The sequence below is a fragment of the Bacillus sp. H1a genome (assembly GCF_000633475.1).
In the GTDB taxonomy this organism is placed as follows: Bacteria; Bacillota; Bacilli; order Bacillales; family Bacillaceae_G; genus Bacillus_A; species Bacillus_A paramycoides.
Map to the genome: position 1 here is coordinate 1 of NZ_AYMH01000055.1, position 51,414 is coordinate 51,414.

46 protein-coding genes, 4 riboswitches and 1 other annotated feature are annotated in these 51,414 nt (G+C 34.8%); of the genes, 12 read left to right on the forward strand and 34 right to left on the reverse strand.

Annotated features, from left to right (window positions below):
• The 3 genes from U860_RS0124030 to U860_RS0124045 all read right to left on the reverse strand — a co-directional run.
• A partial coding sequence (locus U860_RS0124030) for an SH3 domain-containing protein (RefSeq protein WP_029953071.1) occupies window positions 1–618 on the reverse strand: 618 nt, incomplete at its 3' end.
• A 387-nt stretch (window positions 619–1,005) separates the two neighbouring features.
• Window positions 1,006–2,436, reverse strand: a complete 1,431-nt coding sequence (proS, locus tag U860_RS0124035; protein WP_025150512.1) for a proline--tRNA ligase — start codon at window positions 2,434–2,436, stop codon at window positions 1,006–1,008.
• Between the two features lie 45 nt (window positions 2,437–2,481).
• Window positions 2,482–2,689 (reverse strand) — a binding site (T-box leader).
• 93 nt (window positions 2,690–2,782) lie between these two features.
• The gene (locus U860_RS0124045; protein ID WP_025150513.1) at window positions 2,783–3,076 is read right to left on the reverse strand and encodes a YesK-like family protein; all 294 of its coding nucleotides are present in this window, start codon (window positions 3,074–3,076) and stop codon (window positions 2,783–2,785) included.
• A gap of 153 nt (window positions 3,077–3,229) precedes the next feature.
• On the opposite strand from U860_RS0124045, the gene U860_RS0124050 reads away from it, so the two are divergent.
• Complete coding sequence (locus U860_RS0124050) at window positions 3,230–4,543, forward strand: ectonucleotide pyrophosphatase/phosphodiesterase (protein WP_025150514.1); 1,314 nt, start codon at window positions 3,230–3,232, stop codon at window positions 4,541–4,543.
• Between the two features lie 108 nt (window positions 4,544–4,651).
• Window positions 4,652–5,935, forward strand: a complete 1,284-nt coding sequence (locus tag U860_RS0124055; RefSeq protein ID WP_025150515.1) for an MFS transporter — start codon at window positions 4,652–4,654, stop codon at window positions 5,933–5,935.
• Window positions 5,936–5,980: 45 nt separating this feature from the next.
• Here the strand turns inward: U860_RS0124055 and U860_RS0124060 are convergent, their stop codons facing one another.
• The 8 genes from U860_RS0124060 to U860_RS0124095 all read right to left on the reverse strand — a co-directional run bounded on the left by U860_RS0124060 (window position 5,981) and on the right by U860_RS0124095 (window position 9,903).
• Window positions 5,981–6,373 carry a hypothetical protein gene (locus U860_RS0124060; RefSeq protein ID WP_025150516.1) on the reverse strand — a complete coding sequence of 131 codons (393 nt, stop codon included), beginning with the start codon at window positions 6,371–6,373 and terminating at the stop codon, window positions 5,981–5,983.
• A 12-nt stretch (window positions 6,374–6,385) separates the two neighbouring features.
• Complete coding sequence (locus U860_RS0124065) at window positions 6,386–6,637, reverse strand: helix-turn-helix transcriptional regulator (RefSeq protein WP_081806890.1); 252 nt, start codon at window positions 6,635–6,637, stop codon at window positions 6,386–6,388.
• Window positions 6,638–6,693: 56 nt separating this feature from the next.
• On the reverse strand, window positions 6,694–7,926 hold the full coding sequence (locus tag U860_RS0124070) for an MFS transporter (RefSeq protein WP_025150518.1): 1,233 nt from the start codon (window positions 7,924–7,926) through the stop codon (window positions 6,694–6,696).
• A 67-nt stretch (window positions 7,927–7,993) separates the two neighbouring features.
• Window positions 7,994–8,575, reverse strand: a complete 582-nt coding sequence (locus U860_RS0124075) for a TetR/AcrR family transcriptional regulator (protein ID WP_025150519.1) — start codon at window positions 8,573–8,575, stop codon at window positions 7,994–7,996.
• 80 nt (window positions 8,576–8,655) lie between these two features.
• Window positions 8,656–8,799, reverse strand: coding sequence for a hypothetical protein (locus U860_RS0124080; protein ID WP_025150520.1), 144 nt, complete (start codon window positions 8,797–8,799; stop codon window positions 8,656–8,658).
• Between the two features lie 136 nt (window positions 8,800–8,935).
• On the reverse strand, window positions 8,936–9,193 hold the full coding sequence (locus U860_RS0124085) for a hypothetical protein (protein ID WP_002174688.1): 258 nt from the start codon (window positions 9,191–9,193) through the stop codon (window positions 8,936–8,938).
• 13 nt (window positions 9,194–9,206) lie between these two features.
• Entirely contained in the window at window positions 9,207–9,521 is a 315-nt protein-coding gene (locus U860_RS0124090; RefSeq protein WP_002174687.1) for a thioredoxin family protein, read from the reverse strand.
• Window positions 9,522–9,531: 10 nt separating this feature from the next.
• Window positions 9,532–9,903, reverse strand: a complete 372-nt coding sequence (locus U860_RS0124095) for a DUF1992 domain-containing protein (protein WP_025150521.1) — start codon at window positions 9,901–9,903, stop codon at window positions 9,532–9,534.
• Between the two features lie 89 nt (window positions 9,904–9,992).
• On the opposite strand from U860_RS0124095, the gene U860_RS35690 reads away from it, so the two are divergent.
• Complete coding sequence (locus U860_RS35690) at window positions 9,993–10,148, forward strand: hypothetical protein (protein ID WP_162791015.1); 156 nt, start codon at window positions 9,993–9,995, stop codon at window positions 10,146–10,148.
• A gap of 465 nt (window positions 10,149–10,613) precedes the next feature.
• On the opposite strand, the gene U860_RS0124105 is transcribed toward U860_RS35690, so the two are convergent.
• From U860_RS0124105 to U860_RS0124130, 6 genes are all read right to left on the reverse strand, one after another.
• Window positions 10,614–12,146: an ABC-F family ATP-binding cassette domain-containing protein gene (locus U860_RS0124105; RefSeq protein WP_025150522.1), complete on the reverse strand. Its 1,533-nt coding sequence runs from the start codon at window positions 12,144–12,146 to the stop codon at window positions 10,614–10,616.
• 399 nt (window positions 12,147–12,545) lie between these two features.
• Window positions 12,546–13,295, reverse strand: a complete 750-nt coding sequence (locus U860_RS0124110; RefSeq protein ID WP_025150523.1) for an ABC transporter ATP-binding protein — start codon at window positions 13,293–13,295, stop codon at window positions 12,546–12,548.
• Window positions 13,292–14,290, reverse strand: coding sequence for an ABC transporter substrate-binding protein (locus U860_RS0124115; protein ID WP_002174683.1), 999 nt, complete (start codon window positions 14,288–14,290; stop codon window positions 13,292–13,294). Before U860_RS0124115 ends, U860_RS0124110 begins: the two co-directional genes overlap by 4 nt.
• Complete coding sequence (locus U860_RS0124120; RefSeq protein WP_025150524.1) at window positions 14,287–15,060, reverse strand: ABC transporter permease; 774 nt, start codon at window positions 15,058–15,060, stop codon at window positions 14,287–14,289. Before U860_RS0124120 ends, U860_RS0124115 begins: the two co-directional genes overlap by 4 nt.
• Window positions 15,032–15,352, reverse strand: coding sequence for an MTH1187 family thiamine-binding protein (locus tag U860_RS0124125; RefSeq protein ID WP_000082898.1), 321 nt, complete (start codon window positions 15,350–15,352; stop codon window positions 15,032–15,034). Before U860_RS0124125 ends, U860_RS0124120 begins: the two co-directional genes overlap by 29 nt.
• 102 nt (window positions 15,353–15,454) lie before the next feature.
• Window positions 15,455–15,556: riboswitch (TPP riboswitch) on the reverse strand.
• 61 nt (window positions 15,557–15,617) lie between these two features.
• A complete protein-coding gene (locus U860_RS0124130; protein ID WP_025150525.1) occupies window positions 15,618–17,357 on the reverse strand; it encodes a methyl-accepting chemotaxis protein in 1,740 nt (579 codons plus the stop codon).
• Between the two features lie 133 nt (window positions 17,358–17,490).
• Window positions 17,491–17,575: riboswitch (cyclic di-GMP riboswitch) on the reverse strand.
• Between the two features lie 282 nt (window positions 17,576–17,857).
• Between U860_RS0124130 and U860_RS0124135 the strand changes: the two genes are divergently transcribed.
• A complete protein-coding gene (locus tag U860_RS0124135; protein ID WP_025150526.1) occupies window positions 17,858–19,171 on the forward strand; it encodes an anaerobic C4-dicarboxylate transporter in 1,314 nt (437 codons plus the stop codon).
• 68 nt (window positions 19,172–19,239) lie between these two features.
• Here the strand turns inward: U860_RS0124135 and ilvA are convergent, their stop codons facing one another.
• The 7 genes from ilvA to U860_RS0124170 all read right to left on the reverse strand — a co-directional run bounded on the left by ilvA (window position 19,240) and on the right by U860_RS0124170 (window position 26,008).
• Complete coding sequence (gene ilvA, locus U860_RS0124140; RefSeq protein WP_025150527.1) at window positions 19,240–20,448, reverse strand: threonine ammonia-lyase; 1,209 nt, start codon at window positions 20,446–20,448, stop codon at window positions 19,240–19,242.
• Window positions 20,449–20,554: 106 nt separating this feature from the next.
• A complete protein-coding gene (thiE, locus tag U860_RS0124145) occupies window positions 20,555–21,214 on the reverse strand; it encodes a thiamine phosphate synthase (protein ID WP_025150528.1) in 660 nt (219 codons plus the stop codon).
• A gap of 13 nt (window positions 21,215–21,227) precedes the next feature.
• Window positions 21,228–22,037 (reverse strand): hydroxyethylthiazole kinase, encoded by an 810-nt coding sequence (gene thiM / locus U860_RS0124150; protein WP_025150529.1) that lies wholly within the window; start codon window positions 22,035–22,037, stop codon window positions 21,228–21,230.
• A 70-nt stretch (window positions 22,038–22,107) separates the two neighbouring features.
• Window positions 22,108–22,217, reverse strand: a riboswitch (TPP riboswitch).
• Between the two features lie 102 nt (window positions 22,218–22,319).
• A complete protein-coding gene (locus U860_RS0124155) occupies window positions 22,320–23,267 on the reverse strand; it encodes a siderophore ABC transporter substrate-binding protein (protein ID WP_025150530.1) in 948 nt (315 codons plus the stop codon).
• A gap of 74 nt (window positions 23,268–23,341) precedes the next feature.
• Window positions 23,342–24,100 (reverse strand): ABC transporter ATP-binding protein, encoded by a 759-nt coding sequence (locus tag U860_RS0124160; protein ID WP_002174674.1) that lies wholly within the window; start codon window positions 24,098–24,100, stop codon window positions 23,342–23,344.
• Window positions 24,094–25,065 carry an iron chelate uptake ABC transporter family permease subunit gene (locus U860_RS0124165; protein WP_025150531.1) on the reverse strand — a complete coding sequence of 324 codons (972 nt, stop codon included), beginning with the start codon at window positions 25,063–25,065 and terminating at the stop codon, window positions 24,094–24,096. The genes U860_RS0124160 and U860_RS0124165 overlap by 7 nt, the downstream gene beginning before the upstream one ends.
• A complete protein-coding gene (locus tag U860_RS0124170; protein WP_025150532.1) occupies window positions 25,055–26,008 on the reverse strand; it encodes an ABC transporter permease in 954 nt (317 codons plus the stop codon). The genes U860_RS0124165 and U860_RS0124170 overlap by 11 nt, the downstream gene beginning before the upstream one ends.
• A gap of 432 nt (window positions 26,009–26,440) precedes the next feature.
• Here U860_RS0124170 and topB point away from each other — a divergent pair, with 432 nt between their 5' ends.
• The gene (gene topB, locus U860_RS0124175) at window positions 26,441–28,630 is read left to right on the forward strand and encodes a DNA topoisomerase III (protein ID WP_025150533.1); all 2,190 of its coding nucleotides are present in this window, start codon (window positions 26,441–26,443) and stop codon (window positions 28,628–28,630) included.
• 54 nt (window positions 28,631–28,684) lie between these two features.
• On the opposite strand, the gene U860_RS0124180 is transcribed toward topB, so the two are convergent.
• From U860_RS0124180 to U860_RS0124195, 4 genes are all read right to left on the reverse strand, one after another.
• A complete protein-coding gene (locus tag U860_RS0124180; RefSeq protein ID WP_025150534.1) occupies window positions 28,685–31,600 on the reverse strand; it encodes a YhgE/Pip domain-containing protein in 2,916 nt (971 codons plus the stop codon).
• Between the two features lie 307 nt (window positions 31,601–31,907).
• Window positions 31,908–32,699, reverse strand: a complete 792-nt coding sequence (locus tag U860_RS0124185) for an endonuclease/exonuclease/phosphatase family protein (RefSeq protein WP_025150535.1) — start codon at window positions 32,697–32,699, stop codon at window positions 31,908–31,910.
• A 4-nt stretch (window positions 32,700–32,703) separates the two neighbouring features.
• Window positions 32,704–34,341 carry a PTS transporter subunit IIBC gene (locus tag U860_RS0124190; protein ID WP_025150536.1) on the reverse strand — a complete coding sequence of 546 codons (1,638 nt, stop codon included), beginning with the start codon at window positions 34,339–34,341 and terminating at the stop codon, window positions 32,704–32,706.
• A 202-nt stretch (window positions 34,342–34,543) separates the two neighbouring features.
• On the reverse strand, window positions 34,544–36,208 hold the full coding sequence (locus U860_RS0124195; protein WP_025150537.1) for an alpha-glucosidase: 1,665 nt from the start codon (window positions 36,206–36,208) through the stop codon (window positions 34,544–34,546).
• Between the two features lie 224 nt (window positions 36,209–36,432).
• On the opposite strand from U860_RS0124195, the gene U860_RS0124200 reads away from it, so the two are divergent.
• Window positions 36,433–37,767, forward strand: coding sequence for an FAD-binding oxidoreductase (locus U860_RS0124200; protein WP_025150538.1), 1,335 nt, complete (start codon window positions 36,433–36,435; stop codon window positions 37,765–37,767).
• Window positions 37,768–37,797: 30 nt separating this feature from the next.
• Here U860_RS0124200 and U860_RS0124205 read toward each other — a convergent pair whose 3' ends face one another.
• Window positions 37,798–39,090 carry a methyl-accepting chemotaxis protein gene (locus U860_RS0124205; protein ID WP_025150539.1) on the reverse strand — a complete coding sequence of 431 codons (1,293 nt, stop codon included), beginning with the start codon at window positions 39,088–39,090 and terminating at the stop codon, window positions 37,798–37,800.
• A 210-nt stretch (window positions 39,091–39,300) separates the two neighbouring features.
• Here U860_RS0124205 and U860_RS0124210 point away from each other — a divergent pair, with 210 nt between their 5' ends.
• The 3 genes from U860_RS0124210 (at window position 39,301) to U860_RS0124220 (ending at window position 41,725) form a co-directional block, all read left to right on the forward strand.
• Window positions 39,301–40,023: an amino acid ABC transporter ATP-binding protein gene (locus tag U860_RS0124210; protein ID WP_000616905.1), complete on the forward strand. Its 723-nt coding sequence runs from the start codon at window positions 39,301–39,303 to the stop codon at window positions 40,021–40,023.
• A 121-nt stretch (window positions 40,024–40,144) separates the two neighbouring features.
• Entirely contained in the window at window positions 40,145–40,939 is a 795-nt protein-coding gene (locus U860_RS0124215; RefSeq protein WP_025150540.1) for an ABC transporter substrate-binding protein, read from the forward strand.
• A gap of 93 nt (window positions 40,940–41,032) precedes the next feature.
• Window positions 41,033–41,725, forward strand: coding sequence for an amino acid ABC transporter permease (locus tag U860_RS0124220; protein WP_025150541.1), 693 nt, complete (start codon window positions 41,033–41,035; stop codon window positions 41,723–41,725).
• A 53-nt stretch (window positions 41,726–41,778) separates the two neighbouring features.
• Here the strand turns inward: U860_RS0124220 and U860_RS0124225 are convergent, their stop codons facing one another.
• A complete protein-coding gene (locus tag U860_RS0124225; protein ID WP_025150542.1) occupies window positions 41,779–42,864 on the reverse strand; it encodes an acyl-CoA desaturase in 1,086 nt (361 codons plus the stop codon).
• Window positions 42,865–43,443: 579 nt separating this feature from the next.
• Here U860_RS0124225 and U860_RS0124230 point away from each other — a divergent pair.
• Entirely contained in the window at window positions 43,444–44,970 is a 1,527-nt protein-coding gene (locus U860_RS0124230; RefSeq protein WP_025150543.1) for an FAD-dependent oxidoreductase, read from the forward strand.
• Window positions 44,971–45,109: 139 nt separating this feature from the next.
• Window positions 45,110–46,423, forward strand: a complete 1,314-nt coding sequence (locus U860_RS0124235) for an aromatic acid/H+ symport family MFS transporter (protein ID WP_025150544.1) — start codon at window positions 45,110–45,112, stop codon at window positions 46,421–46,423.
• Between the two features lie 2 nt (window positions 46,424–46,425).
• On the opposite strand, the gene U860_RS0124240 is transcribed toward U860_RS0124235, so the two are convergent.
• Together U860_RS0124240 and U860_RS0124245 are read right to left on the reverse strand one after the other, a co-directional pair.
• The gene (locus U860_RS0124240; RefSeq protein ID WP_025150545.1) at window positions 46,426–47,208 is read right to left on the reverse strand and encodes a nucleotidyltransferase domain-containing protein; all 783 of its coding nucleotides are present in this window, start codon (window positions 47,206–47,208) and stop codon (window positions 46,426–46,428) included.
• 113 nt (window positions 47,209–47,321) lie between these two features.
• A complete protein-coding gene (locus U860_RS0124245; RefSeq protein WP_025150546.1) occupies window positions 47,322–48,431 on the reverse strand; it encodes a PRK06851 family protein in 1,110 nt (369 codons plus the stop codon).
• Between the two features lie 149 nt (window positions 48,432–48,580).
• Window positions 48,581–48,693, forward strand: a riboswitch (SAM riboswitch).
• An 87-nt stretch (window positions 48,694–48,780) separates the two neighbouring features.
• On the opposite strand from U860_RS0124245, the gene U860_RS0124250 reads away from it, so the two are divergent.
• Window positions 48,781–49,413 (forward strand): cyclase family protein, encoded by a 633-nt coding sequence (locus U860_RS0124250; protein WP_025150547.1) that lies wholly within the window; start codon window positions 48,781–48,783, stop codon window positions 49,411–49,413.
• 37 nt (window positions 49,414–49,450) lie between these two features.
• Here the strand turns inward: U860_RS0124250 and U860_RS0124255 are convergent, their stop codons facing one another.
• The gene (locus U860_RS0124255) at window positions 49,451–49,834 is read right to left on the reverse strand and encodes a hypothetical protein (RefSeq protein ID WP_025150548.1); all 384 of its coding nucleotides are present in this window, start codon (window positions 49,832–49,834) and stop codon (window positions 49,451–49,453) included.
• 229 nt (window positions 49,835–50,063) lie between these two features.
• Window positions 50,064–51,290: an ATP-binding protein gene (locus U860_RS0124260; RefSeq protein ID WP_025150549.1), complete on the reverse strand. Its 1,227-nt coding sequence runs from the start codon at window positions 51,288–51,290 to the stop codon at window positions 50,064–50,066.
• Window positions 51,291–51,414 lie beyond the last annotated feature (124 nt).

Sequence of the window (51,414 nt, forward strand, 5' to 3'; positions counted from 1 at the left end):
TCTTACTCGTAAACTTGTCGCGTTTATTGTTCCTGTTTCTTCTGCACCATTTTTAATTGTTGGTTGCTGCTGTTTTTGACTAGAAGCGTCAGGTGTTTGAATTGCATATCCAAATTTTAAAAACTCTAAAGATACATACCCCTCTTTTCCTTTATATTCAATCTTTGCCCAACCATTTGCTTTTCCTAATACCGTTACTTTTTCATTTTTTTGAACATAACCAATCATTGAACTACCTAAAACTGGACTATTACGTACATTCAAACGAGTCGCCGTAACGATTCCCTCTTCTTTTTGTCCATTATTAATTGTTGATTGTTGTTGTTCAGCACCTGGGGTTTTACCCGACAATTTCAAAAATTGTAATGAAACATACCCCTCTTTTCCATCATGAGAGATTTTAGCCCATTCTTTTTCCTGACTTAAAACTTGTACAGTTGTTCCTTGTTTTACTGTTCCCACAACTTTACCTTGAGTTGTAGGTTGTTCACGTATATTTAAGTTTGTTGCATTTACTGTCGCTAGATTATCACTTTCTGCAAAGGCATGAGTCGAAACAAAAGATGCTGCTGTTGCTAGAAATGTACCTGTTATGATTTGTTTTGTTATTTGCTTCATAAATTTTATAAGAATATAAGCAATCCTATATTCTTCAGCCCCCCTTTTTTTTATCCGTCTTACTATTAATCTTAACATATCATTCCGAAATATTTATTCTGAATATTTGAATATAGATATGAAAATTGTGAACTTCTTTTTCTATATATTGTTTTTTGTATAAAATCCTTTTCCCTATGAAATATTACAAAAGGATGTATTAATGGGGATTTCAACATTCCTAATTGGTATGGTACTACTTATTCGTCGCAAAAATACAAAATAAAAAAACAACATCCTTCCATCTAAAAAATACACGATACAAATTATAAAACTAAAATAAAAGGACTTTGGATTGAAATTTATTATTCAATCCAAAGTCCTTTTTATCATCTATATGCAAGAATATTAATACGCTTTTCCCCAATACACCATGTGCTTAGCTTCTTTACCACAGCAAATACATTCGTCCGCTAAACTTTCTTGTTCGAACGGAATACAACGTGAAGATACTCCAACTTCTTCTTTTAATTTTTCTTCACAAGCTAGTTCTCCGCACCACATCGCTTTAATAAAACCTTGCTTTTCATCAGCTGCTTTTTTCATCTCTTCGAAATTCGTCACACTATAAGTATTCTCATCTCGAAATACTTTTGCTTTATTAAATAAAGAATGATGAATCTCCTCTAGTAATGATGGAATACGTTCTTCTAATTGATCCATTGATATAAACTCTTTTTCTTTCGTATCTCGCCTTACAAGTACTACTTGATTCTTTTCAATATCCTTTGGACCAACCTCTAATCTAATTGGAGTACCCTTCATTTCATACTCATTAAATTTCCAGCCAGGTGTTTTATTGCTAGCATCCATTTTTACACGTGCAACCTTCTGAATACGACCTTGTAACTCTGTTGCTTTGTCTAACACACCTTCTTTATGCTGAGCAATAGGAACGATAACAACTTGTAATGGTGCCACTTTCGGTGGCATTACAAGTCCATTATTATCACTATGAACCATAATAAGTCCACCTATCATTCTTGTTGATACACCCCAAGATGTTTGATGTACGTATTGCCACTTACCGTTACGGTCTAAAAACTTAATATCAAATGCTTCAGAGAAGTTCGTTCCAAAATTATGAGATGTTCCTGTCTGAAGCGCTTTTCCATCATGCATTAAACTTTCAATCGTATAGGTTGCCTTCGCTCCTGCAAACTTTTCTTTTTCTGTTTTTTGCCCTTTAATAACTGGAATTGCTAAATACTCTTCACAAAAAGCAGCATATAAATTTAAAATATTTAATGTTTCAGTTTGAGATTCTTCTGCTGTTTCATGAATGGTATGACCTTCTTGCCATAAAAATTCAGTTGTACGAAGGAATGGTCTCGTCGTCTTCTCCCAACGAACTACTGAACACCACTGGTTATATAACTTTGGTAAATCATTATATGATTGAACAATTTTTGAAAAATGCTCACAAAATAGAGTTTCAGATGTAGGACGTACACAAAGTCTTTCCGCTAATTTCTCATCCCCACCATGAGTAACCCATGCCACTTCAGGAGCAAATCCTTCAACATGATCTTTCTCCTTTTGTAATAAACTCTCTGGAATAAACATTGGCATATACACATTTTCATGACCAGATACTTTTAATTTTTCATCCATCACTTTCTGCATATTTTCCCATAATGCATAACCGTATGGACGTAAAATCATACAACCTTTCACACTTGAATAATCAACAAGCTCTGCTTTTTTCACAATATCGGTATACCACTGAGCAAAGTCATCTTCCATCTTCGTAATGGCCTGTACTTGTTCTTTCGCCATAGTCACTCTTCCTCCTTTAGAAAATAAAAAAAGCCCGCGTCCCCAAATAGGGACCGAGCTTTGTCGGCGTTACCACCCTGATTCATACACAAAAAATTGAGTATGCTCTCTTTTTGATAACGGGAATTCCCCGCTGCATATGCAGAACTCAAAGGTAGGTTCCATATCGCCTTTTTAAGAATCTTCCAGCCAAAGGGATTCTCTCTCTACAAAAAAGGTAAGACATGTACTAGTCCTTTTTCATCGTTATAACGAAATAAATTTGTTGAATATCATAATATAAATTTTATTGCAAAACAAGAGTAAATTTTCTTATTTTTATACATTCTTTTCAGTTATTGTTATTTTATACATAACTTTTCCGAACGATTTTTACAAGTTGATGAGCAACCATGCCAATAAGTGTGCCAATTAAAACGAAGAAACAAATAAATCCGTATCCCATTCCTTCCCATCCACCGATAACGATCATTGTAACAGGAAAGAAAGCTAAACAAAGAAGTATTAAAATAAGTGAAAATATAATATCAAACTGTTTGTCTGGAAAACGTTTCTTTAGTAAATAAGAAATTGCAAATACAAGGAAAATTGTGATTCCACCAATGATGTAAAAGATACCAAAGCCATCCAGCCAATCCATAGTATTCCCTCCTTACATTCATTCCCTTATAATCATTATATGTTTAAGTTTTCTGAAAATAAACAATAAATTTTATTCGAAAACATATTTTTATCACCAGGTATTAATAGTAATATATAAGAATAGGTTTTATATAATCAGGAGGTCTACTTTATGGATAAAGCATTAACAAATCACGTCATCATATTATCTTTTGACTGTTTATCAGCTTTAGATCTTCCGATATTACAAAAACTCCCTAATTTCCAATCTTTAATGAAAAAGGGCGCTGTTGCGGAAAAAGTAGAGCCGATTTATCCTTCTGTAACATATCCGAGTCATACAACAATTATAACCGGTAATTATCCTAATAAACATGGCGTTGTCAGTAATACATTACTTCAACCAGGACGTGAGTCACCAGATTGGCATTGGTATCGAAAGTCCATTAAAGGAACAACTTTATACGATGAAGCACGTAAAGCAAATTTAACGACAGCTGCCCTACTATGGCCTGTTACTGGAAGAGCAAATATTGATTACAATTTACCAGAAATCTTTCCAAATAGACCGTGGCAAAATCAAATTTTAGTTTCATTATTTAGCGGTAGTCCTCTATATCAATTAGATTTAAATCGTCGTTTTGGCCATATACGAAATGGATTGTCACAGCCTGAGCTTGATGATTTCGTCCTTGCTTCGGCTGTCCATACAATTCAGACGAAAAAACCTAATGTTATGTTTGTACATTTTACTGATTTAGACACGCAAAGACATTATCATGGTTTTGAGTCTAAAGAAACACTAGCTGCAGTCCATAGGCACGACGAACGTCTAGGAAAAATTATTCATGCATTAAAAGAAAGTAGTATATACGAAGAAAGTACAATTATTGCACTTGGCGATCATAGCGCTTTAAGTGAAAATAAAGCAATCCAATTAAATGTCCTATTCCGTCAAAAAGGGCTTATATCCGTAAACAAAAATGGGAAAGTACAAGATTGGAAAGCTTATTGCCAAAGCTGTGACGGATCTGCCTATGTACATGTAAAAGATAAAAATGATACTGAAACGATTAAAGAGATTCAACTTCTTCTCGAAGAGCTTCTTCAGAATAAACAAAACGGAATTGAATTTATTCTACACGATGAAGATGCAAAAGAACGCGGTGCTGATGGTAATTGCTTATTTATGCTAGAAGCCATGGAAGGGTATTACTTCATTGAGAATCATATAGGTGATTTCATAAAAGAGATTACTAGAAAAGATGTTACTTCTAGTAAAAAATATACATTTGGGACACACGGATATTCCCCAACAAAACCTAACTATGAAACAATTTTTATAGCTGCCGGAAAAGGCATTCAAAGTGGCGTTACAATCCCTTATATGAGACTTATTGATGAAGGTCCCACTATCGCTAGATTACTCGGTTTGTACTTAGGTGAAACAGACGGAGCAATTGTAGAGGATTTACTTCAATTGTAAAGAACTGTGTATATATGTAAAAGTTATGTAAAAATCATCCTTATTTCTCTTTTTACAATTTTTATTTTTGTACACTGTTAGTAGAACAAATTTAAGGGGGAACATTATATGAAAAGAATGTCCAGACAAGAAAAAAGCTGGATATTATATGATTGGGCAAACTCGGTATATTCGCTCATCATTACAACTGCAGTATTTCCAATTTACTTTAAAGCAGCTGCAAAAGAAGCGGGACTATCTGGTGCAACTTCAACAGCTTATTGGGGATATGCAAACTCGTTTGCTACACTTTTAATTTCTATACTTGCTCCTATTCTCGGCACAGTTGCTGATTATAAAGGATTTAAAAAGCGATTTTTCACATTCTTCTTTGGACTCGGTATCGTATTTACAAGTATGCTAGCAGTTGTTCCAACATCTCAGTGGTACTTATTACTAGGTTGCTATATGCTCGCATTAGTCGGCTTTGCTGGGGCAAATATTTTTTATGATGCATTTTTAGTAGATGTTACCTCTAAAGATAGAATGGACCGAATTTCTACGAGAGGTTTTGCATTAGGTTATATTGGGAGTACAATTCCTTTTATCGGTTGTATTGCTCTTATTATTCTTGCTCAAAAAGGAACTATCCCCTTATCGGTCGGCATTGCTAGTCAAATTTCCTTTGCAATAACAGCTCTTTGGTGGGGATTATTTACAATTCCAATGCTAAAAAATGTAGAGCAAACACACTATATTGAACGTCAGCCAAGACCAATTGCAATGAGCTTCAAGCGCCTTGCTAATACTTTTAAAAACATTAAAGAATATAAAACTGTATTTATGTTCCTAATAGCTTACTTTTTCTACATTGACGGGGTAGATACAATTATTACTATGTCTACTGCTTACGGAACAGATCTCGGTATTAGTGCAACTAATCTATTAATCATCTTATTTGTAACACAAATTGTCGCTTGTCCATTCGCTTTATTATACGGAAAATTATCGGAAACATTTACCGGTAAAAAAATGCTATATGTCGGTATTATTATTTATATCATTATCTGCACATATGCTTATTTCTTAAAAACGACACTTGATTTCTGGATTTTAGCAATGCTAGTTGCTACTTCTCAAGGCGGAATTCAAGCACTTAGCCGTTCATACTTCGCAAAACTAGTACCGAAAGAATCTGCAAATGAATTCTTCGGATTCTATAATATCTTCGGTAAATTCGCAGCAATTATGGGTCCGGTATTAGTTGGTGTCACAACACAATTAACAGGAAAAACTAACGCTGGTGTCCTTAGTGTTATTGTCCTATTTATTATCGGGGGATTCCTATTAACTAGAGTGCCTGAAAATGATACGTCCGTTACGCCACCTAATCCTAAAACTAAAACAATATAAGAAAAAGATCCTCTTCACACAAGAAGAGGATCTTTTTCTTTATTTTTAACGATAACGCCTTACAATTAAAAACTCTATAGCTGGCTTTACAACTATAGCAGCGCATAACGCAAACAGAAGCGGTATGTTATGAAAATCAATCCATTTATTAAAACCTACCGATGCGAAAAACAAACCAAAAATTAATACAACTAGTACATAATATGTAACATTTGCACTTGTTTTCAATACATGTTTTTCTAAATCTTCGTTCTCCTCAGTTGCCCCTTCAACATTATACGATACCAAACTTTTAAACATATAATGTAATGTGATGCTACAAATAAATAGTGCATACCAGTTTACTTGAAGTTCAGTTAACCAATAGTAAAGTGCAAACGCTAGCGTACTTATAGCTACTAATGCCGTAACTAAAAGACTTATTTTCTCTTTCTCCAACAACTACTCCCCCTACTGCTTGTACAAAAATAGTTTATCAACAGTTGTTCCTAATACTTCGGCTAAACGGAATGCTAATGCTAAACTTGGGTCATATTTATTATTCTCAATTGCATTTATCGTCTGTCTTGAAACTTTACACATATCAGCTAATGCACCTTGTGAAATATTATTTTCAGTGCGTAATTCATAGATTTGATTTTTCACATTATTTCTCCTAACCTGTAAAATTATTTTTACAACATCAGTATATAGTTGGTACATTTCATTGTCAAAAGATTCCCATAGAAAAAGGGAGCAGCTCTGCTCCCTTACAATGGCTATTTCGAAACCACTGCATTCGTTAGTTCCTCTTGATTAGTAATCTCTTCTTTATTCATCCTCATACGTAAGATTGGCAAAATTGCCAATAAAATAAGTGACATTGCTATACAGAATACAATAACTAGTGAAGTCATTTCCTTCAATCCTCCAGCTAGTGAAGTTCCAATTAACATAGCACCCATAAACAGTGGTAAAATTGTCCCATTTACTCTTCCAATCATATTTTCTGGTACAAGTTGAATCATAAGCGTCCCGACCACAATATTTACACAGGCTAAACAAATTCCTGTGCCAAATCGCATCAAACTAGTAATCCAAAACGATGTAGACAGTCCTTCTACTAAAAATGATATCGCTAATATACTCATGCCGAATACAAACATTTTTTTCGGATTTACTTTTGAAGTAAAAACTGCTGCAACAATACCACCGATTAACATACCTATTCCGTCAGCTGCAGCTAAATATTGAACTGCTTCCTTTTCCATGCCTAAACGTTCGATCACAAGGAATACTTCTAATGGATTCGTTAATCCAACTGCTAAACCAATAATTGTGAAAGTGATCGTAATCATACGTAAATTTTTCGTATGAAGAACGTATTTCCATCCTTCTTTTATATCATTTTTTAATGAACCTCTCACCGCTTGCTCTTGTTCAACCCATTTTGGTAATAGCGAAAGAACAATAGCCGATAACAAAAATAAAATGATCAAGCTATATAGTGACGTAAATAAGCCAAGTTGTGTATACACAATTGAACCTACAACTGGTCCAAAAATCATAAATAATGACTGTAATGTTTGGTTAAATGCAATAGCACTTGCTACCTGTTCTTCCTTTACATAGCGCTTAAATATACGTGAAGATGACGGCTGAGAGAACTGACCTACAATTGCGGAAACGAGTGTTGCAAAAAATATTGCCTGCCAGTAATCAATCTTTAACAACAAAACAATTCCTATAATAGACAGTACACTTAACACATCTCCAGCGACCATTGTTCTTTTCGGGTTCCAGCGATCTGCTAGCGCACCACCAATAAACGAGAAAATAAAAATAGGTGCATATTCCATAACTGATAATAGCGACACTGACATTGGATCATTATTCGTTCGCTCCATTATGAAATACAAAAGAGCCATATTTCTGATCCAAATTGCAAATTGCTGTAAAATATCAGATGCCATAACGAGCATAAATGCTCGATTTTTAAATAACGCTTTCATTTTCACTCCTCCTTTTATAAACCGACCGTTCGGTCTAATTTGTTTTATAAGAAAAGCTGCTGATTTATTATTCAGCTGCCATCCCTTTTAACAATACATCTATTGCCCTTTTATAAATTCGTTTTAATTCGTTATTATCAAGCTCGTAGTAGAGCACTCCCAGCCCCGATAATAAGCCGTTTACAATATACATAAGATCACGAGTGTTATCTTCACGGAACTCTCCAGACTGTATACCTGTTTCAATTAATTTCTCAAAAATACCATATGATTCTCTAGTTAAAGCTAGCATTTCATCTAAAATCTCTTTGCTTACAACTTGACTCATAGAAAATTCCTCTATTGCATTAGAAATAGGTTGCTGTATATCCTCTACATGATATTCTGCGAAGCCATATAATTTCTCAGTACTAGTAATATACAACTTCTCTTTTTCATTCCATTTCTCAAGCCAATCATACGTATGCTGTTTCACTACAAATAAAAATAATTCTTCTTTACTTTTAAAGTGATAATAAATACTTCCCTTACTTCGCCCTGTAATCTCACAAATATCTTCCATAGATGTAGCTGCATAGCCTTTTTGTGAAAACAGACTCTCTGCTTTATATGCAATTTCTTTCTTTATCTCTTCTGCGCTTTTTCTCATTCTCACACCTCTTTAAACCGACCGTTCAGTCTAATAATAACAAATGAAAAACCTCTATCGCAAGAGGCTATATTCCTTATTTACGAAAACGTATTTTCAAACCAAACTCGAATCATGTGTATTGTTCCAAATTTAAACCCCAGTTTAACAAGAAATACGCCTCCAGCAACTAATAAAAATAATGCTACTTTCCCTTTGTTTTTCACTTTCGGTTCCCTTTTCATTTCCATTCCCCTTATAACATGTTTATAAAGTGAAACTTTAATCAAACGTTTGTTTAACTGTTTTTTATGTGTATGTAATTCCACTAATCAAACGTTTGTTTAAAAAGAAATACGCCCGTATAAGGCGTATTTCTCATCAATCACCACCGCCGCCTCCATCGCAGCTACCTCCACTATCTCCGCCAAAAGATCCTCCGCAATCATGTGAATGACCGCCATCATGTGAACTATTACTATCAGATCCAGCAAAGAAAAATGATGGTGATGAGGTGTTAGAAATATTATGTGCATTACTTTTTTTAGTAAGGTTTACTCTTCGATTATTTGATTTAACTGATGCTGCAATCATCCAAACTAAAACACAAAATAGCAACGCTGCAATAACAAACCCCATATAAAAACCTCCCTTATTTTTCTAACAATTGAAGTACTCTCTCTATATTTTCAAGTGAAATAAAGCGCGATTCACGAAGAATCTCCTTCCCCTCATGAAATAATAGAACTGTCGGCCCTGTAAATACTAAATATCGACCCGCAATCTCTTGCATGTCTTGTAGTAAAACCTCTACTTTCTTTACATAATCATAACCCTCTAATACATAATTTACTTTCCTTAACATAACATCACAAACACCACAATTTTCCGTTTTTATAAACAGAAGTACTAACTGCTGTTCTTCAATATATGTCGCTAATTCTTCTACCGTTTGAAAATGATTCATCTTATCCCTCTTAACGTAATTTGCGAAATACTTTATCTTGATACATACGAAATGCTGAATTGTCTTTAATTTTTCTCTTTTCCATTAACTGCTGAAAACGCAAAGTTTTTACTGTTAGTTCTTCTTGTAATTTTATTCTCTCAACCTCATCATAACAGCAAGCGATTAAATCCTCTATTTTTAATATATCTTTTTGCAATTCCATTTCTGGTGGAATCATACCCGCATTTTTCAATATTTTATAACTCATTCTTAATTCTGGAGGTACCATTGAAAGGTCTTCTAATTGTAGTGGTTTTCCTTTTCCCGGAATATTATTGAGATCTCGATTCCGTATTGCTTGACGAATTTTTTCTTCAGCAATATTCAAAAACACATCCACACTATTCCCTCCTTTACATATTTTTACTATTATTTTACATGAAATTTCAGTTTTCTGCTACATTACGCAATAGCAAAGACACACAAGTTTTGGATTCTAAAATTAGTAGTAAAACAAATAATCGTTATGTAATTACTAATGTAGGGTGGAGTGGCGAAATTCCTCCGGGTGGATTCGTTACAATCAGAGGCGCAGGAACAGGAAATCCTGCTGAACTTTTAAATGCAGTCATTAGTGAAAACTAAACGTAACCTTATTTAATTATTTCAATAAGGTTTGGATTTAGGTTTTAACGTTAATTCCTAAATTCAAACTTTTAATTTTATAAAAAGTAAAAAATAAACATTCTAATAATCTATTATATTTATATTTAGTTTCTAATATGAAGTTTGTATGAAGCTCAGCTGAATTTTACATGAATTTCCTTTAATTACTATTGTCTTCCCATACTAATCACATTATCCTTTACATATAGGAATAATTTTTATTCCACTTCAAACTATCTATATATATACAAAGAAAGATAGTGGCCTATTAGGGAAAGGCATCTAGTATTATTATAAATATAATCGCAGAAAAAGCACGCTTATAAGCGCACCATAAGAGTGCTTCTTCATACAATTCTCATGTAAGAATTCTCGAAAATCATGTTAATTACAAAGAAAAGGCATTAGCTCATAAAAGCTAATGCCTTTTCTTTGTGATTATTTTTAAACGTTCCATTCTTCAATATTCCATACTTTTGTTATCCACGCTTTATAGAAAGAGGGCTCATGTGAAACAATTAAAACCGTACCTTTATATTGTTTTAACGCTTCCTGCAAAGCCATCTTAGTCTCTGTATCCAAATGGTTAGTTGGTTCATCTAAAATTAAAACATTGCTTTGAGTTACGATAAGTTCGCATAATCGTACTTTCGTTTGTTCCCCTCCACTTAATAAATGGATAGGTTTTAAAACATGATCTTCTTTCAATCCGCACTTTGCTAATGCTTGTCGGATTTCTTTTCTTGTCATATCTGGTCTCCCTGCCCATACTCTTTCTAGTGCAGTTATTTCTGAAGCGAATTCCTCTTGTGCAAAATAAGCTGGTTTTACCCGTTCACCAATAAAAACTGAACCGCTTAACGGCTTTATTTGTCCTAGTAATGTTTTTAACACTGTTGTTTTTCCAACCCCATTATGACCAACAATTGCAATCTTTTCCCCTTTTTTTACTTGAAAATCCAATTCTGGAAATAACGGTTCACCATAACCAATTTTCAGTTTCTCTACCTGTAATATACGACTCACTGGCTCAGTATAAACATTAAAATCAAAACGCGCACGAGGTACATCGTTAACCTTTTCCACCTTTTGCATTTTCTCTAATACCTTCTCACGACTTTTTGCTTGTTTCGCTTTTCGAATTTTATTTTTTTGAATAAAGGTTTCTAAATGTGCAATTTCTTTTTGTTGTTTCGCATACGCCGCTTGTAATTGTTTCCTTTGTAATTGATAACTTTGCAAAAAGGCTTCATAATCTCCTACATAGCGCTTAACCTTTCGTTCTTCTAGATGATAAATGACATTCGTAATATTGTTCAAAAATGCCTCGTCGTGCGAAATGATAATATAAGCTTTTTCATACATTTTTAAATACGATTGCAACCATTCTATATGCGCTGTATCTAAATAGTTAGTTGGCTCATCTAATAATAAAACATCCGCTTTTTCTAAAAGGAGTTTTCCAAGTAATAACTTTGTCCGCTGACCACCACTTAACTTTGAAACATCCTTTTCCATCCCTATTTCAAACAAGCCTAAACCGGTTGCTACTTCTTCAATTTCTGTACGAATTTGATAGAAATTAGAACCTTCAAGTATCGTTTGTAGCTCGCCATACTTTACTAATAGTTTCCCTATCTCTTCCGTTATAGCCATCTCTTCTGTAATTTTTAACATTTCACATTCAATCGCATACAAACTAGAAAATGCACTTTGCAAGTATTCTTCAATTGTTATACCTTCTTGTAAATCCATATGTTGCTGTAAAAAGCCAACCTTCACATGTGGAAACCATTCAATTTTCCCATCATCATGTATAAGTTCTCCTGTTAACAGGCGTAACAATGTTGATTTTCCAATTCCATTTTTCCCTACTAACCCAACATGTTCGCCCTTTAATAATCGAAAACATGCATTATATAAAATAGTTTTCTCACCATATGAATGGCTTACATTTTCTACTGTTAATATACTCATTTTATCTCTCTCCTCTACTTATAGTTCATAAGCTAAATAGAGAGAACAACAGCATAAAGACTTATTTAGTTGTACATATAAAAATGGGTAAGGTGAATACACCTTACCCATTACAATTTATTATCGTAAAAAAGGATTAAGGTTCTTTACCTGCTGTCTTCAATTTAGCTTAATCTTTAAAAATGGGCAGACTTCTCCCATATCAAGCTAAAACCATTTGAAGAACAGTCAATAAAGTCATTTTATCCTTTCACTCCTTTTACATTTGTTATATTACGAGTATAAACTACTCTGTTATATTCTATTCGCTATTTTTCCTTTTGTTCCTTCTTATTCATTTCATGTTCTGCAAAAAAGCCTCTTAACAGTAATTATACTAAAACTGTTAAGAGGCTTTTTCTATTTTTTCATATAAGGAGCCAATACTCTTAAAATTTCTTCCTTATCTTTCTTTAACTCCAGAGATGTTAACATATCCATTGTTCGCGGTCGAGGTAATTTCACTTGTACCTCTCCAACAATTGATGCCGGTCTTTGAGATAAAATAAATACGCGATCAGAAAGCAAAATTGCCTCATCTAAGTCATGTGTAACCATAACAATTGTCTGCTTTTCTTGATGCCAAGAATTTAAAAGCCAACTGTGTACTTCCATTTTTGTAAATGCATCTAATTTTCCAAAAGGCTCATCGAGTAGCATAATTGGCTTTTCACATAAATATGTGCGAAGGAAACTAATTCTTTGACGCATTCCACCTGATAGCTCATCTGGGTAATGATTTGCATATTCATCTAGCTCAAACTGCTTTAATGCTTCCATTCCTTCTGTCAGCCTTTGTTTTTTAGGCTTCCCTTCGATTTCTAATGGAAGAACTATATTTTGCAAAGCAGATCGCCACGGTAGTAATAAATCTTGTTGTGGCATATAACTAACAACATCTTGTTTTTTTACATAGTTCTCGTTATAAAACACTTCTCCGCTCGTTGGTTGTTCAACACTCGCAATCATATTTAATAATGTGCTTTTTCCACAACCACTTGGGCCCACAAAGGAGACAAACTCTCCCTCTTGTATGGAAGCACTAATATTTGCTAATACATTCTTTCCATCGAAAGCTTTTACAATATCTTTTATTTGTAATCCACTCATTTTTCACTTGGAAGGAATTCATTTGTAAAAGCATCTTTTACATCAATTTTCTTTTTAATAACTTTGTTGTCATATAAGAAATTCATGTAATTCGTCCAAATCTCTTCCTTCTGTACTCCCCACGCTTTTGCATCATCTTGATACTTTGTACTTAACCACTTTTGACTTTCTTGTACTAATTCTTTATTCACATCTGGAACAGCCTTAATTAAAATATCAGCAGCTTCTTTCGGTTCTTTAATTGCAAAATTATAACCTTCCGTCGTTGCAGTCATAAACTTTTTCACAAAATCTTTATCTTGCTTCGTATGTTTTTCACTTGTAATAATGACAGGACTATAGAAATCGAGTGCTGGATCTAAGTCTTTTACCATAATTGTATTTAACTCTTTTCCTTGACGCTTCGCTTCAATTCCATCCCATCCATAATAAATCCATTCAAAGTCTGCATCACGACCGATTGATTTAAAGAAATCTGTTTGTCCAAGAATAATTTTTTCAACTTTATTAAAATCAGCTTGATGTTTATCCATAATTGTCTTTAACGTCGCTTCTTCTGCTGGTCCTCCCCAGCCACCATAACGTTTACCTTCAAAATCTTTCGCTGAAGCAATATTATCTTTCTTTAACGATGCAAAAGCAGATGTATTATGTTGAATAATTGCACCGACCGACACAACAGGAATACCTTCAACGCGAGCCAATGTTACATTTTCTTGTGCACTTATCGCAAAATCAGCTTTTCCTGAAGCTATCATTTGTTCGGCCGTAACATTATCACCTGGTTGAATGATTTCTACATCTAACCCTTGTTTTTTATAATAATCTTTAGTCTTCGCCACATATAAACCAGTATGGTTTGTATTTGGGAACCAATCTAAAACGACTTTCACTTTCTTTTCTTTGCTTGTGCTCTCTTCTTTCTTCGCCGCATTACATCCGGCAACACCAACTGCTAATAATGCAGCTAACATAATTTTTAAACCTTTTTTCATTTTCTGCCGCCCTTTCTGTATATCCATGGTGCTGTTATTCTTGCCATAAATTCAACAATAAAGTACAGGAATAATGTCACCATGACGATAATCGCTGCAACACCAAATACTCGAGCAGTTAAAAAGGATTTTGTAGCTCTCGTAAGCATAACCCCCAACCCTTCACTTGCACCGAGCCATTCTCCGATAATTGCCCCCATTACGCTATATGTAACTGCAATTTTTAAACCTGAGAAAAAGTATGGGAGCACTGCTGGCAACTTTACTTTCTGGTAAACTTGCCATTTCGTCGCCTTCATTGTTTGTAACAGTTTCAGCATATTTTTATCTACCGTTTGGAAACCTTCTAAAATGCTAAGGGCAATTGGGAAGAAACAAACAAGAATAACAACCATTACTTTTGGCAACATTCCGTACCCAAACCAAATAATAAATAATGGAGCGAGCACAACGATTGGAATTGTTTGCGAAATAACTAGCAACGGATTCATTAAAATCCGAAATAACGGGATAACATCCATAATGATAGCAATACTCGTCCCAAGTATAATTGCAAAAAACAACCCAATTATTACTTCCTGTAACGTTTGCACTGTATTCGGTAATAGTAAATCTTTCATTCCAATTAACTCTTGCACAATTGCTGATGGCTTCGGTAAAATCCACGGCTCAATTTTAAATAATGAAACAGATCCTTCCCACATAGCAATGAGAAGGATAAGCCAAATTGTTGTAATTATTTTAGATCGCTTCTGGTTTTGCATATTCATCACGGTACTTCCAAACCTTTTCGTCAATCGTTACGCCCGTACTTGGACGATAGTGAATTTTAATAGAAGTGATAACTTCTTCTGCTCCAGCATCGACGCAAGCTTGTTGCGCACGTTTAATGACGTCAAGAAGTACATCTAATTCTCCTTCCAACGTTGTTTCCATTGCCCCTACTTCATAACGAACTCCCGACTGTTGTACAACTTCAATTGCTTTATCAACAACGGAATACACATCTTTGTTCTTCGCTTGTGGTACTACTGAAAATGAAATTGTAACTTGTTGTGACATAATAAAATCCCCCTTACAAAATATGTTTCCAAAAAAAAGAAAAGGCTTTCCTACCATGTAGGAAAGCCTTGTATACAAGTTATTCTATAATAACTTATGCTACATCACTTTAAAGTAACTCCCTACGCTGGCATTATCCAGATCAGGTTGAGGGTCGATGTATACTTACATCCTCTCAGCCAATTGGCTCCCCGGTTCTTAATTCGTTTTCATTGTAGCATGATTTATTTTATTGAACAAACAAAAGCATGTATAATCATTTCATTTAACTTTTGAATTCCCCAATTAACTCTTGTAACTCCTGTGAAAGCCAGCTTAAAGAACTAGCTAATTCAGCAATATCTTGTACAGACATTTCCTGTTCTTTCATACTTTCTTCAATATTACTACTACTATTCGCATACGTATTTGCGATAAGTGATAGTTCATTTACAACACGAACAATATTTTGGCTATTTTGCAATATATCACTTGAATTGCTAGAAACAACTCTAACTTGATTTGTAACAGATTGTGCTGACCTTGAAATTTGTTCAAAGAAAGCACCACTACTTTGAACAAGTTTAATTCCTGATTCTACTTCTTTTGAAGCTTTTTGCATTGAAACAACAGCTTCTTCCGTTTCAGCTTGTGTTTCCCCTATTAATTTCGCTATATCTTTTGCTGATGCTTCCGTCTGCTCTGCTAATTTACGCACTTCATCAGCAACAACGGCAAATCCCCTTCCGGTTTCCTCAGCACGTGAATCCTCAATAGAAGCATTTAAAGCTAGCGAATTAGTTTGATTTGAAATACCTGTAATTACAGTTACAATATCACTAATTTCTTTTGATCTTGTTTCCAAAGAATAAATGATAGAAGATAAATCTTGTACTGCATTTTGTATTATGTTCATTTGATTAATCGTCTGTTCAATAACACCATTTCCTTTTACTGAATGGTGCTCCATACCTTCAGACTCTTTCGCCATTTGTTTTACAGCATTCGTTATCTCTTCCATCTTATCTTCCATTTCATATACAATACCTAAATACTGTGGTACTGCAGTTTCTTGTGACTGAGCGCCAGCTCTTAACTCAACCATAGAACTTACGATCTCTTGAACTGCCATGCTATTCTCTTTCGTACTCACTGACAATTCTTGTGAAGATGAGGAAACCTGTTCTGCTGTCTGCTTCACTTTATCTATAATTCCTTTAAACTTCTCGATGGTATTATTAAAATACGCATTAATAATACCAATATCATCTGGTCTCTCCTCTAATTTAATACTTAAATCACCTTCACCGACTTTGCGCAATCCTTCACGTAAATCTCGCAATGGAGCAAGTGCGTTACGTACAATTAAGAATTGAATAACAGTTGCAATTAAAACAGAAATACAAATAAACATTAAACCTTGTATAATGAATTTTTCCTTTGTACTAGGAACAATAGAGGCATCTACATCGGCTGCAACAATTGCCACAATATTATCTTCTCCATCTTTAATTGGCTCTAATATCGTTACCCATGATCCTAATTCGTCTTCATATACTTCTGTCATGTTTGCTTTTTTCGTGCTCATTACTTTATCATATGCTTTCATCCAACGATCTGGTTGTTTATAATAGTCTCCCGGCTTTACTTCAACAACATTTGCTAAACCTGTAGACAAACCGACGATTTGTAACTCACCTTTTTCATTTTTTTTCGCTCCAACAACATACGTTTGTCCAACACTGTTCAATTCTTTCGTTGATTCATCTAATTTCTCTGTTAATTTCTCTCTTTTTTCTCTTTCTGCCGTTGGGTCTTTTGCAACATCTCTCAATATTTCTGCGTCTAATTTATGTAATACCGTATCTCCAGTTTCAAAAGAATGCCTTTCAAATATAGACATCATACTATTTTGAAACATATTAAAACTTAACGCCCCCATACTACCAACAAGCGTTAGAATAACGAGTACAGTTAACAATACATTCTTTTGAAGAAACGATAGCTTATGCCAATATTTTTTCATTCACATTACCTTCCTTAATTCAGTTAATACAAAATAATAATTTCAAAACACACCTTTAATTGATAACGATTCTCAAATAAAAACCAAAAAAAAAGACCAATGAAAAAGCATTGGCCAAGACCAACCCTATCCGTCCGGTAACTGGCTAGCTTAGCCCTTCGACCTTAGCCCCTGTAGTTTTGCGTCCTCATGTTTCCATAAGTTTGCCTTTCTCGCTGAACGAGTTGAACGATATGGGAGTTCTATGAGAATTAAAATATCCTCTTCCAAATATTACAACATAAAAATTAAAGTGTCCACCCATTTAAAGATGTAAATATAAAGTTTTAATGTATTATTTTTTCGAAATAATTTAACAAAGTTCGTGAATGTTACATTTCTTGTGTTATATAATAAAAAACGTATATAACACAAGGATTATTTCGGATATTTATTTAATTTTCGCTCAAATTAAACTATTCGAATATATCTTAACTTACGAATTTCGGAGGTAGTTCATCATGTTTTGGCTACAATTTCTTACGTTACTACTCTGCATTTTTATTGGCGCACGTTTAGGCGGAGTTGGTCTAGGAGTAATGGGTGGCGTTGGTATGGCAATACTTGTTTTCGTCTTCCACTTACAACCTACAGCTCCTCCTATTGATGTAATGCTTATGATTTTAGCAGTAATTACAGCTGCCGGTGCTTTGCAAGCTGCTGGAGGAATGGATTATCTTGTCCATCTCGCTGAGAAAGCATTACGAAAAAACCCAAAGCGCATTACATTCTTTGCTCCTATTGTTACTTATTTATTCACACTATGCGCAGGAACTGGTCATGTCGCTTATTCTGTACTTCCTGTTATCGCCGAAGTATCTCGCGAATCAGGAATTAGACCTGAACGACCTATGTCAATTGCCGTTATCGCTTCCCAGCAGGCAATTACAGCTAGTCCAATATCGGCTGCAACAGTTGCACTTTTAGCAATGTTAGCCGACTATAAAATCACTTTATTAGATATTTTAAAAGTCAGTATTCCTTCTACTTTCATCGCTTGTATGGTAGCTGCATTCGTTGCTAGTAAGATGGGAAAAGAATTAAATGAAGACCCTGAATACTTGAAGAGATTGAAAGAGGGAATGATTCCTAAGCTTGAAGAGAAAAAAGAGTTTGTAGGTACAAAAGGCGCAAAATTATCCGTTGTCCTTTTCCTAATCTCAACTTTCCTTGTTGTACTTCTCGGTTCATTTGAAACACTTCGTCCAGGATGGATGGTAGATGGAAAGTTAGTTCATCTTTCAATGCCAAACACAATTGAAATAGTTATGTTCACCGTGGCTGCTCTTATTATTATTATCTGTAAACCAAATGTGGAAAGCATTGTATCTGGTAACGTCTTTAAAGCAGGTACAACAGCAGTTGTTGCTATTTTTGGTATCGCTTGGATGGGAGATACTTTCTTCAACGGTAACTTAAATATGATTCAAGGATCAATTCAACACTTAGTAACAAGTGCACCGTGGCTATTTGCTATCGCATTATTCATTCTATCTATCTTACTGTATAGTCAAGCAGCAACAGTTCGTGCATTAATACCACTCGGATTATCTCTTGGCATTCCACCAGCATTACTTATTGCGATGTTCCCTGCAGTAAATGGATACTTCTTTATTCCAAACTACGGAACAATCGTTGCTGCAATCAACTTTGATCGCACTGGTACAACTGGTATAGGTAAATATGTTTTAAATCATAGCTTTATGATTCCTGGCTTGATCGCAACCTTTACTTCTATCGGAATTGGAATGCTCTTAATTTCAATTATGTTTTAAAGAAAAAGCACAAACCTATGATTTTAAGGGGTTTGTGCTTTTTTAATCAAACGTTTGTTTAAATCTTTTCAATCGATAACTTCTACAGCATACCCTTTCTTTTTTAAACCACTCAATACCTCTTCAATATGATTTCTATCTTTAGTTTCTAATGATAAGTGCAATTGCGCATATCCTGGAAATACCTTTGTACCAATTCGTTCTAAATATATATTTAATACATTCGCTTCAAAACTTGTTACAACCTCGAGTAAGTGTTGCAAATACCCTGGCTTATCTTTAATCGTTGTCGCAATATGAACGAAACGCCCTGCTTCAACCATTCCATGCTCAATAATACGTGAAATAAAGTTTACATCGACATTTCCACCGCTTAGTACGGATACGACCTTTTTTTCTCTTATTGGGATTTTTTGATAAAGCAAAGCAGCCAATGAACTCGCACCGGACCCTTCGACCAACAATTTATTCCGCTCAAGAAGCATTAACATCGTCCGAGCGATTTCCATTTCATCTACACAAAACACATCATCCACATAACGTTGTACAAGTTCAAAAGTTAAATATCCTGGCCTTTTAACTGCAATTCCATCTGCCATGGTTGGCGCCGAATCTACCGTTATTACTTTCTTTTCCTCAAGTGATTGTTTCATTCCTGGACAAGCAAGTGTCTGCACACCATATATTTTTACTGATGGTTTTTGTTCTTTAATTGCCATCGCAACTCCTGCAATTAATCCCCCGCCTCCAATAGGACAAATAACAGCTTCTACGTCTTCAAGCTGTTTTAATATTTCCAATCCGACTGTCCCTTGACCCGCAATTACTGCTTCATCATCAAATGGATGTACAAATTTTGCTCCTGTCTTCTCTTTTAAATCTAGTGCGTAAGCTAATGCATCGTCAAATACATCACCTTGTAATTCCACATGAGCACCATACCTTTTCGTCGCAAGCACCTTACTTAACGGTGCACCTTTTGGCATTACAATCGTACAAGGAATACTGAGCATATTACTAGAATACGCAACCCCTTGTGCATGATTTCCAGCAGATGCCGCAACAACACCATTTTCTAAATCACCTTTTTCAAGAGAAACCATTTTATTATAAGAGCCACGTACTTTAAAGGAACCTGTCTTTTGTAAATTCTCAAGCTTTAAATAAACATCATTCTGTGATAATTCACTAAATGTGCTCGAATAATCTAGCGGTGTCATATGTACAATACCCTTCATTTTCTCATAAGCAGTTATAATATCCTGGAATACAATCATACCTTCGCCTCCGAAACAATATATGTTTATACATACTAGTTTAAGCGGCATATTTTGTTTTATACGACAAAAGATCACGTAGCATTTTATGCTACATGATCTTCTCTTACAAACTCTTATTTACTTCATCAGCTAATTTCTTCGTACTTTCATACGCAGAATCAGCTAAGCTAATCGCAGAAATAACCGAAATACCATCCGCACCGGCATCTATAACAGAAGCTGTATTTTCAATTGTAATTCCGCCAATACCAACAATCGGTATTGTAATCTCGTGTTCTCTAAAATACTTTAGCCCTTTCGTTCCTTGAACTGCTTTCGTATCTTTTTTCGTACTCGTTGGGAAAATAGGACCAACTCCTAAATAATCAGCTCCGTTTTCAATCGCCCAGCGTGCTTCTTCAATTGTATGTGTAGATACTCCAACAATTTTATCTCCCATTTTTTCACGAACAGATGTTATTCCTTCATCATCTTGTCCAACATGTACACCGTCTGCATCTAATTCAAGAGCTAATTCAACGTCATCATTCACAATAAACGGCACATTATACTCTTTGCAAAGTGTTTGTAGTTCTTTCGCAAAACGAATACGTTTCTCACCAGTTAAAGCCCCTTCTCCCTTTTCACGAAATTGAAAAAGTGTTATACCGCCTTCTAGTGCCTCTCTCAATACTTGCAGTGGCTCCTTCGTACAATTGTTACTACCCATAATAAAATATACTGGTAGTAATTTAGACATTTCATCCATTGTAATACGCGACATCTATTTCCCCTCCTTACTGTACAAACTCAATCTTTCCATACTTCTCAATATCCTCTGAAGTTGTATTCGCTAATTGATTTAAGAACTCAATTTGGAAGCTACCAGGTCCTTTTTCTACCGTTTTGGCTGCTGCCAGTTCCGCAGCTACTCCATAAAATGTTACTGCTGCGACAGCTGCCTTCACATAATCTTTTTCAACTGCTGCAAATGCTCCTATTACAGAAGTTAATAAACAGCCTGTTCCAGTAACTTTTGTTAAAATGCTATGGCCATTGCGAATAAGAACTACCCGCTCTCCATCTGTAATGATATCCTCTTTTCCAGTGATCACAGCAACTGTATTTAATTCATCCGCTGCCTGTTTTGCAATACTTACGACATTACCATTTCCAGTACCAGCGTCTACACCTTTGATTTCCCATTTTTCATTAATAACATTAGCTATTTCTGCTGCATTTCCGCGAATTATCGCTAAATTTATTTCAGCTGGAATATGCCTTGCAACTTCTGTTCGATAAGAAGTTGCTCCTGCACCAACTGGATCAAATAGTACTGGTACATGATTCATATTTGCTGATTTACCAGCAAGTAACATCGCTTCTACCTCTTCGGGGCGAAGTGTACCCATATTTAAAACGAGTGCGCCAGCAATACTAGCCATTTCTGCTACTTCTTCTTTTGCATATGCCATTACAGGCGATGCTCCTAATGCTAACAAACCGTTTGCTGTAAAGTTTGTTACAACGACATTTGTAATATTATGCACGAGTGGATTAGACTCTCTTACCAGTTCCACTATTTTACTAATTTCTTGTACATTCATTCTATTCATCTCCTAACTTTAATGATGGGAGATACACAAAAAGACACTTTGCGTATGCAAAGTGTCTGAACATGTGCTTTTACACTCTCCCTACGCTGGCATTATCCAACAGGTTCAAATGGTCAATGACGGGTTAGTCATACTCTCAGTTTGCATCCGCAAACTCCCATGTGCTTTTTATTCAACTACTTCAAAGTCTACTCTCATTCTAGTGAAATAACAAGTTCTTTACTTTCTTATACAGAAAGAGTGATAGGGAATCCTATCACTCTTTTCATACTATTATTTTATAGCTTTTGATACTTCTTTCACCATTGCTGATACAGACTCAAGTCCGCCACCAGATAAGTACCAGTAGTTTGCATCAAGGTAAACTACGTTTTTGTTTTTCACAGCGTTTGTTTTACTTACCAGTTCATTTTCAACAACTTGCTTAGCAGAAGATTTCCCGCCAGTTACTACGCCTCTATCAATTACAAATAAGTAATCAGGGTTCTTCTCAAGGATGTACTCAAATGAAACTTTATTACCATGTGTATCTGCTTTAATTTCTGGGTCAACAGGAGTTACGCCAAACACATCATGAATAATACCGAAGCGAGATTGAGGGCCGTATGCACTTACTTGACCATCGTTCGCTAAAATAACTAAAGCTTTTTTATCGCTTTTCTTCGCTTTTTCATTTAATTCTGCCACGTCTTTTTCAACTGCTGCAATTTCTTTTTTCGCTTTATCTTCTTTATCGAAGATTTTCGCTAATGTTTCTGTGTTTTCTTTAAATGATTTCATGTATTCTTTTGTATCTTGTTCTACGTAAATTGTTGGAGCAATTTTTTCGAATTCTTTATATGAATCAGCTTGACGTCCAGAAATGATAATTAATTCCGGATTCATTTCATTGATTTTTTCGAAGTCTGGTTCTTTTAAACCACCAACGTTTTTATACTTTTTATCTTTATATTTAGAAAGGTATTCTGGTACACTTTTTTGCGGCACACCAGCCACGTCAACACCTAGTTTATCTAATGTATCTAATGAACCGAAGTCGAATACTACAACGTTTTTCGGATTCGTTTTAACTTTCGTTTCGCCTAATTTGTGCTTAATCGTAATTTCTTTTGATTTACTTTCACTTGCCTCGGTCTTCTTGTCAGTAGAAGCACCATTACTACATGCCACAGCGACAATAGCAAGCATGAAAGTTAATAATAGCATCGCTAATTTCTTCACTTCAATCACCTCAATAAAATTTTTAAAATTATTTAAATCGATAGCACATTTACACCATCAAAAATAACTTCCTCTTATGAAAAATAAATACAAATGTTGTTTCCAGATATCTCTTCTATATGGATGTCCATATCATAAATATCTTTTAAAACAGCTTTATCAATAATTTCGCTCGTTGGACCTTCTTTCATTACTTTTCCATCTTTCAAAGCAACGATATGATCGGAATAACAAGAAGCAAAATTAATATCATGAATTACGATAACAACCGTTTTTCCAAGCTCTTCAACAAGTCGTCTCAGTACTTTCATAATTTGTACAGAATGTTTCATATCTAGATTATTCAGTGGCTCGTCCAATAAAATGTATTCTGTATTTTGAGCAATAACCATTGCGATATACGCCCTTTGCCTCTGCCCACCACTGAGTTGGTCTAAATACTTATGCTGGATGTCCTCAAGTTCCATATAGCGAATAGCTTCCTCAATATGGCTCCAGTCTTCCTTTGTCAGATTACCTTGTGAATATGGAAATCTACCGAAACTAACTAATTCTCGAATGCTAAGCCTTAAATTAATATGATTCGTTTGCTTTAAAATTGAGATTTTCTTAGCAAGCTCATCGCTCTTCCATTCCCCAATTTCTTTATCTTCAATGTAGATTTCACCAGCATCTTTTTTTAATAACCTACTAATCATAGAAAGAACCGTACTTTTCCCTGCTCCATTTGGACCAATAAAAGATGTGATTTTTCCTTTTGCTATTTTAATAGAGACATCTTCAACAACATTTTTATTACCATATTGCTTTGATATGTTTCTTACTTCTACCATGACTTGCTCTCCTTTAATAGAAGATAAATGAAGTACACGCCACCAACAAAGTTAACAATGACACTTAAAGTCGTGTTAAATTCAAACACTCTTTCAACAATCAATTGTCCTCCTACTAAGGCGATAATACTAATAAGGATAGAACCTATTATTAAATATTTGTGTTTGTATGTATGCAAACATTCACGTGCAACGTTTACTACAAGCAGTCCTAAAAATGTAATGGGTCCTACTAACGCTGTGGAAATAGATACTAAAATTGCAATTACAATTAAAAGCTTCTTCACGACTTTGTCATAATCTACTCCTAAATTAATTGCCTCATCTCTTCCGAGTGATAGTACATCTAATAATTTCAGCTCTTTATACACATAAGCAATAACCAATACAATTCCAATGATAGACGTTACTAGTAGCTCTGTTTTTACATTATTTACACTTGCAAACATTTTCCCTTGTACAATTTGGAACTCATTTGGATCAATGAGCACTTGCATAAAGGACGATAAACTTTGGAAGAATGTACCGAATATTAATCCGATTAAAAGTAGGAAGTAAATATTATTCCCTTCTCTTTTAAACAGAAACTTATAAAGAAATAGTGAGAAAATCACCATTAAACTTACTGATATAAGGAAGTTTACGTTTGTGTTCATCATCGTGAAATGTTGTGATCCAAATACAAATACAACAAACGTTTGAATAAACATATAAAGTGAATCTAAACCGATAACACTCGGTGTTAAAATACGGTTATTACTAATCGTTTGGAAGATCATTGACGAAAATGCAATCGCTCCGCCTGTTATGATCATCGCTAACAATTTCTTACCTCTTCTCGGCAAGGCATAATCTAATGTGTTCATATTTAAGTTAATAAATAAAAATATCCCAATGACTATAACTGATACAATGGCTAGTAATGCCAAAATCATCTTATAATTTCTTTGTTTTCTAAGCTGCATATGCGTTTCTCCTCATCAATAAATAAAGGAAAATTCCGCTTCCGATTACTCCTACTGTAAGACCAATAGAAATCTCGTACGGATAAATTACGACCCGGCCAAGTATATCGCAAGCTAGTACGAAAACTGCTCCTAGCAAGGCAGTGTTCGGTAAGCTATTCTTCAAGTTATCTCCGCGATAAATAGAAACAATATTCGGAATAATAAGCCCTAAAAATGGAATCATTCCTACAGTTAAAACAACTAACGCGGAAATTAAAGAAACGATAACAAGTCCAATATTTAGTACTCGATTATAATTCATCCCTAAATTCGCAGCAAAGTCTTCTCCCATTCCAGCAACAGTAAAACGATTTGCATATAAAAAGGCGATGATTACAAGCGGGATACTTAAATATAAAATCTCATATCTTCCTTTCATAATCATTGAAAAGTCACCTTGTAGCCAGGAATTGATATTTTGAATTAAGTCATATTTATAAGCAAAGAATGTTGTAACGGAACTAATAATGTTCCCAAACATAATCCCTACAAGTGGAATAAATATCGCATCCTTAAACTTAATTCTCTTTAAAATTTGCATAAATAAAAATGTACCAGCTAATGCAAAGACAAATGCAACAAGCATTTTCTCAAGAGGACTCGCTGTCGTAAATAACATTAACGACACTAACACCCCAAGCTTCGCACTATCCATCGTACCCGCAGTTGTCGGAGATACAAATTTATTTCTGCTCAATTGCTGCATAATTAAGCCACTTATACTTAAGCTCACACCAGCAACGATAATACTGATTAAACGTGGCAACCTACTAATGAATACCACCTGCATTTTATCTTGATCCCAATGCACAATATCCATGAGGCTTATATCTTTTACACCAATGAAAATAGAAGCAATCGATAAAACAATAAGCATAATAAACAAATATCTTTTTTTCATAGTTATTCATGGTGCAGATTATGTTCTGTCGCCATCATCTGATTTTAAACAGATTATAATCCTATCATTTTATCCCCCTCATCTATTTATAGAATGATAGAAATCATAACTCTTTTGGTAAAACCTTTTCTTGCCTTCTTATGGTTAAAATGAATTTCATTATCAATTAAGAACATAATTTATATGTATTAATCAACTTTCCCATATATTATTTTGGCAATATTTTGGTAACCCCCTTTAATGATAATGAAATTCATTTACAATGTCAACGTATACACTCAAAAATCTGACATTTATATCAAACTTTTATTTATATACGTAAATCCTCCCTCATTCATTTAATCGGAAATATTTCAAACCTGTAGCATAACTGAATCCAGCAAAGATGTATGCTATATTTAACGTATGGAAATTTGAAAGGATGTTTTTAAAATGGCAAAAAGTATTGTAATTGCTGAAAAGCCTTCTGTTGCACGTGATATCGCACGTGTACTGAAATGTGATAAAAAAGGAAACGGCTACCTTGAAGGTAGTAAATATATTGTTACTTGGGCTTTAGGCCATCTCGTTACATTAGCAGATCCAGAAAGCTATGATGTAAAATATAAAAAGTGGAATTTAGAAGATTTACCAATGCTACCTGAGCGTTTAAAACTAACGGTAATTAAACAAACAGGAAAACAATTTAACGCTGTGAAAAGCCAGCTACTTAGAAAAGATGTAAGTGAAATCATTATAGCTACAGACGCTGGCCGTGAAGGTGAATTAGTAGCGCGCTGGATTATCGATAAAGTTAAAATGAACAAACCGATTAAGCGTTTATGGATTTCATCGGTTACTGATAAAGCAATTAAAGATGGCTTCGCAAATTTAAAGCCTGGCAAAGCATATGACAATTTATACGCTTCAGCTGTCGCACGTTCAGAAGCTGACTGGTATATCGGTCTTAATGCGACTCGAGCATTAACTACCCGCTTTAATGCCCAACTAAATTGTGGTCGTGTCCAAACACCTACTGTAGCCATTATTGCAGGCCGTGAAGACGAAATAAAGAATTTTAAAGCTCAAACTTACTACGGTATCGAAGCTCAAACAGCTGAGAGATTAAAGCTAACTTGGCAGGATATAAAAGGAAATAGTCGCAGCTTTAATAAAGAAAAAATTGATGCACTTGTGAATAAAATCAGTAAGCAAAATGCTACTGTTGTAGATATTGATAAGAAACAAAAGAAGTCGTTCGCTCCTGGTCTTTACGATTTAACTGAACTACAACGTGATGCGAATAAAATCTTTGGTTACTCTGCAAAAGAAACATTAAACATTATGCAAAAACTATATGAGCAACATAAAGTTTTAACGTATCCTCGTACAGATTCACGCTACATTTCATCTGATATCGTCGGAACGCTTCCAGAGCGTCTGAAGGCATGTGGCGTCGGAGAATACCGTCCTTTAGCGCATAAAGTATTGCAAAAACCTGTAAAATCTAATAAATCATTTGTTGATGATAGTAAAGTAAGCGATCATCACGCAATTATCCCAACAGAGAGCTATGTAAATTTCTCAGCTTTCACAGATAAAGAACGTAAAATTTATGATTTAGTTGTGAAACGTTTCTTAGCAGTTTTATTCCCAGCCTTTGAATATGAACAACTAACATTACGCACAAAAATTGGTGATGAAACGTTCATCGCACGCGGAAAAACAATTTTGCATGCTGGTTGGAAAGAAGTATATGAAAATCGATTTGAAGATGATGATGCAGTAGACGATTTAAAAGAACAAATCTTACCTCGCATTGAAAAAGGCGATACATTAAACATAAAACTAATTGTCCAAACATCAGGTCAAACGAAAGCACCTGCACGTTTTAATGAAGCAACGTTACTTTCAGCGATGGAAAACCCAACAAAATACATGGATACGCAAAACAAACAACTTGCTGATACATTAAAATCAACTGGTGGATTAGGTACTGTAGCTACACGTGCGGATATCATCGATAAGCTCTTCAATTCATTCTTAATTGAAAAACGTGGTAAAGACATTCACATTACATCAAAAGGGCGTCAGTTACTTGATTTAGTGCCAGAAGAACTAAAATCTCCTACACTAACTGGTGAATGGGAGCAAAAACTTGAAGCGATCGCAAAAGGTAAATTAAAAAAAGAAGTATTTATTTCAGAAATGAAAAACTATACGAAAGAAATTGTTGCTGAAATTAAATCGAGCGATAAAAAATATAAACACGACAATATCTCAACGAAGTCTTGTCCAGACTGCGGTAAACCAATGTTAGAAGTAAACGGTAAAAAAGGTAAAATGCTTGTATGCCAAGATCGCGAGTGTGGTCATCGTAAAAATGTATCCCGCACTACAAACGCACGCTGCCCTCAGTGTAAAAAGAAACTAGAACTACGTGGTGAAGGATCTGGCCAAATTTTCGCATGTAAATGTGGCTATCGCGAAAAACTTTCTACGTTCCAAGAAAGACGTAAGAAAGAATCAGGCAACAAAGCTGATAAACGTGACGTCCAAAAATATATGAAACAACAACAGAAAGAAGAAGAACCGTTAAACAATCCGTTCGCAGAAGCATTAAAGAAATTAAAATTTGATTAAACCTATTTTTAAATACAAAAAGGTTCCTACCAATTTCGGTAGGAACCTTTTATTTTAATGAATAATTTTACTTCCTTTTGCGTTCTCAACAAACTTTTCACTTGATTTGTTAATTGGTGTTTTTAGTAATATCGCAGCAACAACGATGACTACTACGAAAGCACTTAACACGAGTAAATCTCTAATGACTATATCCCAAAGCATTCCACCTACTGTTTCACGAATTGCACTAATTGCATATGTGAATGGTAAGAACGGATAAATTGCTTGGAAGAACGGTGGTGTCATTTGAATTGGGAATGTTCCGCCCGATCCTGCTACTTGCAGTACAAGTAAGATGATCGCCATCGATTTCCCAACGTTTCCGAAAATAGAAACGAGTGAGTATACGATACAAACAAAGACTCCCCCAATAAATAAACTAAATAACACAAACCAGAATTTATCGACTACGTACGTACCGAGTAAGAATATATCCCCCATCGATACGATAAACGCTTGCGAAAGACCTATCGTTAAGAATGTTAATAAACGTCCGAAGTATATTTCATGGCTCTTATAATTCGCGCCCTCTTCATGTACTTCTACTGTTAATAACGAAACCATTAATAGTGCACCAACCCATAGTGCAAGCACTGTATAGAATGGTGACATCGCTGAACCGTAGTTCGGCATCGCAAATAATTTATTCTCTTTTAAATTTACTGGATTCGCGAAGTAATCACTTTGCTTTTCAACATCATTTTTCAATAAACGTATGATGTCTTTTATATCCTCTTCTGATTCAAAATCACGAATTTTATTTGCTAAGTCTTTAATCTTTTTCTCAGTCTCCGGCATTTCAGCTTTAATATCTGCTAATTTCTTTCTACCGTCCACTAAGCCTTTTGATGAATCTTCTAGTAATTTTTTAACATCTGGAAGCTTTTTGTTTGCTTCTTTTAAAATTTGAGACGTGTTTTTAGACATCTCTTTTGTACGAGCAATTGCTTCATTAAAGTTTGGAACGATTTCTGAATCGTATTTAGCTAAGATGTCACCTATTTGGCCCGAAACATTTTTAGATACTTCATTAATGCTCTCAATAACATCTGCCGCTGGTTTTTGACCTTTATTAATAGCGTCAATTCCTTTATCAGTTAAATCGATTCCTTTTTGAAAACCATCTTTTACTTTATTCAGTTTAGAAATCATGTTCTTCATGTTCTTATCACTATTTACATCTGCTAAAACTTTATTCGCATTTTCCATAACGGGAATCATATCGTTAACTAAATTTAGCCCCGCTTTAAACTGGCCATTTAAATCATTTAAAGCTACTTTTGTAGAATCTAGTCCGTTGACACCTTTATTACTTAAGTCTTCTCTGGCTTTTTCAAGCTCTGTTTTTAATCTGCCGTAATTATTTACAGCCTGATCATAGCCTTCTCTACCATTGTCTAATATCTCGTTAACTTTTTTTATTTCTTGATTTAAATTCTGTTGCGCATTTCCAGCTTTATCTTTTAATTGTTCAGCCGTACTTACTGCTTTTTCAAAATCTGCTACAAACGTTGCATTATAATCTGCCTCCGCTTGATTTACTAAACTATTTATTGCATCTAACTTTTTATTAGTAGCATCTCTTACATCTTGTTTCACTTCTTGCCCTGTACCTATAATATTAGCGATATCTTTAACGCCGCCATTTGCATTTTCTATAGCTGATTTAAGATTCGTTAATTTATCTATTCGTTTTTGGAAGAAGTCTTTTCCAGAATCAGTTGGTGCAGATTCTTTAAATTTAGTAAAGACATCAATTAAATATGAAACACTATCCGCACGACCTTGAAGATTCTCAGAAACCTTATTAAGATCTTGTTTCGCTTTTTCTGGGTCGAAATTACCATTTTGTAACCCGTTTATAACTCCTTGTGCATAAGTTGTTCCAACACGTATTGAGCCGAATACATTATTTACAGTTTGATCAATATTTTTAGCAATATCTTTATACAATTGACCATTCACCTGCGGTAGTTCTGGTATCTGTGGAATAGTTATATTAGGTAACACTGGGAATTTAGATGGATCTGGAAGTGCTAGATTGAAATCAACAGATGGATTTTTTAAGAAATCCGTAATTGCCGCCGCACCATTCAAACCTGTTTGCATTACAATTAAATTATTCTTAATAGTTCCAGGAGCACGTTTCAACGTTTCGTCATTTCTCGCAAAGAATGTATCTAAACTCTTGAGTGCGTCCTGCCCATCATTAATAACACTTTCTACAACTGGTAACTCTTTCTGCGCTACTTTCACAACATCTTCCGCGCGAGTTGCATCATCTAACGCCTTATCCATGAGTGTATTCATTTCTGGGAACTGTGCTTCTAACTTAAATACAAGATCCTTGACCTTCTCAATACTCGGTAAGTTAGTTTCTAAATCGATTCCAAGGTCATTGAAGATTTCAAAAATCTCACCGTTTGCTGTTTTAACAAAGTTTTTACTAATTTCTTCAGTAAGGCCTGATGCACCTTTAGCTGTAATCTTCGGTGCAATGGCATTCACCTTTTCATTTACGTAATACTCAATTTCCGGTTTCTCTGGATTTTCATTCAAGACTGTTGCAATCTTTTCAGAAAAATCTTTTGGAATAGTAATACTTGCGGAATAATCTCCACGCTCTACTCCATAAATTGCTTGCTTTTCATCGACAAACTTCCAACCAAAATTTTTGTCCTTCTTAAGTGAATCTACAATTTCTTTCCCTATGTTAATATCTTTCCCTCTTAAATTTGACCCAACATCTTGGTTAGAAACTGCAATCTGGATTCCTTTCGTATTTCCGTAAGGATCCCAAGAGGCTTTAATGTTAAACCATGCATATAACGATGGTAGAACCATCAAACCTAATACAATAACAATTGCAGCCCAATGTTTGGCTACATTCCGTAAATCTGTCTTATAAATACGCCAAATCTGTTTCATATAAGCTATCACCTAATTATATATTTTTCCTTCTTTAGAAAATGATACATACATTTTGCAATTATATCACTTTCTACATCGTGGATTAAACGAAAATGCACTATTTTTTCCCATAAAATATTTCACCTACTTCATTATATAACGAAGTAAAAAAAGTATGCATACAAAATGACCAAATTAGTTTTACATTCAATAATAACAAATATATAGGAAATGTCATAAAAAGTACAAGTATTTTCTCTTGGAAATACTTGTATTCATCAAAAAAATCCTCACAGCTTTTTATTATCTGTGAGGATTTCTTCTATTATATATCTAATTGTACCTCTACACCGAAATGATCTGAAATTACATTTCGATTTGTATCATTAAAAATAACTTTTGAAGAACTAACCGTTTTACTTTGGTTACATAATATTAGATCGATTCGTAAGTTTTGTTTATTTTCATCCCAACCAGCAATCTCACCTTGGACAGTTGTTCCTTCATCCTTCTCCATTGCTAGTTCATATGTGTCATATAAACCTTTTTTCATAATATACTCATAACCCTCTCCTTGCAGGCGAGCATTGTTATTAAAATCACCCATTAAGAAGGAGAGTTCATTGCTATCTACACGCTCTATTAAACGATCGACCTGGCCTTTGAATGATTCTTCTTCATCATTCCACCAACCGAGATGACAAGAGTAAAACGTTATCTTCTTACCATTATAAGCAATTGTTGCACTTACAATTTTGCGTGTTTTCCAATACGCTGTATCCTTATTTTCTGAAATAAAGAACGTATCTTCTTTTACAACGTTATGCTTTGTTATAATTGCTAATCCTTCCTCGTACACATCATATCCAATATGAGAGAAGTCCCAAATAATATTGTACTCTTTTACATGTAAGGCTCTTAACTCTTCTAGTAGTAATAGTCCAAAATTATCTTTTTTCTTGTTACCGCATACATTTTCAGCTTGTATAGATTGACTTACTTCTTGCAATGCGATCACATCATAATCTTCTTCTTGAATTACCTTGGCAAGATACTTTATTTTTTCAATTTGATTCTCTTCTTGCCAAGAGTGACAATTTAAAGTTAGCAATTTCATATTATTACGCACCTAACATATCTTGAATGTCTGACTTTAATACGTCAGCTTTCGGGCCATATACTGCTTGTACACCTTTATCTTTTACGATAAGTCCTAAAGCACCATTTTGTTTCCACTGTGCTTCTGGTGCAACAACGTCTAAATTTTTTACCGTTACACGTAAACGTGTCATACAAGCATCTACGTCAGCAATATTATCTTTTCCGCCCAATAAATCAATAACCTTTGTTGCTAATGAACCATCTTGTACATTTCCTGTTCCTTCTGATGACTCATCTTCATTATCAATATAGTTACCTGCACGCCCTGGTGTTGGTAAATTGAATTTTTTAATTAAGAAGTTGAATAATGTAAAGTTAAGACCGAAGAACACTAATGAAACAATGACAAAGTTGATTAAATCTCTCGTTAAACCTGCATTGACCATCATTGGTGTACGTGTAATTAACTCAATAAATCCAAATGCATGAACACGTAAATTAATTAAATCTGCTAATGCGAATGCAAGTCCTGTTGTAATTGCATACACAACATATAATACTGGCGCAATAAACATGAACATGAATTCAATTGGTTCTGTAACACCTGTTAAGAATACTGCTAATGCTGCTGATAAGAACATCGGTTTATACTTTGCACGCTTATCTTTATCAACGTTACGGAACATTGCAAACGCAATACCCATTAATGCTGCTGTTGAACCGATAACTTGCCCAGCTTTGAAACGAGCTGGTACAACATTATTTAATAAATCATTATACGCTTTCGTGTCTCCATTTGCTAACAAGTTATTTAAATCTGTAATCCATGCAAGCCATAATGGATCCTGTCCTGCTACAACTTGTCCAACCTTTGAACCAGTTAACATCGTATATGTTCCGCCTAGCTCTGTGTAGTTCATCGGAATTGTTAACATATGATGTAATCCAAACGGTAATAATAAACGTTCTAATGTTCCATATACAAATGGTGCAACAACTGGTGCACTATCTTTAGATGCTGCAATCCAGCGACCAAATTCATTTAATCCACTTTGGATAAATGGCCATAAAAGTGATAATACAATCGCAGTAACTGTAGACCAAACAATTACAACGAATGGTACGAAGCGTTTTCCATTAAAGAATGCTAATGCCTGTGGTAGTTTATTATAGTTATAGTATTTGTTGTATAAAGTAGCTCCTAAGAAACCAGTAATAATCCCTACGAAAACTCCCATGTTTAATGCTGGTGCACCAAGTACAGAAGTGAAATAATCTTTTACAAGTAAATCTCCTGCTAATACCGAAGAAACTGTCGCTTTTGAATCCGTTAACATTTGAGGGTTTACACCAAATATAGCTCCTGTAATTCGGTTTGTTAAGACGAATGCTAATAGCGCTGCAAACGCACCACCTGCGCGATCCTTCGCCCAAGATCCCCCAATTGCTACTGCGAATAAAATGTGTAGATTTGTAATAATTGCCCAACCGATGTCTTCCATTACTCGAGCAATTGTATGAACTGCGTTAATATCCCCAGCAGACATCCCAATTAACTTACCGATGGAAATCATTAAACCAGCTGCTGGCATTACAGCTACAACAACTAATAACGCTTTCCCGAACTTTTGCCAAAAATCAAAAGACGTAATTTTCATCTGTTCTTCCTCCCCTTTATTTATAACAACATAATGATTTGAATTATAATTTCTATTTCTCTTATGAAAACGATTCCTTACATCCCTTCTTTTTTGTTACGCAACCGTTTTCATAAATCTATTTTAATAAAAGCGTTTTCACATTGCAATAGAAATTTATTTTTTTTAATAAAAAAAGATGCTCAAAGAGCATCCTTTTTTATTATGAAATGCGATAAACCCTTGTTTCATAAGGTTTTAACGTAATTGTAGTTAATTGATCATGTTCGGCAACTTCATAGTTATTTAAGAGCAAACGTTTGCGTTCTAGTGCGAATGTACTCTCATTATATACAGCTTCCTGGTTTGAAATGTTACTAATTACAATTACTTTTTCACCCTGCAATGTACGAGTATATGCGTAAATTTGCGAATCATCTTCTAAAATTAAATCATACGTACCATAATTCAATACATCGTGCTCTTTTTTCAAGGCAATCATTTTTTTATAGAAATTGAAAATAGAGTCCTCTTCATTTTTCTGCTTTTCAACATTAATTTCCTTGTAGTTTGGATTCATCCCAAACCAAGGTGTTCCTGTTGTGAAGCCAGCATTATTTTCAGCATTCCACTGCATAGGTGTACGTGAATTATCACGGCAAGAAGCCCATATAATTTCCATCATATCTTGATGAGATACTCCTTCTGCAATTTTCTCGCGATATAAATTTTTAATTGCTACATCATCATAATCTTCAATATTTTGGAACTGAACATTCGTCATACCAATTTCTTGTCCTTGATAAATAAACGGTGTACCGTGCATAAAGAAATACATCGCTCCTAAAGCTGTTGCACTTTCACGCCAGTACTCTTTATCATTTCCCCAAGTAGACACAATACGTGGCTTATCATGATTCTCAATGTATAAAGCATTCCAGCCCTTATTTTCTAAACCTTTTTGCCACTTTGTTAATACTTTTTTCAACTCAACAACATCAAGATCTTTCTTCTTTTCTGCATCCCATAAGCTTAAATGCTCAAATTGGAATACCATATTGAATTTACCGTTCTCTTCTCCAACCCAAAGATCAGCATCTTCAACTTTCACACCATTTGCTTCCCCAACAGTCATAATATCGTATTTAGCAAATGTGTTTTCTTTTAATTCTTCTAGTAAAGGCTGAATACCATTGACATTCATATGCTTATCAAAAGATGGTACATATTTTAATTCTTTTGGATTTGGCATATCCTTCAAGCCATCTTCCTTCTTAATATGGCTGATCGCATCAACACGGAAACCATCAATACCTTTATCAAGCCACCAATTAACAGTATCATATAAAACTTCACGAACTTCTTTATTCTCCCAGTTCAAATCTGGTTGTTTACGCGAGAATAAATGTAAATAATATTGCTCTGTCACCTCATCATATTCCCATGCAGAACCATTAAAGATACTTTCCCAATTGTTTGGTTCCACGCCATCTTTACCATCACGCCAAATATACCAATCACGCTTCGGATTGTCTTTAGAAGAACGTGATTCAATAAACCACGGATGTTCATCACTTGTATGATTAATAACTAAATCAATAATAAGCTTCATATCGCGCTTATGAACTTCATCTAGTAACGCATCAAAATCTTCCATCGCACCAAATTCATCCATAATATCTTGGTAATCACTAATATCATAACCATTATCATCATTAGGCGATTTATACATTGGACAAATCCAAATTACATCTATACCTAAATCTTTTAAATAATCCAGTTTTGCAATAATACCTTGTAAATCTCCAATACCATCGCCATTTGAATCCATAAAGCTACGTGGATAAATTTGATAAGCAACCGCTTCTTTCCACCATGTCTTATTCATAATCATTCTCTCCTTTTGCATCCCATTAAAATTTATGCAAACGTTTTCGTAACACTATCATAACAAAATATGAACAGTTTGCAACTGTTTTCATGAAACTCTATGTAGATTCCTTATTCTTACGCTTTATTTATTTCATCCTTCCCCCTCTCTTGTCCACGCACGTTAAACACGCTCTTCATATACTAATACAAGCTCATTTTATTTTAGAAAGGAGATATAAATTGAAACAAACAAAATTAACTGGTCGTATCGTTGTTCCCTCAGATCCTGAATATGACATAGCGCGAATAAATTTAAATTTAAGCATTCCAAAACTCCCTTGTATTATTGTTTTTTGTCAAAATAAAAATGATGTGTGTAACGCCTTAAAATGGGCACGTGAACGTCATATACCGTTTCGCTTAAGAAGCGGACGTCATAGCTATGAAAATTTTTCTCTTTTAAATAGAGGACTTATTATCGATGTGAGTGAAATGCATCGCATTACTGTTAATACATATAAATTAACAGTAACAATTGAAGCTGGTGCAAATCTTGGCACTGTTTATAAAGAGCTTTGGAATTATGGTGTTACAATACCAGCTGGCACAAGTGCAAGCGTTGGAATTGTTGGATTAACACTTGGCGGTGGCATCGGTATGCTTTCACGCTTATTTGGATTAACATGTGATCAATTAGTAGAAGTTGAAATGGTACAAGCGTGCGGTAAATCTGGCGCAAAACTCATTCGTGCAAACGAGCAAGAAAACTCTAACTTATTTTGGGCATGCTGTGGTGGTGGCGGTGGAAATTTCGGAATTGTTACTTCCTTAACTTTTCGAGTCCACCCTATAAAAAACGTATCAATATTCTCTCTTACATGGGAATGGAAAGACTTTATTGCTGCATTTCAAGCTTGGCAAGACTGGGCACCTTATATAGATGAACGTCTCACTTCATCAATCGAATTATTCTCAAAGCAACGAAATAAAATCGAAGTACAAGGTGAGTTTGTTGGTTCTCCCTCTGAACTCCATTCCTTATTATCTCCTCTTCTTGAAACTGGTAGCCCCTCTCTCTTTATAGATGAAGTTCCTTATATAAAGGCTGTTGAATTTTTTAACAGCGGTAACATCCCTGAAAAATTCAAACGCTCAGGTTCCTACGTATATAAACCTATCCCTCTTAAAGGCATTCAAATTATGCAATATTTTCTTTCCCATGCACCAAATAAAGATGCGAGTATTTGGCATCAATCACTCGTAGGTGCTGTAGAAAATATTTCTCCTAATGAAACCGCTTATTTCCATCGCAAGGCAATCATTGCTCAAGAATATATTACTTCTTGGAAATGCGACGATGAAGAAAATCGAAATATACGCTGGGTTAAAGACTTACGAGAAAGTTTAGATCCTTATACACTAGGCGACTATGTCAATTGGCCCGATATCGACATTAAAAATTGGCAAACTAGTTATTATGGCTCTAACTTTCAAAGATTGCGTAAAGTGAAAACCTTATATGATCCTTGCAATGTTTTTCGTTTTCAACAAAGCATTCCCCCTTTTCATATATAAAAAGGAAGAACAGAATGCTGTTCTTCCTTTTTACATTGAAAACCGTTCAATTGTTCGTTTCAAATCAGCTGCTTGCTTCTCTAAATCTTTTAATAATTGATCAATTACTACCATATTTTTAGACTGTTGTAGCGTCACACGTGCCACTTCTTGTGACCCAGCTGACGTTTCCTCAGCAATTGCTGCTACAGCCTTTGTTTGTGCTCCCGTTTGATGAATATGACTCACTTGTTCATTCATATAACTACTAATTTGCTTGGTTGCATCGGCGACTTCCATAATACTTGATGACATTTCTTTTAAAATTAATTCTGTAGCTTCTCCGCGTTTCGCCTCTTCCTTAGCTGTTTTCACTTGCTCGGTCATTTTCATGGCGACTTGTTGCACTTCATCCTGCATATTCCGTAATAACTGCGATATGTTTCTTGCAGAATGATTACTTTCATCAGCAAGTTTACGTACTTCTTCTGCTACAACCGCAAAGCCTCTTCCATGCTCTCCTGCACGGGCTGCCTCAATAGAAGCGTTGAGTGCTAATAAATTCGTTTGGCTAGCAATCTCACTCACAACAGAAACAATATGTTCAACTTGTTTCATTCGTTCTTCTAACTTCTGTACATTTTGCATCGAATCTTCATTTTCTTTCGCCAATGTTTGAATACCTTGAATTAAAGAGGTAAAGACACGAGTACTTTGCCCTAAAGCTTGAACCATTTCTGAGGACAATTGATCAGAGTGTTTCGCCTTTTCTTCTACTTCACTCGCAATAGAAGTCGTTGTATCAACAGCAGAAACAATCGCCTGAATTGATGCTGCTGATTGCTCAGCACCAGAAGAAATCTCTGCAAGGGTTTCAGACACACCTTGTGCTTGCTTAGTCGCTTCGCCTGTTTGTTTTCTAATTTGCTGAACTTGATTATTTGTATACGAAAATGTAGTATCAATATTTTTTACCATGCCCCTTAAGTTTCCTAGCATCATATTAAATGCAACACTTAAAGATTTAATCTCATCATCTGTATTTGGCAATGGGACATCTTCACGAATATCACCATCAGCCGCTTTCCTTGCAGCTTCCTCTAACTTCCGAAGTGGTTTAATTAAAAATATTGCTGCCCCATATGCTAAAATTCCAGACCATACTACACCTAATAACATAACGATAATATTATAAACAGTTTGACTTACATAACTTTGAAAATAATCATATATAACGTAAATAAAAAATAAACTTGTTGAATATGTAATTAAAGCTAAAACTGTAGTAAATAGCATAAGCTGTATACGCAAGCCAAAGGAAAATGTTTTCCTTTCTTTTTCCATCTCTTCTTTCCCCCTTCTTATAAGCAATATAAGTACTACCTATATATCATTATCCATATTTTCGTTATAGAAAGATATAAGGATTTTAAAAATCATTATTTCCTTGAATATCAAATCCGCCGAAAAAAATAAAGGATTCTGACAATTTATGACTAATAACAGAAATAAGGGGCAACATTTGTAAAATATATTTTTGACTGGAGGTTTTGTATGATTCAAGTTCAAAATCTAGTAAAATCATTTGGCTCACTTGATGTTTTAAAAGGAATTGATTTAGAAGTAAAAGAAAAAGAAGTTGTTGTTTTAATTGGTGCCAGTGGTTCCGGAAAAAGTACATTACTTCGCTGTCTTAACTTTTTAGAAATGTACGATGAAGGTGAAATTCACCTTCAGGGTGAACGAATTGATCCAAAGCATTCAAATTTAAACAAAGTCCGTGAAAATGTCGGTATGGTTTTTCAGCACTTTAACCTCTTTCCTCATATGACCTCACTAGAAAACATCATAGAAGCACCTATTCACGTTAAAAAATTGGAGACAGCAAATGCAAAGGAGATTGGGAATCAACTCCTACAAAAAGTCGGCCTACAAGATAAGGCTGACGTAACGCCCCACCTACTTTCAGGTGGCCAAAAACAGCGCATTGCGATAGCAAGAGCTCTTGCTATGAATCCTAAAATTATGCTATTTGATGAACCTACCTCAGCCTTAGACCCTGAACTTGTTGGAGAAGTATTGCAAGTTATGAAAGAACTTGCTGAAGAAGGAATGACCATGGTTATTGTTACTCATGAAATGAATTTTGCAAGAGATGTAGCTGATCGCGTCATCTTTATGGATGATGGAAAAATTGTAGAGGATGCTCCTCCAGCGCAATTCTTTTCAGCTCCATCACATGAACGGGCAAAGCAATTTTTACGCAATGTTTTATAATGTAACTTCTATTTCAAGCGTAAAGAAATACATTCATACGGCGCACAACTAATTGTCCAAATAAAATATCTCGATAACATACTTAAAACCATCCGTATGATCAATATATAGGAGGGGTTCTATGAAGAAGAAATTATTAACCATTGTTGCGAGTATTACATTATGTACATCCTTCATACTAGGAGCCTGTAGTAAGGAAAGCTCTACTACTTCATCAAACGGTGAAAAGGAATTTCGTTATGCAATGAGTGGCTTATACAAGCCGTTTAATTATAAAGAAAATGACGGAAAGCTTGTCGGCTTTGATGTAGAAATAGGTGAGGCACTTGCTAAAAAAATGAATATGAAACCCGCTCCTGTTACAAATCCGTGGGAAACGCTAATTCAAGGTCTCAAAGCGAAAAAGTATGATGTAATACTGGGCAGTATGGCAATCACAGAAGAACGATTAAAAGCTGTCAATTTCTCAAATCCTTATTATCGCTCTGGTGCCCAAATTTTTGTATCTAAAAAAAATACATCTATCTCTTCTCCAGAAGACTTAAAAGGTAAGAAAATTGGTGTTGTAAAAGCTAGTACCTTTAAAAATCTTGTCACAAAATATACAGATCAAATTACAGAATACGATAGTGACATTACCGCTCTTATGGACTTAGAGCCTGGGCGTGTTGACGCGGTAATCACTGACCAGATGGTTGGTTTACGTATGATAAAAGAAGGAAAATCTAATATAAAAGAAGCTGGAAAGCCATTAAATCTTGATGAAATGGGAATTGCTATTCGCAAGGATGATAAAGAAATGGTTGAGAAAGTAAATAAAGCTTTAGATGAAATCATTAAAGATGGTACGTATGAAAAGATCAGTAAAAAATGGTTTGGCCGTAATATTCTTGGGGAAGAGGCAAAAGCGAAGTAAGTTAGCTATTCAATGATTCCATAAATCATGCCCCACTTTTCATGTGGGGCATTTCATTCCCTACTAAAATCCACACAATATGAGGTGACACATATGTTTGAAATTTTTATTTCTACCTATCCTACACTCTTAAAGGCTACTATTGTCACATTACAATTAACATTAACATCCCTATTACTAGGTTCACTAATTGGATTACTATTCGCCTTCTTTCGAATCTCTAACAATAAGGTTTTAAATAGTATTGCTCATGTATACATCGCCATTATTCGTGGTACACCTTTAATTGTTCAAATCGCGATTCTCTATTTTGGGATTACATCTGTTGTTGTTTTTACCCCTTTTTGGGCAGGAGCAATTGCTTTAGCAATTCATAATGGGGCATATATTACAGAAATTTTCCGCGGGTCAATTCAATCCGTTGACCGGGGACAATTGGAAGCTGCTCGTTCTTTAGGCATGCCTTATCCTTTAGCGATGCGCCGTATTATCTTACCGCAAGCATTTCGCCTATCTCTTCCTCCTCTAGGGAATCAATTTATTATTGGATTGAAAGATTCTTCCCTTGTTGCTTACGTAGGGATGTCCGAATTATGGGGATCAGGTTTATCGATTGCCGCAGGTAACTTCCAACAATTAGATACATATATCATTGTTGGTGTATATTATCTCGCACTTGTTCTTCTATTTACTTATCTTGTTAGTCTGCTAGAAAAACGACTACAACGAAAAGAAAATAACTCTGTCCACGTCAATACAAAGAACAAGAAAGAAGTTTCTTTATAATAAAAAGCAAGCTCCAAGAGAGCTTGCTTTTTCACTTTAAAATATATCTAATTTTATTGATTTACCTTTTTAATAGCCTCTTTTTCCTCTATATGTTCCTCACGATATGAAATATTATGAGGGTCTAGTCCATTTCCTAAAGAACCGTAGAAATGTTCTTTATGAGGATCAATTAACTCACTTCCTTGATAGTACACACGTGGTGTATTCCAAAGCGCTGCCAATGCTTTTGTCATTGGCATTTCGTGATAACGTTCCGGCCACATTTCTTTAATTTTCTCTTTTACTAACGGATAGTATTTAGAGCTCATAGCAGGAAACAGATGATGTTCTGTATGATATGAGAAATTGAAATGTAAAACGTCTACCCAGCGCGGCACTGTTACTGATAAACAGTTTGCTAATGGATCATTTACTGGAACAATTGGATTTAAGCGATGATTTGTTGCGATATATGCCATTACAATAAAGTTAGCAATTAACAACGGAATCACGTATGCAAATAACCACTTTGCAGGTCCCATAATAAACAATAGACTAATCCAAACCGTCCAAGGCAAAAGAAGTTGAAGCCATACAGATTTTTGATTGGATGACTTAAATTCCTTAATAAAATGAAAGAACATTCGAGTCGAATGCAATGTAAATTGAATTGTTAGTGACAGAAAACTAAAGAATGAACGAACATGAAGAGGCATGTGATATACCCAGCTCAAAAATTTACTCTTTTTAAGTTTCTCAAGTGTCGGCCATGCATCTGGATCATTCTCTTCATGCTGTGTGTGAACATGATGCGTTGCATTATGCCACTTTCTCCAAAGTTTTGGACCAGTTGATAATGGCATAAATGCAATCGCACCTAAAAAATCACGAAGCCATGCTTTTCTTACAACCGTTCCATGTAAAATTTCATGTCCTAAAAATCCAAGTGAAGCAAAACATAGTCCAAGAACAATTGCAATTCCTAGATTTGCCCACACATTCAATTCAAATACACCAATCGTTATTAACCCCGCCAATGCCACAAGTAAATAAGCCAGTCCACCAAATAAACGAGTAGGAACTGGTTTAAATGCTTTTTTTGGCAAATGTGGTGATACACGCGCTGCATACCACCCAAACGTATGAAGCTCCTTCATCCTTTTGCCCCTTTCTTATGCCGCGCCCTGCGCAACTTGCATATATCAATTCTTGCTTCCAGATTGATTTTACTAGGCGATCCAAAAAGCATTTATCATAAGGAAAATATACTCACTCTATCGTCACTTATTTTTCGCTTTTATTATCAATGAAAAACATTTCTCTTTTTACTCTCTATCAACCTTTCCACATGATGAATCATAACAATAGACTTTCTATATTGTCAATAACTTTTATGACCTAGTAATAAAAGTTGGTTATATTTTTATAATTATACCTTATTTCAATAAAGAGAAAGTATAGGTTTTATAAGGATTTATCCGTTATATATATAAATATACTTAAAAGCTACAAACTCTATCTCACTCAAGAACTCTCTACGTATTAACAAATATGATCACTTGAATTTAGTTTTATATAAAGCATACCTCTTCATACTAATCCCCAAAAATAATTATTTTAGAATAACTATATCTTTTGTTCATCAAAATTAAAATCCTTCAAAAATAGCACACATGAATTCCATATAATATGGAGATATTAAAAGGAAAATTGTTCTAAATCAGGAGGTTTTCGTAATGACAGATGACACATTTCCACAATTGCCATCATCCTATTGGATTAAATCCACTCAGTTTCCTACTTTTCCTCATTTATCCGAAAATATAAAGACAGATGTTGCTGTCATCGGTGCTGGTATTACAGGCATTACCACTGCCTATTTACTCGCTAAAGAAGGAATGAAAGTTGTTTTAATTGATTCTGGCTCTATTTTAAATGGAACAACTGGACATACAACTGCAAAAGTAACAGCACAACATGATCTTATTTATGACGAATTAATAAATCATTTTGGTGTTGAAAAAGCTCGGCTTTACTACGAATCAAATAATAAAGCTCTACAATTTATAAGCGAGACTGTGCAAGCATATAAAATTGACTGTAATTTCACAAATGAAGATTCCTATTTATATACAACTACTAATAATGGATTACGAAATTTAACGAAAGAATATGAAGCCTATCAAAAATTAAATATTCCTTGTGACTATGTTCAATCCCTACCCCTACCTATTCCAGTACAATCAGCACTTGTAATGAAGAATCAAGCGCAATTCCATCCTCTCCTTTATTTAAAAACACTTTTAGAAAAGTTTGTGGAAATGGGTGGAACAGTTTATGAACAAACAACAGCGCTTGATATTGAAAAAGGGGTTTATCCACAAGTAATTACAAAGAGTGGTCACCGCATCACTTGTGGATATGTCGTCTCTTGCTCACATTTCCCTTTTTATGATGCTAATAGCTTTTTCTTTACGCGAATGTATGCAGAACGTTCCTATGCTCTTGCTATAAAAGCGAAAACAAATTATCCAGGAGGCATGTATTTAAGTATTGATGATCCAAAACGCTCCTTACGCTATATAACAGACAATGGTGAACAACTAATTTTAATCGGTGGAGAAAGCCATAAAACAGGGCAAGGGATTAATACGATGCTTCATTATGAAGCACTATATTCCTTTGCTGAAGCTACTTTTGGAGTAGATGAAGTTCCTTATAGATGGTCTGCACAAGACTTAATTACTTTAGATAAACTCCCTTATATCGGACATATTAATGAAAGTAATCCAAATATATTTGTTGCAACAGGATATCGTAAATGGGGTATGACTACTGGAACTGCAGCAGCTCATTTACTAAAAGATTCAATTACAAAAATTCACAATCCCTATAAAGAACTTTTTGTACCATCACGCTTCCACTCGAATCCGGACATAAAATCATTCCTTACACAAAACATCGATGTTGCTAAACATTTAATTGAAGGGAAAATTGAAATTGCTTTACGTAAACCAGAAGATCTTGAAGTTGGCGAAGGATCTGTTGTACGTGTCAACGGTAAACGCGCAGGTGCCTATAAAGACAAAGAAGGAGAATTACATATTGTCGATACAACTTGTACGCACCTCGGCTGTGAAGTTGAATGGAATAACGGTGATTGCACTTGGGATTGTCCTTGCCACGGATCTCGCTTTTCAATTGATGGGGACGTTATCGAAGGCCCAGCAGATCAGCCATTGAAACGAGTTGATAACGAGTAAAAAAATAAAGAAGTTCAACGGAAATCCCGTTGAACTTCTTTATTTTTATGAAGATTTTTCAGATAAATTCCGACAAAAGAAGGAAAATGTTAGCATTCAACAAAATAATATATTAATTTACAAAAAAGAGGTGAATACTATGCAACCTTCTGCTCCACCTCATCTAGAATCTACAAAAACTACCTTTTCAAGCTCTATTACAAAACTTGTTGTTTTTATTTGTTGGCTAGCCATTCTAGCTGACGGATATGATTTAGGTATTTACGGTGCCGTTCTACCAAAGCTCCTAGAGGACAATAGTTGGGCCCTATCACCAGCTCACGCTGGAACAATTGCCAGCTATGCTTTATTTGGGATGTTTATTGGTGCTATTCTAGTTGGAACCATTACAGATCTAATTGGACGAAAATGGACACTCATATGCTGCCTAGCCCTTTTTTCTATTACAATGGGCTTAGCTGCAATTGCTCCTTCTCCGGAATTATTCGGGCTATCTCGATTTATCGGAGGAATTGGATTAGGTGGTGTTATCCCAACAGCTTCGGCACTTACTGTTGAGTATTCACCCCAAAAGCGACAATCTTTTATTTATGCACTTATGTTTACCGGCTATCCTTTAGGTATCGTACTAGGCGCCATTTTGTCCATGTTTATGTTAGAAGATTTCGGATGGAGAATTATGTTTGGAATCGGAATGATTCCGCTACTTCTCATTCCTTTCATTGTTCGTTATTTACCTGAGTCCATTCAATTTTTGCTGTCACGTAATCGGCAAGAAGAAGCGAAACAAATTCGTGATCGTTTTCAAATTGAATTACATGTAAGAAAAGAAATTCCTCAAACATCATCTAGTATACAAAAGAAAAACGGATTCCTTACATTATTCTCAAAAGAATACATGAAAGCAACTCTACTTTTCTGGACCACTTATATAATGGGAATGTTTTTAATATACGGTTTAAACACTTGGCTACCACAGATGATGCGCCAAGCAGGATATCCACTTGGATCTAGTTTATCATTTCTACTTATGCTAAACATTACTGCAGCTATCGGTGCATTATTTGCCGGGGCAATCGCGGATCGTATAGGAGCCAAAATTGTTATCAGCATCTCCTATCTTATGGCGGCCATATGTATCGGACTATTAACAATTAAACCATCCATTACAATCATTTATCTTTTAATTGGTCTTGCTGGAATTGGATCAGTCGGTATTACTCAAATATTAAATGCGTATGTAACACAATACTTCCCATCGCATATCCGAGCCACCTCTTTAGGCTGGGGACTTGGCCTTGGACGAATTGGCGCAATCGCCGGTCCAGTTCTTGTTGGTATTATTATGACAATGCAATATGACCTGGCATGGAATTTTTACTTATTTTCATTTGCAGGTCTTATCGCAGCCATCTCTGTTTTCTTTATTCCTACAAACAAAAAAAGAGCATAAACTTACTTGTGCTCTTTTTTGTATACTTCAAACAACATATTTCGAAATAATGTATTTAAGCTTTCAATATCGATGCCTAGCCCCTTTTCAATCCCTTTCACGTATTGCTGATAATAATCAATTTGCTCTTCTAAAAATTGATTTAACACATTAATTTTTAGACCAATATCCAATTCAGTACCCGCTTTTTTCTTTATTAGCAACTTTTCAATTTCATTCAATACAATAGGCTCTACTGATAGTTCCGTAATTAACCGGTCAAATTCTACAGGGGGCAATGTCCCTTTCTCTTCTAACCATTTACAGGCTAAAATAGGACGTAATACGTAAAAGTACTTTTTCAACTTTACATTTTCACCTTGTAAAAATTCACGATAGTTTTTTGAAGCCATATGTAAGTAATGATATATTGTTGATTTCGGATCAAAATCCTTTTCACTCATTTGCTGAAGTTGTTCCGGAAGATTAGAGTTTTTCGAATAAAAAATCGGTGATCGAACCCATTCAAGTAACGCTGGATTTGACTTTGCAAATAGTTGCAATGCCTTTTTAATATCCCAACCACTTATGTCTAAATCATCGCTAATTGGATATTCAATTACATCACGTTTATCATGAATTGATAAATACCACTCTACAGGACGTATATAGACAAACCTAACATCATAATCACTATCTTTCGACGGAAATCCCCACGCCCTGCTCCCTGATTCTACAGCAAATAAAATTTTCACATCATTCTCTTTTTCAATTCTTTCTAATTCTAATTCAATTTTCCCTTTCATTTCATACCCTCCCTATTTTTTGATCATTTCCCTGGAAATTCGACAAATGTACTTCTAATTTTACTACATACTAAAATAGCTGTCAGAAAATTCCCGACAGCCCAACAAAACACTTATTTTTTCTTTTCAATTACAGCAATTGCAATTCGTTCAATCTCTTTTTGAATTTCTTCTTTATATGCATCGACTTTTGAAAAATCCATAGCAGCAATATAAATTCGTTCTAATTTATCACGAACTGATTTTGCCTTCGCTAAGAAAGACATCGCCTCATTCATTTTTGTTTTATACTGAATTGAAACGTCGCGAATTTCCGTAGCATACTTCTCATCTGTCCCTGGTGTAACAATGAGATCATACATATCAATAATTTCATCACCTTCACGACTTGGAAAATATTCATGCGGTGCTGTGCTATCAAAAATTGCAAATCCTAGTTCCCTTACAATAATCATATCGAGACTATTTGGATCAAATCCACAATGATACACTTCTACTTCAAAACCTTTTTCTTCTGCTGCCTTGGCTAATTTTTTAAGCATCGTTGATTTCCCGGAACCTGGGCGACCTTTTATAAAATAGCGATGCGGCAGTCCTTCTGTTAAATTAGGAACGAAATCAACCGCTCCCTTCGGTGTAGCAGCCCCTAAAAAACGGTGTTTCACAATTGATTTATCTCCACTTTTATCTGCAAATAGTTTCTGTATAAGTTGATCTGTTAATTCGTTTGCTTTATTAAAATCAATGTTATTAATATATATTTTCTCCCACTCATCATGTATAACTAACGCTTCTTTAAAACATCCATAAGCTGTTTGAAAGGCTTTACTTGCTTCTGAAACGAATCGTTCAATCTCTAATTTCTGCTTTCTTAATTTATTTGAGTCCCAAGCAACCCCTAAATTTATATACTCTTCTACAACTCCAGGCATTTTCGGCTCAATAACGTGTGGCGATGTCCCATCGACAATTCCTACATTTAACTTCGGAATAATTACACCGTCAACTGACTTATTGTCAGAAGAACAATGTAAAAATTCAATATTATATCCTTTTTCAGCCCATTCACGCCCAATTGCTTTTATTAAAGAAGACTTCCCTGTTCCTGGACCGCCTTTTAAAATAAACAACCTATCTAGCCCTTTTAAACTCTCTTCATACAAGCTATAAAATCCTCTAGCTGTATTTCCACCAGCAAAATAGTTCAATACATTCCCTGTCACTGCACCCACCCCTTCGCAGCATTCTACTTACATAAGCTACAATATGCGAGATACTTTATTTGGGTGAATACCTATTTTGTATTGCACTAAAAAAGGAAATGAATTACAATTAAATAAACAAAAAATTCCGAACCTTAAAACTGAATATACCTTTATCAAGAGAGGCAGAGGGACCGGCCCTTTGAAGCCCAGCAACCTCAGTTTATAAAAACTGAATAGGTGCTAATTCCTGCAAAATGCTTTGCATTTTGGAAGATAAAACTTAACTACTGTATGTAAAGCTCATCTTTCTTGATTATGGAAGATGAGCTTTTTATTATTTTAAAAACATATATTGGAGGTATTTAGGATGAAAGTAATTGACCTATCACAAACGTTTGAAAACAATATGTCTCAATTTCCTGGAACACCTAAAATCCAACTAGAAGCAATTACAAGTGTTGAAGAGACAGGATATCAAGTTACAGATTTTCATTCTGTCGTTCATGTCGGCACTCATTGCGATGCTCCTGCGCATTTTATTTCTGGTGCAACAACAATTGATCGATTACCCCTTGATCAATTTGTAGGCGAAGCTGTTCTTATCGATGTAACTCATGTTCAAGAACGAAAGTTGCCTAAGGAAGTACTAAATACCACCGACATAAAGGAAGGAGATATTGTTATTTTCCATTCTAATCTATCTAATAAATGGAACACGGAATCTTATGCGAAAGAAGCATTTTATCTTTCCGAAGAATTAGCTGAAGAACTAGTTAAATTAAAAATAAAATCTGTCGGTTTAGATTTTATTTCTCCTGATGAAGTAACTACAGAAACATCACCTATTCATCACATATTACTAGGGAATAACATTTATTTAATTGAAAACTTAACAAATCTAGATTCCATTAAAACGAAGCGCTTCTTTTTCTCAGCAGCACCTTTAAAAATTAAAAATAGTGATGGTGCTTTTGCCAGAGCATTCGCCGTTATTTTTTAAAATAAGAACTACTTGAGGACAACAAAAAAAGCAAAGATCACTTTTGACCTTTGCTTCTATATTTTTTATTTAAGTTAAGAAAGAATTGTTCCACCCGTGGGCGTACCCAAGCTAAATAATCTTTATCTTTCTTCTTTGTACAAGCTATCTCTTCTCCATCTACCATTCCGACAAGTTCTAGCTCTAACATTTGCCTCGTGAATGCTAACATGTCTACTTCTTCTGCCGGATACTCTTCTTTTAATTTCTCCTCAATTTCTCCCAATAAAAAACCGTCACGCATCATTGCTAGTGCATCAATCCAAAGTGGCGGCATTTCATATTTTTCTCCTGTAATCGTATCTTTTACAATATAATTCTTTTGCTCTTTTCGAAATTGAATCGTGTGTAAACATACAGCCGAATTTAATGTTAATTCCATCATACCACCCCTTTCATCATATCTGCATAGAAAAAAGGATGCGCGTGCACCCCTTCTTTTCTTTTCATAACACTACCGAACCGTTACACGAGCTCAAAGCTTCATGTCGATATTTTCCTCCATTATAAACGAAGTGTTTTATAAAAAAAACCCTTCTTGAAACATTTTATAAAATGTTTATATTTACACAACAAGAGCACTTTTCTGAAAAATTTTTTCTTCTAATGCACTACGCTGTTGGTAAATAAATTTTCACTTTCGTTCCTACGCCCATACTACTTTGAATTACGATACTCCCTTGATGTTCTTCAATAATTTTATATGTAATCATTAACCCAAGACCTGTACCATTCTCCTTTGTTGTATAAAATGCCTTTCCGATTTTCTCTATCTTCTCATTCTCTATACCAAAACCTTGATCTTCGACAGAAATACACAAATTATCTCCAGCTTTTTTGAATGCACGAATATGAATGTCTCCACCTTCTGGCATCGATTCTATTCCATTCTTGATAATGTTTAACAACACTTGTTTTAATTGCTTATCATCGCCATTTATAGCGGGTAAATTTCCATCTACTTGCAAGTGGAATTTCACCTTATATTGAGACGCATAACTTTCCATTAACTGTACAACATATAAAAGGATTTCTCGTATATTACACCATTCATAATTAATCGGTTTCGGCTTTCCCAATAACATCAATTCACTAACAAACCCGTTAATCCTCTCAATTTCTTGTAGCATAATCTCATAGCTCATCACATCAGCAGGGTTTCTTTCTTTTTGGATTTGTGTAAATCCTTTTAGAGCTGTTAATGGATTTCGAATTTCATGAGCAATTGTTGTAGACATAGTCCCAATTACAGCTAAATTTTCGGTCTCTTTCATAATGTTCATCATCTCAACAACTGTTCTTACATAAGACTGAAATCGTTTTAACAAAGAATGTGAAATAATAAAAAAGAATACACATAAAACAAGCGGAATCACAACTTTTATATCTTGTAATACCAACGTAAAAAATACATATTTTCCAATTACACTAAAGGAAACTAAATAAAAATATTTTCTATTCACAAAAATCGGTGCAAATAAAATTAACAGTATTTCAACCATATTTCCGTTTTCAAAAACACGATCACTGTGTAGATAAATCATTAGGTTATTAATAAGATCAGTAAGCATGTACCCAATTAAAAATAAATATTTTACAAAATAAACATACCCTTGTTTTTGAAGATATATTGAAATAGGAAATAAAGATATTACTAATATATATACACCTATCCCCATACCACCTTCTGGCCAACCTATCGTTGCCTCATTAATATCCATAGCAGGATAAACAAAATAATAGATAACGTCATATAAAAAGAATATAATATAGAATAATAATAAAAATACTTTTAAAGCTTCTCTTTCTTCATAAACCAAGCTTTTGAATTTGTTCATATAAAAACTCCTCTTGATCAATACCCCAAAAATATTTCAAATTTTATCCCTTTAAATTATAATTATGAAATTGCTTTCAGGGCAATATGTAACCTTCTAATACGAAAAGATCCCGTATTAAGAT

What these genes read in the sequence shown, in the direction of transcription:
- U860_RS0124225 (WP_025150542.1), bottom strand. Translation starts at nt 42,864, where the DNA reads ATGAAGGAGCTTCATACGTTTGGGTGGTATGCAGCGCGTGTATCACCA.
- U860_RS0124050 (WP_025150514.1), top strand. Translation starts at nt 3,230, where the DNA reads ATGGATAAAGCATTAACAAATCACGTCATCATATTATCTTTTGACTGT.
- U860_RS0124165 (WP_025150531.1), bottom strand. Translation starts at nt 25,065, where the DNA reads ATGCAGCTTAGAAAACAAAGAAATTATAAGATGATTTTGGCATTACTA.
- ilvA (WP_025150527.1), bottom strand. Translation starts at nt 20,448, where the DNA reads ATGATTGTATTCCAGGATATTATAACTGCTTATGAGAAAATGAAGGGT.
- U860_RS0124205 (WP_025150539.1), bottom strand. Translation starts at nt 39,090, where the DNA reads ATGGAAAAAGAAAGGAAAACATTTTCCTTTGGCTTGCGTATACAGCTT.
- U860_RS0124180 (WP_025150534.1), bottom strand. Translation starts at nt 31,600, where the DNA reads ATGAAACAGATTTGGCGTATTTATAAGACAGATTTACGGAATGTAGCC.
- U860_RS0124135 (WP_025150526.1), top strand. Translation starts at nt 17,858, where the DNA reads ATGTTTTGGCTACAATTTCTTACGTTACTACTCTGCATTTTTATTGGC.
- U860_RS0124230 (WP_025150543.1), top strand. Translation starts at nt 43,444, where the DNA reads ATGACAGATGACACATTTCCACAATTGCCATCATCCTATTGGATTAAA.
- U860_RS0124210 (WP_000616905.1), top strand. Translation starts at nt 39,301, where the DNA reads ATGATTCAAGTTCAAAATCTAGTAAAATCATTTGGCTCACTTGATGTT.
- U860_RS0124120 (WP_025150524.1), bottom strand. Translation starts at nt 15,060, where the DNA reads ATGAATATGCAAAACCAGAAGCGATCTAAAATAATTACAACAATTTGG.
- U860_RS0124065 (WP_081806890.1), bottom strand. Translation starts at nt 6,637, where the DNA reads ATGTACCAACTATATACTGATGTTGTAAAAATAATTTTACAGGTTAGG.
- U860_RS0124170 (WP_025150532.1), bottom strand. Translation starts at nt 26,008, where the DNA reads ATGAAAAAAAGATATTTGTTTATTATGCTTATTGTTTTATCGATTGCT.
- U860_RS0124085 (WP_002174688.1), bottom strand. Translation starts at nt 9,193, where the DNA reads ATGGGGTTTGTTATTGCAGCGTTGCTATTTTGTGTTTTAGTTTGGATG.
- U860_RS0124090 (WP_002174687.1), bottom strand. Translation starts at nt 9,521, where the DNA reads ATGAATCATTTTCAAACGGTAGAAGAATTAGCGACATATATTGAAGAA.
- U860_RS0124160 (WP_002174674.1), bottom strand. Translation starts at nt 24,100, where the DNA reads ATGGTAGAAGTAAGAAACATATCAAAGCAATATGGTAATAAAAATGTT.
- U860_RS0124185 (WP_025150535.1), bottom strand. Translation starts at nt 32,699, where the DNA reads ATGAAATTGCTAACTTTAAATTGTCACTCTTGGCAAGAAGAGAATCAA.
- U860_RS0124130 (WP_025150525.1), bottom strand. Translation starts at nt 17,357, where the DNA reads ATGAAAAAATATTGGCATAAGCTATCGTTTCTTCAAAAGAATGTATTG.
- U860_RS0124215 (WP_025150540.1), top strand. Translation starts at nt 40,145, where the DNA reads ATGAAGAAGAAATTATTAACCATTGTTGCGAGTATTACATTATGTACA.
- proS (WP_025150512.1), bottom strand. Translation starts at nt 2,436, where the DNA reads ATGGCGAAAGAACAAGTACAGGCCATTACGAAGATGGAAGATGACTTT.
- U860_RS0124195 (WP_025150537.1), bottom strand. Translation starts at nt 36,208, where the DNA reads ATGAATAAGACATGGTGGAAAGAAGCGGTTGCTTATCAAATTTATCCA.
- U860_RS0124080 (WP_025150520.1), bottom strand. Translation starts at nt 8,799, where the DNA reads ATGAAAAGGGAACCGAAAGTGAAAAACAAAGGGAAAGTAGCATTATTT.
- U860_RS0124125 (WP_000082898.1), bottom strand. Translation starts at nt 15,352, where the DNA reads ATGTCACAACAAGTTACAATTTCATTTTCAGTAGTACCACAAGCGAAG.
- U860_RS0124190 (WP_025150536.1), bottom strand. Translation starts at nt 34,341, where the DNA reads ATGAAAATTACGTCTTTTGATTTTTGGCAAAAGTTCGGGAAAGCGTTA.
- U860_RS0124055 (WP_025150515.1), top strand. Translation starts at nt 4,652, where the DNA reads ATGAAAAGAATGTCCAGACAAGAAAAAAGCTGGATATTATATGATTGG.
- U860_RS0124045 (WP_025150513.1), bottom strand. Translation starts at nt 3,076, where the DNA reads ATGGATTGGCTGGATGGCTTTGGTATCTTTTACATCATTGGTGGAATC.
- U860_RS0124260 (WP_025150549.1), bottom strand. Translation starts at nt 51,290, where the DNA reads ATGAACAAATTCAAAAGCTTGGTTTATGAAGAAAGAGAAGCTTTAAAA.
- U860_RS0124240 (WP_025150545.1), bottom strand. Translation starts at nt 47,208, where the DNA reads ATGAAAGGGAAAATTGAATTAGAATTAGAAAGAATTGAAAAAGAGAAT.
- U860_RS0124115 (WP_002174683.1), bottom strand. Translation starts at nt 14,290, where the DNA reads ATGAAAAAAGGTTTAAAAATTATGTTAGCTGCATTATTAGCAGTTGGT.
- U860_RS0124220 (WP_025150541.1), top strand. Translation starts at nt 41,033, where the DNA reads ATGTTTGAAATTTTTATTTCTACCTATCCTACACTCTTAAAGGCTACT.
- U860_RS0124075 (WP_025150519.1), bottom strand. Translation starts at nt 8,575, where the DNA reads ATGAGAAAAAGCGCAGAAGAGATAAAGAAAGAAATTGCATATAAAGCA.
- U860_RS0124105 (WP_025150522.1), bottom strand. Translation starts at nt 12,146, where the DNA reads ATGAGTATATTAACAGTAGAAAATGTAAGCCATTCATATGGTGAGAAA.
- thiE (WP_025150528.1), bottom strand. Translation starts at nt 21,214, where the DNA reads ATGTCGCGTATTACAATGGATGAAATGTCTAAATTACTACCAGTATAT.
- U860_RS0124235 (WP_025150544.1), top strand. Translation starts at nt 45,110, where the DNA reads ATGCAACCTTCTGCTCCACCTCATCTAGAATCTACAAAAACTACCTTT.
- U860_RS0124250 (WP_025150547.1), top strand. Translation starts at nt 48,781, where the DNA reads ATGAAAGTAATTGACCTATCACAAACGTTTGAAAACAATATGTCTCAA.
- U860_RS0124070 (WP_025150518.1), bottom strand. Translation starts at nt 7,926, where the DNA reads ATGAAAGCGTTATTTAAAAATCGAGCATTTATGCTCGTTATGGCATCT.
- thiM (WP_025150529.1), bottom strand. Translation starts at nt 22,037, where the DNA reads ATGAATGTACAAGAAATTAGTAAAATAGTGGAACTGGTAAGAGAGTCT.
- U860_RS0124110 (WP_025150523.1), bottom strand. Translation starts at nt 13,295, where the DNA reads ATGAGTGGATTACAAATAAAAGATATTGTAAAAGCTTTCGATGGAAAG.
- U860_RS0124255 (WP_025150548.1), bottom strand. Translation starts at nt 49,834, where the DNA reads ATGGAATTAACATTAAATTCGGCTGTATGTTTACACACGATTCAATTT.
- topB (WP_025150533.1), top strand. Translation starts at nt 26,441, where the DNA reads ATGGCAAAAAGTATTGTAATTGCTGAAAAGCCTTCTGTTGCACGTGAT.